The organism is Mycobacterium shunyiense (assembly GCF_058270075.1).
The window spans coordinates 78944-134883 of sequence record NZ_JBZDPU010000017.1 but is presented as its reverse complement, the minus strand read 5'-3'; the positions used below and the strand labels follow the sequence as shown (position 1 = coordinate 134883).

Below are 55940 nucleotides of genomic sequence, written 5' to 3'. Positions count from 1 at the left end.
AGCTGGGCTGGTAGCCGACCACATCGCCGCTGCGCTGCTGCACCCGTGACACCGGACGGCAGCGGTCCGCGCCGGCCTGCGCTCAGCCGGAGTCTTGGTTCACGTCAGGTTCGGTCAGCTCCGGCGCGATCTCTCGTGTGGCCATCCCGCCTTCGCGACCGTGATCGGTAGGCCCTGGAGGTGGTTCCTTGGCATCGTCGGCGCTCTCGTCATGGGGCTTGTCTGCGCTGGGCATGGCGATTGGCTACCCACAGTCGCGGGTTCCAATCCGTCCACGGCGCTGATTCGACGGCCTAATTCGGGGGAACGCTGAGCCAATGGCTACTTATCGTGTACTCAATCCCAAGGGCGAGGTCGTCGACACCAAGGACATCGAGAGTGCTGACGACGCCCATGCGTGGTTCGTCGACCAGAAGGCGGAGCCGGAGTTGGGCTGGCGCATGGAAGTGCTCTCGGCCGACGGTGACTGGGCGTTCTTCGATGACAGCGAAGGCGACCGCAAATACTGACCACCGAGGAGAACGTTCCCTTCATCGTGCTGCCGCCGCTCGTTCTCTACGCGATCTATCTGCAGATCGATTACCTCACGCGTCGTGCCGGTGTGGGCGATGACAGCCGGGTGCCCGCATCACTGTGAGCGTGCGCCGGCCGTCCGCGGCTCCAGATGTTTGGCCCACCCCGACGCGCACACGGCCGTGCAGACAATCGCCAGTACGCCAACGAAAGTCAGCATCTCCGGATAGCTGAACCAGTGCGCCAGCGCAGCGAGTACCGCGGGCAACAGGAACCCCAGATAGGCCAGCGAGTAGTAGACCCCGGAGATACCGGCGAGCTCGTCGGGCGGGGCAATGCGTTGGATCTCAAGCAGACCCGACACGATCGCGATGCCGTAGGCACTGCCGAGCAGCATTGCGACCAGCGGCGCGACGAGCGCTGAGTGTGTGACAGCGGTGGCCACCGCGGCGAAGATGCCCAGTGCCATCAACGCCATCGACACCACCACGGCGCGGGAGCTGGACACGTCGTCGAGTCGGCGCGCGACGGGTTGGATCGCCACGCCGCAGCCCAATGTCAGCACGGTCAACCCCACGGTGTACAGCAGCGCCCAGGACCCGAGCTGGTCGGCGACCAGCGCCGGCACCACGGCGTACGCGATGGCGGCCGAGCCAAAGATCCACGGTGCCATGGGAACAACCACATGTAGGAACCGGCGATGGCCGGCTGCAGGCACTTTCAACCCGTCGAGGAAGGGCCGCGAGGTCGTGCGGGACCGGGTCTCGACGGCCCGGTTCCACACCGCCCACACCACCGGCACGCACAGGGCAGCGTGGACCAGGTAGGTCAGCACCAACGGCAGCGGCGCGTACACGGTGAGCAGTCCGGCGCACAGCGGCCCGACGCCGAAGCCCAGGGACAGGCAGATCGAGGCGCGGCGCGCTCCGGCCCCGGCGGAAGCATCGTTGTCGAAGGGTGGCTTGGACAGTTCAGCGATCCACGCCGAACCGACTGCCATCGCGATGCCGACCGCCACTCCGCTGAACAACCGGCCGACGAACAGGGCCGGGAAGCCCCAGTAGTCGCCGACGGCCAGTATGAGACTGCCCAGCGCGGCGCTGACCACGCCGGCGGCCATCACGTTGCGTCGACCGTGGCGGTCCGACAGCGTCGAGGCGATCAGCAGCCCCGGAATCAGGCCGAGAACGTAGGCGCCCAACAGGATGTCGACGTCGACCCGGGTGTAGCCGGAGTGCTGGGCATAAGCGATCAGCAGTGGGGTGAATTGGTTTCCGCCCCAACCGATGCAGAAGACGGCGACGGCGACGGCGAGCCATGGCTGCATGCGTCGCCGGCGCCGGGCGGGCACCTCGACGAATTCCGTTGCGACAGCGGTCATGCCAGCACCACCCGGTAGGTCGCTTCCAGGTGGGACAGGAGGGCACCCTCGAAACCGGGGACATCACGGCGGCCGATGGCATCGGCCAGATCCGCGTGTTCGCCGATCAGCTCGGTGAGCCGGGCGGAGTCCGATCGGGCGGCGTCGGCCATCATGCGGCGCTGCCGATCGCTGAGTGATCCGTAGAAGCGGCCGGCGATCGAATTCCCGGCGACCTGCACGATCCGGCGGTGAAACGCATCGTCGGCGGCGGCGAACTGATCGGCGTCACCGATCGCGGCGCCGTGGCGCTGCCGTTCGACCAACTCGGTCAGCTCACCGAACAGAGTGTCGATGGACTCCGATGACCGGCACAGCCGGCGCACCGCCGCGGTCTCCAGTGCCAGGCGCATCTCCAGCAGGTCGGTGGCCTCTTGGGCGGACACGGGGACGACGACGGCGCCGCGTCGCGGCATCAGGTCCAGGAAGTCCTCGGCGGCCAGGCGCAGAAACGCCTCGTGCACCGGCGTCCGGCTGACCCCGAGCTGCGTCGCCACCTCAACCTCGCTGAGCAGCTGCCCGCCGCGAAACTCACCGGAGAGGATCTGGTCCTTGGTCATCCGGTAGACGCGCTGGCTGTTGCTCGATTTCTCGTCCTGGCCCACGGAAGACCACTGTACCCCTTGCATGCAAGCTTGCATGCAAGGGGTGTGGCCAGGTCAAACCCTAGAACGGGCTGCTGTTGGCCTGATGCTTGGACGCTTCGGGACGGGGCCCGAACCGCCGGATGTACTCCTCGTGCTTTCGCTGGTCCTTCTTGTACTGGATCTCGTCGACCAGATTGGGGTCCAGGCCGTGCTGCGCCAACCGGTGCCGGCGCCAGATCTTGTTGAGCGCGAGCGCCATCAAGATGGCCCAGATGTAGATCGGCACGGTCATCTCGATGTGCACATAGAGCGAGGCGGGCAGAAGCCAGAGCGGCGCCAGTACGAAAAGCGGCGGGATCGCCATCCGGATCAAGTGCCGCCGCACGGCGCCATGGTCGGCAAGGTCGTGAGCCACCCACTCGCGCATGGAATCGGGCAACCGCTTGCCGTAGCAGTAGGCGACGTATTGAAAGAAGTTGGGACGGTCTTTGGTTTTCTGGCCGGCCATGAGGGCTCCTGGTGTCAATCGGTGAGTGAATTGGCCGCCAGTGCAGCCACGTTGATGCGGGTCAACACCCGATGCAGCTCTTCGAGTTCGGCGATGTCGACGCCCAGGCGCTCCACTACCGCGGGTGGGATGGCCAGAGCCCGTTCACGCAGGGCGATCCCGGCCTCGGTGAGCTCGACATCGGTCGCGCGTTCATCCCCGGCGCGGCGGCTGCGGGTGAGCAGGCCGAGTGCTTCCAGCCGTTTGAGCATCGGCGAGAGCGTCGCCGAATCCAGCTGCAGCGCGGAGGCGATCTCTTTGACCGACAGCGGCGGAGTGCCGCCGGAATCGGACCGCTGGTGATCCCACAACGCCAGCATCACCAGGTACTGCGGATGGGTCAGGCCCAGTGGCTCCAGCAGTGGCCGATACACCGCCAGCACGGCGCGGTTGCTCACGGCCAGCGCGAAACAGACCTGCCGCTCGAGCGCCAGGGGGTCGGCGCTGAGCTGCACAGGGGGTGCGGCAGACGCTTCGGATACTGCGGTCATACTTAGAAAGTACCCTAATAGTTAGGGTGCTAACAATGTCTCGACGGTCACATGCTCACACGGTCAGTGCGCGCGCTTGGCCAATCGTTCGGCGTTGTCGATCAGGATGCTGCGGCCCTGAACGCGGATCCAGCCGCGCTGCGCGAAGTCCGACAGCGCCTTGTTGACCGTCTCGCGCGAAGAGCCGACGAGTTGGGCGATCTCTTCCTGGGTCAGCTCGTGGTCGACACGCAGCGCGGTGCCATCGCGGCTGCCGAACCGTTGCGCCAGGTAGAGCAGTTGCTTGGCGACCCGGCCCGGCACATCGGTGAAGATCAGATCGGACAGGTTGTCGTTGGTGCGGCGCAACCGGCGGGCCAGCACGCGCAGGAGCTGTTCGGCGATCTCGGGCCGGTCGGCGATCCAGCTCCGCAGCACGCTGCGGCTCATCACGACCGCCTTCACCTCGGTCAGAGCGGTCACGGTCGAGGTCCGCGGCCCCGGATCGAAGATGGCGAGCTCGCCGAACATGTCCGACGGACCCATCAGTGTTATCAGGCTCTCGCGACCGTCCACGGACTTGCGGCCGATCTTCACCTTGCCCGAGGTGATGATGTACAGCGTGTCGCCGGGCTCGCCCTCGGAGAACACCACCTCGGTCCGACGGAAGGTCACCGGTTCCAACTGCCGGACGAGCGCGGCCACGGCGTCAGGCGACACACCTTGGAAGATGCCGGCGCGGGCCAGCACTTCATTCATATTTCCCCCTTGGTGGATGTGCCGAACCTGGTGACCCGGAAGGTTTGTACTGGTCGCAGCCGAAAGGAAGGCCGCCGTTTTACTTTACAAGGGCTATCGATCGGCCCGCGGCTCCGGGTTTACACCCAGGCCGCATTCCGTAATGGAGGCGAACGGTGGCGGTCAGATCGCCGAGCAACAGATCCGCTGGGCTTCGGCGACGGAGTCCGCAAGCGGGCGACGCGTGTTGATGGGATGGGCGTCGGACCAATCGGCGTCGGACGCCAAACCTTCTGCGATCTGCGGGGTGGCATCCGAGTTGGTGACCCGACGCTGGACGATGCGCTGCTTGGCTTCGTCGAGAGGCACTGTGCACGACAACTCCGCTGTCGGGCATTTCTGGTCCGCTGCCATCTCCCGCGCTCGCCGGCGAAGATCCGGATCCCGCCAGGTGCCGTCGAGGATCACCGACTGCCCGATGGCCAACGTCTCGCGGGCCTTGTCCAGCACGGCCTCATACACAGCGGCCACGTTCTCGCTGCTGTACAGCCCCTCGTTCAATATCCCGGCCGCGCCGTCGACGAGCCCACGCTCTTGCAGCTCGCGGCGCACGTCATCGGTGGAGATGACCCGGGCCGCCACCTGTTCGGCGAGACCGTGCGCGAGCGTGGTCTTACCGGTACCGGGACCTCCGCCGATGATGACCAGTCGCACGGCACCTCGGCGGAGGTGATCGAGGGCGATGTCGAGATGGCGCCTGGCGTCGTCCGCGGCGCTCGCGTCGCCCTGATCAACCCTGATGCAGTCGACTTTGGCGCGGACTCCGGCACGGTAAGCGATGTAGAAATCCACCAACGCCGGTGGCGGGGTATCCCCGGAGAGCCGCTGGTACTCGGCGATGAAGTAGTCCGCCAGGTCTCGGCGGCCGAGGAATTCCAGGTCCATCGCCAGGAATGCGGCGTCGTCGCAGCAGTCGACATGGCGTAGGGCGTCGTCGAACTCCAGACAGTCGAGGATGGCCGGCCCGTCCGGCATGCAGAAGATGTCGCCGGTCAACAGGTCGGCGTGGCCGTCGACGATGCGGCGCTCGGCGATGCGGCCGTCGAACACTGCGGTGCGTCCTGCGATGAACTGGTCATACAGACGGTCGATCTCGGCCAGCGATTCCGCAGGCACCACGGTTCCGGCGTACTTGCGCAATTCGGTGAGGTTGTCACGCCAACGGCCGGCAACCGCGGGCACCGCCGCTGCGCGGTCGATGTCTTCCGACCGTTCCGCGCCGGCGTGAAACCGCGCGATCACCTCCGCGATCGCCGACAGATGCTCCATCACGGGTTCACCATTGACGACGATCGACGTCAACCGGCGCGAATCGGGGTACCTGCGCATCACGATCACCGGCTCGGGCGGGCCACCTTGCGGATCGGAAAAATGGGCGACCCCGAGATAGCTGTCGGGCGCCAGCCGCTGGTTCAGGCGAACCTCACGTAGGCACACCTGTTCCCGCTGCTCGACCGAGCTGAAATCGAGAAAGTCCGTGGTGACGGCCTTCTTGGCCTTGTAAGCCTTCTCGCCCACCAACGCGACGACCCCGGTGTGTGTTTCGTGGATTTCGGCAGCGGCCATAACCCATGATGGCTCGGCTTGGACTACAGAAGGTAGTGGTCATCCGTCGGCATTCGCCTGCCGAAAGTCCTTCAGCCCATGGCCCAAAGACCCTATTACCGGGGACTGACCAGCCCGGAGTCGTAGGCGTGGATGATCGCGGCGGCGCGGTCACGCAGGTCGAGCTTGATGAAGATGTGGCCGATGTGGCTCTTGACGGTGAGCCCGGAGATGCTCAGTTCATCGGCGATCTCGGCGTTCGAATGCCCCTTGGCGATGAGCGTCAGCACATCGAGCTCACGGGCCGTGAGGTCGCCCACGGCGGCGGCGCGACGTGGTTCGGCGGACTTGCGGTAGGTGGTGAGCACTCGCGAGGTCACCGCGGGGTCGAGATAGCTGTCACCCAGTGCCACTGCGCGCACCGCCCGGATCAGTTCCTCGGCGGAGGAATCCTTGAGCACGAACCCGCTGGCTCCCGCACGCAACGCCCCCGAGAGCAACTCGTCGTCGTTGAACGTGGTCAGCGCCAGCACCGGCGGCCCGTCGACCGCTGTCACCTGGCGGGTGGCCTCGATCCCGTCGACCCGTTTCATCCGCAGATCCATCACCACCACGTCGGGGCGGTACCGGCTGACGGCGTCGGGCACCTCGTCACCGTCGGCGCATTCGGCGACGATCGTGAAGCCGTCCTTGCGCCGAAGGATGCGGCGCAGGCCGGAGCGCACCAGATCCTGATCGTCGACGAGGAGGACCGCTACCTCGCTCACCGGGTCCGTCATGACACCACGGGGCACCAGCGGGGTGCCCGGTCGGTGTCGTCCAACGGAATGTTCGTGCGCACCGACCATCCGTCGTCGGCGGGGCCGACGCTGATGATCCCGCCGAGGAGCTCGACGCGCTGGCGCATTCCGCGCACCCCGCGACCCTCCACGTCGTGACCGTTCCGCACGGCCAACGCCGGGACCGGGAGTCGATTGGCGACCGTCAAGGTCGCCGAGGTGCGTGAGATTCTCAGTAGCACGGTCGCTTCCGCATCGGGTGCATGTTTGGCGATGTTGGCCAGCGACTCCTGGGCGATGCGATACAACGCCAAGCCCACCGCTGCCGAGACCGCATCGGTGCGGCCGGTGGCGTCGCACCGCACATTGAGCCCGGCACGCACGAAATCGTCTACCAGACAACTGATGTCGTCGACGCCCGGCTCGGGAGCCATGCTCATCGGGGCACCGTCGAGTAGCCCGACCGTGCGGCGGATGTCGGCCATGGCCTGACGGCCGAGGCGTTCAGCCTGCTCCAATGCCTCCACGGCGTCGTCGACGTCGCGGTCCTGCTGCAACCCGCGACGTGCGCCCGTCACATGCAGCAAGGTAACGCTCAGCGAGTGCGCGATCACGTCGTGGACCTCGCGGGCGATCCGGCGGCGTTCATCGGCCGCCGCGTGGCGGGCCTGCGCGGCCTGTGACTCCTGTTGCTGTCGCATGAGTTGCTGTTGGGTGTATACGAGATAGCCCACCAGCCAGCCCATCCCGAGGATTCCGAGATAGAGCGGCAGGGCGTCGAGGCGGTGCTGTGCCGCGGCGGTCAGCAGCAGGGTGGCCGCGGTCAGCGACGCGAGGAATCCGCCCCACACGCCGGCCAGCGAGGCCACCTCACCCACCATCAGCACCGCGATCAGCGGGGCGAAATCATTGGGGACCGGTGTCGCGGTCGCGAACAGCAGGATCGCGGTCGAGGTAGTCCAGGTCGCCCAGACGATCGGCGCCTTGAAATCGACGCCGGACAGGTAGAACAACGCGAAGGGGGCGATGCAGACGACGAGTGCGAGCAGGCCCGCCGGAAGGTCGGCCGTAGGCCGTTGCAACATCGCCACCACGCCGGCACCCATGACCGTGGTGTCGAACGCCAAAACGATGGCCCAGTTGTAGCCGACCGGCAGGGCATACCCCCGCCGGTGTACATGCGCGCGCAAGCCGCGGGCGATGCTGCCGAGCATGTTCTGATCGTAGAAGGTGAGCTTGTTTCCGCACGTCCTACCAGAGTCGGATTTTTTGGGGCCGGATTTCAACACTCAGAGTCGCCACATCTCACGTGCCATCGCGGAGTCCTCGACGAATTTTTCGCGCAGCGGCGGATAGTACGGCTGCTTGAGATCGGGCCGGGGAGCGGCCGCCAGCGCTGTACGCACCGCGGTCAGGGTGCGCCGCCAGAAACCACCCTCCCGACGGGCGGGGCCGCTCGGGATCGCTGGATCTGTCACCGGAGGGGTGAAAACGGCGTCTTTCGCCGTCCATCCACGGGCGACGCCGGTCATCGAATTCGCTATCGAGATAGCTGGGGAACGCTGTGCTCGTGTCATGGCTCGACGCTACGAAGAATGCAGGTCAGCCCACATCGCGCTGCTGTCCGATCTTGACCTACGACCGTAGTAGGACAACTGAACCGACCACAGGACGATGGGGCCGCGACTGGTTAGGCTCCTGTTGTGCCCTCGAGTTCGACCCGTAGGCGTGGTCCCCGGCGTGATGTCGACACCCGAACTCTGATCGTCGATACCGCAGAGCGAATGTTCGCGGAGATGTCGATCGGTGCGGTGGCGGCGCGGGCAGTGGCCCGCGAGGCGGGCGTGGCCAGTCGTGCGGTGGCCTATCACTTCCCGGCCAAGCGCGACCTCGTGCTGGAGGTGGCGCGACGGCGCGCCCCGTCGGTGTTCGAGGCCGTTGTCTCCGAGCTGGTGCGGGTGGCTGAGGGCGGTGACGAGATCGGGGTCTCTGACGTCGTCGAAGCACTCATCGCGCCCTACGTCAGGCTGCTCGACGAGGATCCGGTCGGCGGATTGCGCTGGCTGAAGGTGATGAATCAGCTTGCCCTGGATGAAGACCAGATCTGGCTCGACCAGCTGGCGGGCACACCGAGTTTGCCGGAGTTGTTCTTTGCCGCGGCAGGGCGTGCGGTGCCGGACATTCAGACCAGAGAAGGCCAGCAGCGCAGCACAATTGCCATCCTCGGGATGATCGGCGCGCTGGCCAGCTCGGACTTGTCGCTCTACGGTCGGCCCTTGGGGCCCGGCGGCTTGGACCGCGGGTGGGTTGACCAGTTGGTCCGGTTCACCGGCAGCGGTTTACGCGGCAACGATGGTCTGCCCGATTAGGATCGTTGCGTGCAGATCGACGGCCAGCAGCTCGCTGCTTTCGCCGCGGTGGTCGAGTTGGGGAGTTTCGACGCGGCCGCGCAGCGTCTGCATGTGACGCCGTCGGCGGTCAGTCAGCGCATCAAGGCCTTGGAGCAGCGTGTCGGTCAGGTTCTGGTGGTGCGCGAAAAGCCTTGCACGGCAACACCTGCCGGTGTCCCATTGCTGAGGTTGGCTGCGCAGACGGCGTTGTTGGAGTCCGAGACGCTGGCGGAGATGGGTGGTGGTGCCGGGCACCGCACCAGGATCGCGTTGGCGGTCAACGCCGATTCGATGGCGACCTGGTTCACCGGAGTATTCGCCCGGGCGTCCGAGTTCTTGTTCGACATCCGGATCGAGGACCAGGACCTTTCGGCACGCTTCCTGCGTGAGGGTGTGGTGATGGGCGCGGTCACCACCGAGCGGCGCCCGGTGCCGGGCTGCCGGGTGCATGCCCTGGGGGCGATGCGTTACGTGCCGGTGGCCGGTGCCGGCTACGTGCAGCGCTACCTACCGGACGGTTTCACCCACGACGCCGCGCAGGCGGCGCCGTCGCTGGCCTGGAACCGAGATGACGCACTGCAGGATCAGTTGGTGCGCAAGGTGTTCCGCAAAGATATCGTCAGGCCGATCCATTTCATCCCGACGGCCGAGGGTTTCGGCGCCGCGGTGCGGGCCGGGTTGGGCTGGGGGATGTACCCCGAGGAACTGGTCGACGAAGACTTCGTCCGGATCACCGAGCAGTATCTGGACGTGCCGCTGTACTGGCAGTGCTGGAAGCTCGACAGCCCCATGGTCGACACCATCACGGCGGCGGTTCGCGACGCGGCGGCCGGTCTGCGCGGTCCGGCCCAGGCTTGAGAGTCCGCTACCGCACCAGCGGAGCCAGGTGCTTTCGCGCGTAGGCACGCACCGCTTCGTCGTCGTTGACGTCCAACACCGTCGTCGGCATCTGGGCCAGCGAGCACGCCAACCGGATGTGCAATTCGGCCACGGCCAGCAGTTCGGCGTCAGGCATGGTCGCGCCCGCCGCGCGAAGTGCCTTGGCCATCGCCGACGACGCGTGGTGCAGAAAGGCCGGAGCCTGGTCATAGGCGCCGGCCACCGCGGTGAAATCGGTGTCCAGTCGCAGGAACCGGCGCATCACCGGCTCGGTGGTCAACAGCCGCATACCTTCACAGAATGCCGCCACCGCAGCCTCGTTGGGGCCGGAATCGATTGTGACCGTGCGTAACCGATGCATCGCCCCGTCGAACGTACGCCGCCCCAGCTCGGTGATCAAAGCGTCGCGGGTGGGGAAACGACGGTAGAGCGTGCGGCGGCTGACGCCGGCCTGCTTGGCGATGACGTCCAAGCTGGTCCGACCGAGCCCGACAAGCGCCACTTCCTCGGCCGTGGCCTTGAGGATGGCGTCTTCCTGTTCGGATTGGCTGGCGTTGCTGCGTGGCATCGCTACCAGTGTGTCAGCCTGCCGCCGGACATCCCAGCGGCGCGAACGAATCCAGGGCCACCGATCGGTGCAGGCGCACCAGCTTCTCGTACTGCAATCGGTTGTAAGCCAGGGGCACCAGCAGCAGCCGGTCGGGCAGTACCCGCCAGGCCAGCTGAAGCATACGGGTGTAGACCGCGAACTCCCGCTCATGGCGGGACTGCCACCGGAACCCCGTCATCTCGCGGATCCCCGGATGCATTATGCCGAATGAGCACACCTTGATCACGCGGCCGGCGATCGGTCGCACCGCCATCCAGGACGGGGTCAGCGCCAGTCTCAGCGGGGTGGGCAGCAGCAGGGTCGGCAACGGCAGCTGGGTCAGACCGGTCGTCACCCGGCTCAGGAATGCGTTGCCCTGCAACTGGTTCTCCACCATGTCGTCGTAGTACCGAGCCGCGTCGGCATAGGTTTGCGGCAGCTTCGCCGATGCGGCCGGCAGTTCGATAGAGCGGAACGCTTCGAGCAGCTGACGGTAGGCCGCCTCCTGCTCGGCGGCGTTCATGGTGATACCGGTCGCCGGGGTGAACGAATGCAGGACGAGGAAGATGCCGCTGATCGCAATCCAGTTCCACAGCTGGGGGTTGAGTGCGCTGTAGCGGACGTCGGCGAAGTCGTCCTTACCGTGTCCACGGACTTCGCGGTGCATGGTCTGCAGGCGGCGCCCCTCCGCCTCCCGATCTGTCGCGTCGCCCCAGATCGCCAGAAACGCCGAAAACCCGCTGCGCACCCCGCGATCGAGAAAGTTGCGCTCGAACCGGCCGCTGCGATCGACGGCCGCGGCCACCGGGACCAGGGCCACCTCGTCGAAGGCTGCCGCGCCGAAGGCACCCCCCAGGATGCTGCCCGAGTGCCTGCGGAAATCTGCCAGTACGTTCGGCCGCACTACGTCTTCGTCGGCCACGCTGCCAATAGACATGGCACAAAGGCTAGCAATCTGTGCCAATGTGTCAATACCGAAAATCGTCCTCACGTACACGATTGGTAGCGTCGCGATCATGGCCAACCGGACGCATCGATACGAGGTCGAGGTGACCTGGACCGGCAACACCGGTTCGGGCACCAGCGGCTACCGCGACTACGCGCGTGACCACGACGTGACCGGCGTCGAGACACCCGGCAAGCCGGTGATCCTGGGTAGCGCCGATCCGGCCTTCCGGGGAGACCCGCAGCGCTGGAACCCCGAGGAGCTGCTGGTGGTCAGCCTGTCGCAGTGCCACATGCTGTGGTACCTGGCGCTGTGCGCCAAGGCAGGCATCGTCGTCACTGCCTACAGTGACCGGCCCGACGGTACCATGAGCGAGAACGCCGAGGGCAGTGGCGTTTTCACCGACGTCACGCTACGACCGCAGGTCACCATCACCGACGGGCAGCGGGTGAGGGAGGCCACCGAGCTCCATCATGAAGCCCACCGGATGTGCTTCATCGCCAACTCGGTCAATTTTCCGGTGAGCGCTACACCCACCGTGACAGCACCGAGCGGGGAATGAACGACGCGTCGACCGGGACGAACTCGAGTGCACTCCAGTCGGATTCGTCGGGCAGCGTTCCCGAGTCGATGACGACGGCGGTGGCATTGCCCGTCCCGGCGTCGATGTCGACGGTCTGACCCGCATCGCCGTACGTGCCGTTGCAGTCACTCAGGCACCGGCCGGTGACCGGATCGATGTTGCCCTCGAACATGTCGTTGACCCATCCGGCCATCAACCTTTGCACTGCGGGCGGGTTCTGCGACTGCGGAATGCCCGCCACAAGATAGGCCGCCGCCTGGATCAGCGGGTTACCACCCAGCATGGAATCCATGTGGACACCACCGTTGACCACGACCCCGACGAACGTCCCGGGTCTGGCGGCCGAGAGCTCGTCGTTCACCTTGCTGGTGGAGTTGAACGCGTTCAGCGGCGCACCGATCTCATAGACCGGCACATAGTCGGCGGGATCGTTGCCATTGCTGGCCTCGAGCTGATGGAGGCGGTCCATCGCAGCCGGCAGACTGCCCGAGGGAGGAACCCCGTCCAGCAGCACCACACCGGCAAGGTCGTTGGGCGCATCCTGTCCTTCGGCGCGGCGGGCGACCAACCCCTCGGCGTAGTAGCCGGCCACCCCGGGCGCGAAGCCGCCGCCCAGTGAATGGCCGACGAGCACGAATCGCTCTGGAACGGTGAAGCTCTCCTGACCGGCCTTCAGCGATGCGGTAGTCATACTGGCGTTCAAGGCTTTTCGATCCGGGTCGAGAAAGAGCTCGGCAACCGCCTGGTGCATGTTGTCCCCACCGAGCCACATGCCGCCGGCGGTGTACGGGTTGGACGCCACTGTGGTTACCACGACGACGCTGTTGGTGCGCTCGGCCAGATAGGACGCGGTGTAGCTGTACATCGGTCCGGTGGCGATGAATCCGTGCTGGAGGTAGATCAGCCGGTCCGGCTGACCGTGCGTCGGGAAGTACCAGTCGGCGGGAACCTCGTTGCCCGGGGAGACCACCAGCGTCGAGCTGCTCACCTCGACCGAATCGCGAAGCCCGGGCGGCACGGTGGGTGGCCCGTCGACGGCTTGGATCACTCCGCCGACCGCGTTGAACAACGCAGACCCGACAGCGTCGACCACCGACTGCAAGCCGGATCCGATCAGATCGGGGAGTTGTGCCGACGACGACCCAGTCACGCCGACGCCGCTCGGTGCAGTCGCTGAAATCGTTTTCGGCACTTCAGAAATCGCGGTCAGCGGATTACGAACGTCACTGGCTGGTTGGTCGTTTTGCGCCAGGTCGGCAGTCAGCGGTGCCAGGCGCTCACGCAACTGTTTGCGTGCCGCACTGCGCTGCGTCGACAGCGGGCGAAGCGGCGTCTGCTTGGTGGCTGCCGGCAGTGCGTCAGATTCGCTGTCGTCCGGTGTGGCTGCCTTTGCCTTCCCGACCGCGTCTTTCTCGATCGGGTCCTTCCTGACGGCTTCCCGCTCGACGGTGCGACGCACACGAGGTGCCGCGGAACGTGCCAGACGATCGGGCCGCTTGAGGTGCGGTGTGACATGTCGACTACCGGCGGGCGCGGCGCGGTCCGGCTTTGCGCTGCTGGTCGACGTCTTCACCGGGCCGGCATGCGAATCACCTGAGGAGTCAGCCTCGGCGCTGGCTGTGCCGGCACCGGCGAGCAACGCCGCCGATACTCCGGCGGTCAGCACACCGGCGCCCACCCATCCCAAGTACGCCACGTGTACCCCCCTGGTGCGCCGATTCCGCGATTGGCTGGATGCTAACCGCGGAATCGGCCGCCGGATCAGGTTTTCGGTGGGTTGGTTACGAGTTCATCGATGGAGCCGGCGCAGCTGGGCTGAGGCCACCGACAACACCGCCAGGTCGGGCTCGGCGGAGTCGAGGAACTCGTCCAGCGTGCGTTTCGCCCGGTCCAGGCGCGGCCGGTTGTAGGCCTCGAAGTCGCGGATGCTGCATGCGGCCTTATCGCCCTCCAGCCCGTGCTTGGTGACGTCGATCGTGAGATCGCGCAAGGAGCGGTACAGGTCTTCCCGAAGGGCCAGCCGGGCCTGGGCGTGCCAGCGGCCACCGCGCGGAAGCGACGACACCGCCAGCAGTAGCCGATCCACTCCGAGCCGGTCCGACAGTTCGAAGTAGATCCTGGCCAGTTGGGCCGGGTCCTCTCCGTGGAAATGGGCGACCTCGATGATGTCCAGAAGGCTGAACGCATACAGGGATTCGCTGATCCGATGCGCGATGTTGCCTGGTACGCCGCGAGCGACCAGGTCGTCGTGTGCCGTCAAGACGGTTGCCCGCTCCTGGCCTCGCAGCATCGATCCGAGTTGCCCGTGCAGCATCGCCAGCTGGTTGCTGAATCGGGTGATCTCGGTGTCGATTTCGAGCGGTTGGGGCCGGTTGAGCAAGAACCATCGGGCGGCCCGGTCGAGGAGACGCCTGCCCTCGATGACCATCGCATTCGTGAGCGCGGGCGAGAGGTCGGCGGCGTAGATGTCGGACCAGAGTGTGTCGAGGTCGAAAACCTCGGACACCACCGCATGAGCCCGCACGATGTCGGCTGGGGCTGCGCCGGTTTCCTCGGAGAGCCGGAACGCGAAGGTCAGCCCTGAGGTGGCCAGCACGCGGTTGACGATCGTGGTGGTGATGATCTCCCGACGGAGCGGATGCTCGGGCAGTGGCTCGCCGAGTTGGCGCCGCAACGTCGGTGGGAAGTACCGGGTCAGCAGCGTGACGAAGTATGGGGCGTCGAACATCTCGCCGGCGAGCAGGTCAGCCTTGAGGTCGAGCTTCACGTGCGCCATCAAGGTCGCCAGCTGTGGCGCGGAAAGGCCGTGACCGTCCTTGGCGAGGTCAGCGAATTCCTCTGGGCTGGGCATATTTTCGCGAGATCGGTGTAACCCGCGTCGGGCCTCCAGGTCCGCCGTCATCCGGGCGTGCACGTCGACCATCTGGGTGGCGTTGGAACGGGCATCGCCGAGCAGACGATTGTGCGCCTGGTTGTTGGCCAGGACGAGCTGTGCCACTTCGTCGGTCATATCGGCGAGCAGTCGGTTGCGCGCGCTACCCGTGATCAGGCCGGACCGGGTGGCAGAGTCCAGCAGGATCTTGATGTTGACCTCGTGATCCGAGCAGTCCACTCCGGCCGCGTTGTCGATGGCGTCGGTGTTCACCAGGCCGCCGCGGCGGGCGTAGGCGATGCGGGCGCGCTGGGACAGCCCGAGGTTGCCGCCCTCGACGATCACCTGGGCTCGGACATCCTCGGCGTCCACCCGCACCTGATCGTTCACCTTGTCGGCGATGTCGGAGTGCTGTTCGTCGCGGGCCTTGATGTAGGTGCCGATTCCACCGTTGAACAGCAGGTCCACCGGGGCGCGCAGGATATGGCTGATCAATTGGGTGGGAGTGAGCCGGGTCTGGTCGTCGTCGATGTCGAGCGCGGCGCGCATCTGTGGTGTGGTGGCAATGGTTTTCGCGGTCCGCGGCCACACCCCTCCGCCCGGGCTGATCACAGAACGGTCGTAGTCATCCCACGACGATTGGGACAGTTCGAACAGCCGTTGGCGTTCTTTGCGGGCCGGCACGGTGTCGGGCTGCGGATCGATGAAGATGTGTCGGTGATCGAATGCGGCCACCAGGCGCAGGCCGGGACGCAGCAGCATGCCGTTGCCGAAGACGTCCCCGCTCATGTCGCCGACGCCGACGGCGGTGAACTCATCGGTCGCCGAATCGATACCGAGCTCGGCCAGGTGGGTGTCGCCGCTGACCCAGGCACCGCGAGCAGTGATGCCCATCGCCTTGTGGTCGTAACCGGCCGAACCGCCGGAGGCAAAGGCGTCGCCCATCCAGTAACCGCGGTCGAGCGCCACCGCATTGGCGGAATCGGAGAATGTGGCGGTGCCCTTGTCCGCGGCCACCACCAGATAGGGGTCGGGTCCGTCGTGGCACACCACTCCGCCGAAGCGGGGTCGGTCTTCGGAGTCTGACGGGGCGGTCTTGTCGACGACGTCGAGCAGTGCGGCGATGAACTGCCGATAACTCCGCAGTCCCTGAACACGGGGCGACTGGCCCGCGGCGGTGCGGGCCTTGACGACGAACACGCCCTTGGCTCCGACCGGAACGATCATCGCGTTCTTGACGGCCTGTGCCTTGACCAGGCCCAGAACCTCGGTGCGATAGTCATCGTGGCGGTCGGACCAACGGAGCCCGCCGCGGGCCACCAGCCCGAAGCGAAGATGCAGGCCCTCGAATTCCGGTGAGTACACGAAGATTTCGGAAAGGGGACGTGGCTGTGGCAGCTCGTCGACGGACTGGGCATCGAGTTTGTGGACCAGATAGGGCGCCCAGACGGTGAGGGCATCGGGCGCGAACGCGTTGGTGCGCACCGTGGCGTTGATCAGATTGTGGTACGCGCGGAGGATCCGGTCGGCGTCGATGTGCAGCACCTGATCGATCTCGATGGCCACCTGCTGCTCAGCCGCTGCGATGCGGGAAATGCGGTGGGGGCTGTCGGCGGGTTGTTCGGTGCGGTCGAATCGGGCCTCGAACAGATCCAGCAGTGCGCGCGTGGCCGCCGGGTTGTCCAGCAGGACCCGTTGGATGCGCTTCTGGCCGTAGGGCATCGGCAGCTGCCGAAGGTACCGGCTGTAGCTGCGCAGCACGGTCACCTGTCGCCAGCTCAGAGCGGCCCGCAGTAGCAGCGCATTGAATCCGTCCGATTCAACCCGGCCGGCCCACATCGCCCGGAAGGTCTCGCGGATGCGATCGACAGTGTCGTCCCGCGGCTGGGCCACCGCCTCGACGACATCGGGACCGGGCTGCAAGAGCAGGTGGTAGACGTGGCAGACCCGCCCGTCCGGCCTGGTCCAGGTGCCCGCCTGTTCCTCCAGGACCTCCAGGTCCATGCTCTGCAGCGCGGGCAGCATCCGGCGCAGCGGCACCGGCTCGAGGGCAGCGAGCGCAAAGTTGAGCCGTCCGTCCGCGTCGGTCCAGTCGAGGTTCACCTCGACGGCATCGCCCGTCAGATCGTTGAGCGCCTTGGCTTCCAGTAGCCGGCTGGGTACCACAACCCCGGCCTGCTGATCCTGCATATCGGGCGCAATGGGGTTGGCGCGCAACGAATCCACGGTTCCGGTCTCCTCAATCGTCGTTGATCGATGCCGTCGGTTGCGTTCGACGGTGCACACAATCCTGTGGTGAGGAGCACGCGTTCAGATGCTGCAAAGTGTCAGTGAAATGTGGCCTGTCATTACACTGTGTCGGCCGGGACCGTCCTGACTTTCCTAGCCCGCCGGCACCACACCGCGCGGCAGGATCAACGGAAGATCGTTATAGGTGACGATGCCGGGCGCGGCGTTGACCACCGCGGGGATCGCATTGATCGGGGGAGTGGCGGTCATGATGTGCCCGAGCACCATGAATTCCTCCAGGGTGGTGGCCTCGAAATCCGGCGGTGGCAGGAAGCCGACTTTCATCGTCACGGTCGGCCGGCCCGCGACCTCGATGACCCATCCGTCCTGATCGATCTGCCAATCCGGTTCCAACGTCTGGCCTTTGCGCCAGCGCAAGGTGAGCTCGACACGGGTGGTATCGCCGATGATGCCCTTCCAGCTGACGAACACGCCGGCGACACAGCCCGCCGGAATCGTCCACGAGCCGAGGTCGAGATCCTCTGTGGTCTGGGCGTATTCGGCGTCGCAACGAACTTCGTCGAACTCGATACCGAGTGCGTCGCCGATCATCCGCACCGCCTCACCGAAGACCCCGGTGCCATGGGCGGTCATGGCTTGCAGGTCGGGATGGTCGATGGGCTGGCCGAACCCGACCGGCTTCTCGGTTTCCGGTGAGTCGTAGAAGGTGGTGTCGGCGGCCTCGTTGACCGTGACCTTGTCCACCCGGTCGCAGATTCCGGCGGCCACCACGGCCAACTGGTTGACGTAGCCGGGGCTGATGCCCGATCCGAACATCGTCGAACCGCCCTTGCGGCAGGCCTCGACGATGCGATCGCGGCCCTCGCCCTGATTGTGTCCGGTGATGAATGAGGCCGTCGCCACGACATTGATGCCGGCGGAAAGGATTTCGACGAGTTCGTCGACGTCGATCCACATGGGGTTGTAGACCACGACGTCCGGTTTGAGGGCCAGCAGTGCCTGCACGTCATTGGTGGCCGCGACGCCGAGGGGCTCGATGCCGACGAGTTCGCCGACGTCTTTTCCGGACTTGTCCGGCGACCACGCGTAGCAGCCCACCAGTTCCAGGTTCGGGTTGCGGGCGATGGCCGCCACCGAACTCTTCCCGACGTTCCCCGTCGTCCACTGGACGACCCGGTATGGCGAAGTTTGTGACACGGCAGCGGCTCCCTTACTCGGTTTCCGGCAGTTTTCCACGACCGTGAGAAAAAAGGAAGAGTGGTGCGTCGCCGGCGTCGTGAGCAACTAGAATTGCCCATGTGACCACCGGAAACGCGCCCCGTCGGGGGCGCGGCCGCCCACCGCGTATCGATCAGCAGCAGATCGTCGCCGCGGCGCGTGCGATCCCGCCGGGTGCGTTGACGATGCAGGCGGTTGCCGATGCGCTCGGGGTGGACCGAACGACGCTGCACTACTACGTCGGTGACCGCGACGGCCTGCTCGAGCTGGTGGTGGCCGACCTGTTCGAGGCCGAGTTGCGCTCGATCAAGCTGCCCGAGGGCGCGAGCTGGCAGGAAATTCTGCGGGCGTACGGAACCGCGATCCGCCAGGGTGTGCTCAAGCTCGGTGTGACGGCGACCAGCTTCCGGTTGAGTGGTACCGGTGGGGCCGCGAGTCTGGCGCTGGCCGAGCAGGTGCTGCGGGCACTGACCGCGGGCGGATTCGGTACCGACGACGCCGGCCGAGTGCTCACCTTGGTGTCGGGGCTTGCCATGTCGGCCGCGCACGATGTGTTGGGTTCGGCCGGGTCCCGGCTGCACCATCAGACGCCCGAGGTGGTTCGGGCGTTGAAAGACCTTCCGTCGAGCGACTTCCCGCTGCTCAGCGGTGTCGTCGCCGATCGTGGCGTCGCGGGGACCGCGGCCCAGGACTTCGACTTCAACCTCGACATCGTGATTGCCGGCCTCGAGCGGTTTCTGGCGGAGTAGACGCCGAGTCGTCGGCCGAGCCTGACTCGGGTACAGTGCTCAGCATCCTCTTAGGCGGAACTTGAGTTCCGTCTGGGTCAATTAGTGAATAGTAGGTCGGGGAGAGGCGCAACTGTGTTCAAGTTGCTCAAGAAGGCGTGGATGCCACTCACTTTGGTGGTCGTCGTCGCGTTGGGCGCGTACGCGATCCTTCGAATTCGGGATGGCGGGCAGCAGGGACCGAACTTGGCAGAGGGCTCCGGAATTACCGAGAACTTCAATCCGAAGCACATCAAGTACGAGATCACCGGTTCCGGGGGCACGGCGAACATCAACTATCTCGATGAATACGGTCAACCCAACCTCATCGAAAATGCCCCGTTGCCCTGGTCTTTCACGATCGTGACGACGCTGCCGTCGATGTCGGCCAACATCATGGCTCAGGGCGAGCGCGACGTCACAGACCTCGGGTGCCGGGTGACTGTCGACGACGACGTGCGCGACGACCGGACGAGTACCGACACCTTCAAACCGTTCATCTACTGCTTGGTGAAATCCGTATGAGCAACGCACACAGGAACTCCCATCGCCCGTTCCTGGGCCGGATGGTTCGGATCTTTTCGCTGCCGATCATCGTGTTCTGGGTGCTCCTCACGATTGCGCTGGGAACTCTTGTCCCGTCACTCGATGAGGTCGCCGCATCCCGGTCGGTGCCGCTGAGCCCCACCAGCTCGGACTCCTACAAGTCGATGTTGAACATCGGCAAGGTGTTTCAGCAGTACGATTCGGATTCCTCAGCGATGGTGGTGCTGGAGAGCGACGAACCGGTCGGTGCGGCCGCGCACAAGTACTACGACGAGATCGTCGCGAAGCTGAAGGCCGATACCGAGCACGTCCAGAACGTTCAAGACTTCTGGAGCGATCCGATGACCGCGGCGGGTTCGCAGAGTGTGGACGGCAAGTCCGCTTATGTGCAGATCTTCCTTGCCGGGGACCAGGGCACCAGCAAGAGCCACGATTCCGTGGCCGCCGTGCGTGACATCGTGGCCTCGGTGCCCGCTCCGCCGGGTATCTCGGCCCACGTCGCCGGAAACAGCGTGCTCAACGCCGATACCAGCGTGGCAGGCCATCAAAGTATGGCGAAAATGGAGCTGGTGTCGGTCGGCGTCATCATCTTGATGCTGCTCGCGGTGTACCGCTCCGTCGTGACACTGCTCGTGTCGATGGTCGTCATTCTTCTTGAACTGTTTGCCGCACAGGGTGTTACGGCTGCCGCCGGTTACCTGAACATCATCGGCCTGACCCCGTACGCGGTGAGCATGGTGACCATGTTGGCCCTGGCCGCAGGCACCGATTATGTGATCTTCCTCCTCGGCCGATATCACGAGGAGAGATCGAAAGGCCTGGACCGCGAGGACGCGTTCTATGTGGCCTACAGCGGCGTATCGCATGTCATCCTCGGCTCCGGTTTGACGATCGTCGGGGCCTGCCTGTGCCTCACCATGACCACGCTGCCCTACTTCCAGACCATGGGTCTGCCCTGCGCCATCTCTGTTCTGGTGATCATCATCGCCGGACTGACGTTGGCGCCTGCCGTGCTGACCATCGCGTCGAAGTTCGGCTTGCTCGATCCCAAGCACAAGATCGCGTCGCCGGGGTGGCGCAAGGTCGGCACGTCGGTGGTTCGCTGGCCGATCCCCATCGTCTTCGTCACCAGCCTGATCGCCGTCATCGGCTTCGCCGCCCTGATGACCTATGTGCCGCAATACAACGACAAGCAGTTCACCCCCGCTGACATGCCGGCGAACCTGGCCATGGGCGTTGCTGATCGGCACTTCTCCCAAGCCCGGATGAACCCCGAGTTGCTGATGCTCGAAGCGGATCATGACCTGCGCACCCCGTCGGACATGCTGGTGATCGAAAAGGTCGCCAAGAACGTGATGCACATGCGGGGAATCGAACGGGTGCAGACCATCACCCGCCCGTTGGGTGCCCCGATCGAGCACAGCTCGATCCCGTTCCTGCTCGGCGCGCAGAACGCCAGCACGCTGCAGTCGGCGAAGTTCAACAACGACAACTCGGCGCAGATGCTCGAACAGGCCGACGAGATGAGCAAGACCGTCGCCAGCATGGAACGCATGTACGCCATCACCAAAGAGCTCACCGAAACCACCCACAGCATGGTGGGTCGGACCCACGAGATGGTGGAAGCGACCCAGGAGATGCGGGACAACCTGGCCAATTTCGACGATTTCTTCCGGCCGCTGCGCAACTACCTCTACTGGGAGCCGCACTGCTTCGACATTCCGATGTGCCAGTCGATGCGGTCGATCTTCGACACTCTCGACGGCATCGACAAACTGACCGATGAAATGCAGGGCCTGACAGTCGACATGGACCGCATGGATCAGCTGATGCCGCAGATGTTGCCGGTGTTGCAGGACACCATCGGGACGATGAAGCGGATGCGAGACTTCATGATCGCGACGCACAGCACCATGGCCGGTACCCAGGCCGCGCAACAGGAGGCGGCGAAGGGGGCGACGGAGATCGGCCTGTACTTCGATCAGGCCAAGAACGACGACATGTTCTACCTGCCTCCGGATGTGTTCGAGAACCCTGACTTCAACCGTGCGGTCAAGATGTTCATGTCGCCCGATGGCAAGGCGGTCCGAATGATCATCACCCACCAGGGCGACCCGGCCTCAGTGGACGGTATCGAACATGTCCGCGACCTCAAAGGTGTTGTCGCCGATGCGCTCAAGGGCACCCCGCTGGCCAGTGCGAAGGTGTCGCTCGCCGGTACGGCATCGATGTACAGCGACATGCAGGATGGCGTGGTAACCGATCTCATGATCGTGGTGATCGCGGCGATGATCCTCATTTTCAGCATCATGCTGATCATCACCCGAAGTGTGGTGGCCGCCATGGTGATCGTGGGCACCGTGGCCGCTTCTCTGGGAACGGCGTGTGGCTTGTCGGTGTTGCTCTGGCAGGACATCCTGGGCCTGGGCGTGCAGTGGATCGTGATCCCGCTGTCGATGGTGATCCTGTTGGCGGTGGGTTCGGACTACAACCTGTTGGTGGTCTCGCGCTTCAGGGAAGAGATACACGCCGGGCTCAACACGGGCATCATCCGCGGGATCGGGGCCACCGGACGTGTCGTCACCGCGGCCGGCCTGGTGTTCGCCTTCACCATGATGTCGATGATCGTGTCGGATCTGCGGGTGGTCGGCCAACTCGGTATGACGATCGGCATCGGCCTGGTAGTGGACACGCTGATCGTGCGCTCGTTCATGACACCGTCCATCGCGGCGGCGCTGGGTCGCTGGTTCTGGTGGCCGCTCAACACTTTTGAGATCACCCGGCGCGGTCGTGAAGAGCGTGCCCGCAAGGCGGCCGGTGAGACCGACGACAATACCGCGCCGATTCCGACAACGACGGTATGACGGTCATGACCGACCCGGCCGATACGCCTGACGCAGAGCCGAAACTGCGTCAGCGTACGGTTGGCCGACTTGACCGCTCGCGGGACCCGGCCATTCTCGATGCCGCGTTGGCCGCGTTGGCCGAAAACGGTTACGTCAACACCAATATGAACGACATCGCCGCGCGCGCCGGTGTCGGTAAGGCGGCCATCTACCGTCGCTGGTCGTCGAAGGCTGCGTTGATCACCGATGCGCTCGTGTACTGGAAGCCCGATCTGATGGAGGACGACGCTCCCGACACCGGCAGTCTGGAAGGCGATTTCGATGAAATCGTGCGGCGCACCGCGCGCAGCGACAACGACCTCTTCTCGTACGACTTGGTACTGAGGGTGGCGGTCGAGGCCACCCACGATCCGCACCTCGGCTCGGCGCTCGAAGATCTGATGCTGCTCAAGGGGCGGCGGGTGATGACGACGATCCTGGCACAGGCTGTTGCCCGCGGCGAGGTCGCTGCCGACCGGGACTGGTCGTTGGTGGCCGATGTGCTGACCGGAATGGGCCTGATGCGGGTGGTCAACGGCCAGAGCGTCGACTCCAAGTTTGTCCGCGATGTCATCGACACCTTGATCCTGCCGGCCGTCCGCGGCCGATGACGCTGGTGGCCCGTGGTGCCCCCGGCGCCGCGCCGTCGCGGCCATCGGGTGTAAGTTTGTGGACAGGCCCGGTGATCAACCATCGCTCGCCTCCAAACCCCGTGCGGTAGTCCCGCACCTTTCAAGGACACTCTTATGGAATCGTCCGAACTGTTTTCACATCCCGAACAGCAAGAACCTGTGCGGGCAGTCGAGAGCTCGAATGCTCCGCCGCCGGATTTGGTTTTCTCGGATCGGCCCAGGCCGCAGGCGCGTGCAGATTCGCAGTCGTCGTGAACGGCCTCAACGGGGCGCGGCGACTCGCCAGTCCCGTCCGCCTCACCCTCGCCCGGGAGTTGGGCGCCGATATCGACGGCGCCTGGTGGCCTCACACCGCCTCGGTGGCAAGCGAGCTGCCCGAACTGGTGGGGGCGTTGCATCAATCACTGGGGGAAGTTGTTGATATTCGCGTCAATTGGTCATCCGCGGAGGGGCAGCTCGACCTCGACTCGATCGTCACCGGCACTCGGGTGCCCAACGGCGTGAAGCTGAGTCGGCCCCGTCTGATGATGGTGGCGGGACGTGACGCGTGCGTGAAACTCCTTGTCGTCCCGTGCAAGACATCCGTAACTCTGGGCGGGTTGGTGATGCGCTGTGCCGCAGCCATGCCCGTGGAGGAATCGATGCGACGCACCCCGATGTTCGATACCGCAGATCGGGTACTGGGTGTCGCCCGGGTCGAGTCCGTGCGATGGCTGGGGCATCTGCAGGCCGAGACGCCGGTGTGACATGAAAATGGGCTGGTACGGAAGCATCCGTACCAGCCCATCATCAGGTATTGGGGCGATCAGATCGCAGTGACTCCCACCGCCTGGGGGCCCTTGGCACCCTGGGTGATCTCGAACTCGACGCGCTGGTTCTCTTCGAGCGACCGGAATCCACCACCGCTGATCTCGGAGTAGTGGACGAAGACGTCCGGGGCGCCGCCGTCAGGAGCGATGAAGCCGAAGCCCTTTTCGCCGTTGAACCATTTCACAGTTCCCTGTGTCATATTTTTACTTCTCTCATCGTAAAACTGGACGTACCAAAAACGTCCTCGAAGAGTATGACACGTCGATGGGCGGCGCGCCTAAAAGTATTTGCCTTTGCCGCAATCGGTTTTCCTGCGGAGCAGGCCCAAATGCCGTTCGGTGGAATAGCTTCGACTGGGTCGACGGTCAGGCTGAGGTGTCGTGATCCGCTTTCTTACCGAACGGCAGCACATGCACGATCCCCACGACCACAGTGCCGACCACCAGACCGATGACTGCCGATGCGGCCGTGTTGGTCAGCCAGGCCAGCATTCCGCCGAACGGGTCCCCCACGGCGTGGTGCACCGCCTCCTCGGCATGGTGGACCACGTCGTAGATGGTGCGCCAGCCCAGCGTGTTGGTGCCCGCCAGCAAGATGTGCCCACCGACCCACAACATCGCGACGGTGCCGATGGTCGACAGTGCCGACAGCAGCTTGGGCATCCCGGCGACCAGGCCACGGCCGATTTTCTGTGCCGTCTTCGATGAGCGCTGCGCCATCAGCAGGCCGATGTCGTCCATCTTGACGATGCCGGCCACCACGCCGTAGACGGCGGCGGTGATCACCAGGGCGACGATTACCAGGATGATCAGCCGCGGCCAGAAAGTCTGGTTGGCCACTTCGTTGAGGGCGATCACCATGATCTCGGCGGAGAGGATGAAGTCGGTCCGGATCGCCCCGGTGATCATGTACTTCTCGGCGTCCCCGCCGACGGCTGTGGTGGGTTCGCCGTGGGTGTCGTGTCCGCCGTGGCCGGTGAACCGCCCCCAGACCTTCTCGGCGCCCTCGAAACAGAGGTAGGTGGCGCCCAGCATCAGGATCGGGGTCAGCAACCACGGTGCGAACTGGCTGAGCAGCAAGGCCGCGGGCAGGATGAACAGGATCTTGTTGCGCAGCGAGCCGATCGCGATGCGCTTGATGACCGGTAGCTCGCGGTCGGCGCTGATGCCGTGCACGTACTGCGGTGTCACCGCGGTGTCGTCGATCACCACGCCGGCTGCCTTGGCGGTCGCCTTGCCGGTGGCCGCACCGATGTCGTCGATCGAAGCCGCCGCCAGCCGCGCCAGGGCGGCAATGTCGTCGAGCAAACCGAACAGGCCGGCGCTCATACCGTTGTCCCCATGTTCGAGAAGGCTACCGGCCGCTACATCCCGATGAGCGACTCGATCCAGCCCCGGGCGAAGTACAGGATGAAGCCGGCGGCCACGACCCACAGCAGCGGGCTGACCTCACGGGCCTTACCAGCGGCCGACCGCAACACCGCCCACGCCACGAAGCCGACACCGATGCCGTTGGCGATCGAGTAGCTGAAGGCCATGGTGGCCACAGTGAGCACCACGGGCAGGGCCACCGAGAACTCGGAGAGGTCGATGTGGCGCAGCTGCGACACCATCATGGCGCCGACGATCACCAGGGCCGCGGCCGCGACCTCGGTGGGCACGATCGAGGCCAGCGGGGCGACGAACATGGCCGCGACGAACAGCGCACCGGTGATGAGGTTGGCGAACCCGGTGCGGGAGCCCTCCTCGATGCCCGCGCCGGATTCGATGAACACGGTGTTCGACGACGCCGAGGAAGATCCGCCGACGACGGCACCGGCGCCCTCGACGATCAGCGCTGACTTCAGCCGCGGAAAGTTGCCCTGCGAGTCGGAAAGGCCGGCCTCCCGCGACAGCCCGGTCATCGTGCCCATGGCGTCGAAGAAGTTGGCGAACACCAGCGTGAACACCAGCATGATGGCCGCCAAGTACCCGATCCGGCTGAAGGCGCCCAGGCTGACGTCGCCGACCAGCGACAGGTCGGGGAGCGCGAACGGTGAGCCGGACAGGGTCGGTACCGACAGCCCCCATCCGCCCGGTTTGTCCTGCGCCGAACCGAGGTGCCAGATGGCCTCGACGATCACGGCGACCACGGTGCCGGTGACAAGGCCGATCAGGATGCCGCCGCGGACCTTCCGGGCCACGAGGATGCCGGTGACCAGCAGGGTGAACACGAAGACGACGGTCGGCACGGTGTTGATCGAGCCGACGCCGCCGGTGCCGAGCCCGACCGGGGGAGAGGGTAGGCCGGTCGAGCCGACGAATCCGGCGTCGACCAGTCCGATGAACAAGATGAACAGACCGATGCCCGCGGTGATCGCCAGTTTCAGCTGCATGGGTACCGCGTCGAACACCATGCGGCGGAACCCGCTGGCGGCCAGCGCCACGATGATCAGGCCGTCGATGACGACCAGGCCCATGGCCTCGGGCCAGGTGACCGTGCCCACCACGGTCGTGGCCAGAAACGAGTTGATGCCCAGACCCGCGGCGAACGCGAAGGGCAGCCGCGCGATGATCCCGAACAGGATCGTCATCACGCCCGCGGCCAGACAGGTGGTGGCCGAGACCTGGGCGAATTCCAGCTTGTTGCCCGCGACGTCGGCGGAGCCGGAGAGCACGACCGGGTTCAGCACGATGATGTAGGCCATCGCGATGAAGGTGACCAGGCCTCCGCGGATCTCGGAGAGGGCCGTCGAGCCGCGAGCCGAGATCTCGAAGAAGCGATCGAGTCGATTCATAACCGATGAGCCTAAGGCGGGAGCGGCCCGGTTTCCTGACGTATGGCCGATGTCTGCCGCGGATTCATCAGCGAGATGTGCAAACGCAACAGCCGCAAAGAGATTGGCGCCGGAAAAACCATTTGACCTCAACTTGGGTTGAGGTGTCATGCTGCGTGCATGACAGTTCGGTGCGGTCGCTGCGGTGTGGAAAACCACCGCGAACCTGGGGGTAGTCCCCCTGGGGATCGGCGGCGTCGCCGGATAGCTTCGAGTGGCGAGCATCTGAGGCCGGCGATATGAGCAGTGGCAGGAGCGGGGGCCATGCCGATGAGCACAGGTAGGCACGTGAGTTTCGACGACGATTGTCGCGCGGAGCGATTCGAGCGTGATGCGCTGCCGCTGGTGGATCAGCTTTTCGCGGCCGCGCGCCGTTACACGCGCAACATGGCAGACGCCGAAGACCTAGTGCAGGAGACAATGGTCAAGGCGTACAGCAGTTTTCACACTTACCAGGACGGCACGAATATCCGGGCCTGGCTGTTTCGGATCCTGACCAACACGTGGATCAACTCATACCGCACCGCGCAGCGGCGACCGCAGGAGGTCTTCGCCGACGAACTCTCCGACGCCCAGCTCGCGGAGGTGGCGCAGCGATTCCCGCTCGGCGTGGTCTCGGCGGAACTGGCGGCCCTGGAGTCGATGGGCGATGACGAGGTGCGCGGGGCGATGCGGGCATTGCCGGAATCGCAAGGCGTCGTCGTGTACTACGCCGACGTTGCGGGTTTCCGGTACAGGGAGATCGCGGAGATTCTGCAGATTCCGGTCGGAACGGTGATGTCGAGGCTGCATCGCGGACGCCGCGCGCTGCGTTCGAGGCTGGTTGAAATGGCTGCCGCCCGAGGCTATCTGGATCACCCTTCGCATGACGGCACGGCGGCCTAGCGCCTCCGCCTCCCGTCATTCAGGAAATCGACAGCAAGTTCCCAGCATTGAGGCCGCGACTGCGTCCGCGGTCGCAGCGGTGTAAAGTTCCCCGCGCTGTACATAGTTATTCGAACTAATTCGCCGAGCGCCGAAGCGTCATCGCTGTCGGCGGGTTCGGGTAATCGTCTGGAGGTACGGGTGAGTCCTGGTCGGGGTGCTCGTCGTGTGTTGAAACACGCATGGATTCCAGTGGTTCTGATTGTGGTACTGGCCGTGTCGGGCCTGGTGGTCTCACGACTACACCGGATGTTCGGCTCGGAGGATCTCAACGCGAATGCCGGCGCCGGGATCGAGATCGTCCAGTTCAACCCCAAGGTGGTCTTGTACGAGGTGTACGGACCACCCGGAACTTCCGCTGAGATCAGCTATTTCGATCCGGACGCCAAGGTGCACTCGGTCAACGCCCAGCTGCCCTGGTCCGTCACCTTGTCCACCACGTTGCCGACCGTCAGCGCGAACCTGATGGCGCGCAGCGACAGTGAAAGCAGCGGCGACCACATCGGGTGCCGTGTCACCGTCAACGGCACTGTCCGCGAGGAGCAATCCGCCAATGGCGTCAACGCCCAGACCTACTGCCTGGTGAAGTCCGCATGACCACATCCGTCACCTCGCCCGAATCCACCGGCACGCCGAAGCGGCCTGCCGTCCCGCACCTGCTGCGCATTCTGGCGTGGCCGATCATCCTGATCTGGATCGCGATCGCGGTCGTCGTGAATGTGATCGCGCCGCAGCTGGAGATCGTCGGCGAACTGCATGCCGCACCGATGGCGCCCGAGGACGCCCCGTCGATGCAGGCGATGAAGTTGATGGGCGCCAACTTCAAGGAGTTCAACTCCAACAGCACGATCATGATCGTCATCGAGGGTCAGGACCCGCTGGGCCCGGACGCGCACAGGTACTACGACGAGATCATCCGCAAGCTGCAGCAGGATCCCGAGCACATCCAGCACATCCAGGACTTCTGGGGTGACACGCTGACCGCCGCCGGCGCGCAGAGCGCCGACGGCAAAGCGTCGTACGTGATGATCAACCTCGCCGGCGAGCAAGGCATGACGCTCGCCAACGAGGGCGTCGAAGCCGTCCGCAAGGTCATCGAGGAGACGAAGGCTCCGCCCGGGGTGCAGGCGCACGTCGCCGGCCCTGCCGCACTGACCAACGACATGCACGTCATCGGCAACGCGAGCCTGGCCGAGATCACCCTGATCACCCTGGTCGCCATCGCAGCAATGCTGCTGGTGGTCTATCGGTCGATCAGGACCACGCTGATCCAGTTGTTCCTGACGTTCCTGGCGCTGTTGACCGCCCGCGGCGTGGTGTCCGTGCTGGCGATGCACGACGTATTCGGGTTGACCACCTTCGCGGGCAACATCCTGACCATGCTGGCGATCGCCGCAGCCACCGACTACGGGATCTTCATCTTCGGCCGGTACCGCGAAGACCGCGGCATGGGCCTGGACCGGGATGACTCCTATTACGCGACCTTCAAATCGGTGGCACCCGTCATCGTGGGTTCCGGTCTGACCATCGCCGGAGCGACCTACTGCCTCAGCTTCGCGCGACTGCCCTACTTCTCCACCATGGGTGCCCCCGTCGCGATCGGCATGGTCGTGGTCGTGGTCATCTCGGTCACGCTCGGCCCGGCGGTGCTCTACCTCGGTAGCCGGGTCGGGCTGTACGAGTCCAAGCGCCCCCCGCAGAGCGAGTTCTGGCGCAAGGTCGGCACTGCGGTGGTGCGTTGGCCCGCACCGATTTTCGTGACCAGCCTGTTCGTCGTGCTGATCGGGGTAGTGGCCATCCCCGGATACAAGCCGGCCTACAACGACCGGTACTACCTGCCCGATGACGCCCCGGTGAACGTCGGTTTCGCTGCTGCCGACCGGCACTTCTCCCAGGCCAGGATGAACCCCGACATCCTGATGGTCGAGTCCACCCACGACATGCGCAATCCCGCGGACATGCTTGTGCTGAACAAGATTTCGAGCAACGTGATGCACGCCGATGGCATCGCGATGGTGCAGAGCATCACCCGACCGCTGGGAATCCCCATCCAGCACAGCTCGATTCCGTTCCAGACCAGTATCTCGGGGCAGACCAGCAATATGAACCTGCCGTTCCAGCGCAAGCAACTCGACGACCAGCTTCGGATGATCGATGCGACCAACACGTCGATCGACATCATGAAGAGGCAATACCAGCTCTCGCTCGAACAGACCCGCCTCACCCAGGACTCCGCGGCGAAGTCGGAGGAGCTGCTTGAGGTCACCAAGAAGATGCGCGACAACATCGCGAACTTCGACGATCAGTTCCGGCCCATGCGCAACTACTTCTACTGGGAACCGCACTGCTTCGACATCCCGATGTGCTCCGCGGCGCGTTCGGTCTTCGACGCCCTCGACGGGATCGACGAGCTGACCGACAAGACCTCATCGGTCCAGGTCAACACCGACCAACTGGCGGACCTGGCGCCCAAATTGACTGCGCTGCTTCCGCAGACGATCGCGTCGATGGAAACCAGCCGGGACCTCTCGCTGGCGTCGTACAACTCGCAGAAGGCACTGATCGACCAGATGCAGGCGATGAACGACACCGCGCTGTCAATGGGTGCCGCCTTCGACGACGCCAAGAACGACGACCTGTTCTATCTGCCCCCGGAAGCCTTCACGAACCCCGATTTCGAGCGCGGCCTCAAGATGTTCCTGTCGCCGGACGGAAAGTCCGCCCGCATGTTCATCACCCACCAGACCGATCCGGCGACGGTGGACGGGATCGCACGAGTCGAATCCGAGCGCAAGGCCGCGCAGGAGGCGCTGAAGATGTCGTCGCTGTCGGACGCCAAGATCTATCTCGGCGGTGTGGCGGCAACCTACAAGGACATGTCCGACGGCGCCCGCTACGACCTGATGATCGCGGTGGTGTCGGCCTTGACGCTGATTTTCATGATCATGCTCATTCTGACCCGCAGTGCGGTGGCCGCGTTGGTCATCGTGCTGACGGCCGGTAGTTCGATCGCCGCGTCGTTCGGCATCTCGGTGTTGTTGTGGCAGGACCTGTTCGGGATGCCAGTGCACTGGCTGGTCATGCTGATGTCGGTGATCATCCTGCTGGCAGTCGGATCCGACTACAACCTGCTGCTGGTGTCCCGGTTCCAGGACGAGATCCACGCGGGCCTGAAGACCGGCATCATCCGGTCCATGGCCGGCACCGGCGGCGTGGTCACCTCGGCCGGGCTGGTGTTCGCGGCCACGATGGCCGGCATGATGGCGAGCAATCTGATTGTGCTGGCCCAGATGGGCTCGACCATCGCGATCGGCCTGCTGATCGACACCTTCATCGTGCGGTCACTGCTGATGCCGTCCATCGCCACCCTGCTGGGCAGGTGGTTCTGGTGGCCGCAAGTGGTGTATCCCCGCGGGGACAACCACTTCCGAAAGTCGGCGCCGCCGCGTCCGCCCCGCGCCGACGATGAGGACACTGCGGCTATCCCGGTGTCGTCGGGTTAGCCGACGCCGCGGTCACATAGGCCAATTGTCCAGGGAATTCGGACTATTGAGGGGTGCGGCGGCGGGCAGTGGTCGCGGCTGTGTGGTGGTGATGGCGTCCAGGACCAGGGCCACATAGCGGCGCCAGCCGTCGCTGCCGAGCTCCATCGTCCACAGCACGCTGTTGAGCATCGCAACGATTCTCGGCAGATCCTCGGCGACGAGGTCGCCGCGAACCAGGCCCTCATCCTGGGCGCGGGTCGTGAGTTCCTGCATGGCGGCTTCGAGGCGATCCGCGATGTTGGCCAGCGCGTCCGCGCGCCTGGCTGCAGCAAGGATGTTGTGCTCGGCGGCCCCGAGTGCCGTGGCGGCCTCGATCAGTTCGGTCAGCCCGCGCAGTGGATCCGTCCGGGCGAGCGCTTTTTCGATTGCCGGAGACAGGTTTTCGTCGATGCTCTGGTCGAGTGCCGCGCGCAGGAGGTCAGCCTTCGTCGGGAATCTGCGGTACAGCGTTCGTTCAGCCACTCCGGCGCGGTCGGCGATCGTATCGATCTGTGCATCGGGGCCGAGTTCGGCAAACACCTCACGAGCCGCCCGCAGGATGCGGTCGGCATTGCGCGCCGCATCGGTGCGTAGCGGGCGTTCTGCCATCGACGCGACTTCGGCCATGACGTCAGCCTATCTGACAGTTGACTGCCAGATCTGCTCGCTCTAACCTCGCAGCAACTGGCAGCCGACTGCCAGTTGACACCGCGGAGATTGTGAGGACCGCCCGATGACCATTCCTCGTCCTGACGTGTCGGTGGAGGCCGAACTTCCCACGATCCCCGCTCCCCGCGCCGGCGGATGCCCGTTGGCGCCGGCCCCGGCCTTCGCCCGCTGGCGGGAGACCGAAGGACTTCAGGCCGCAGTCTGGAAGGGGAAGCCGGTATGGATGATCAGTCGCTACGAGGACATCCGGGCGGCCCTCGTCGACGACCGGCTCAGTGCCAATACCGGGTTGTACGGCGTACCGACCGAGAGTGGCGAGATCGCCCTGATCTTTCCGCGTCTGGATGATCCCGAGCATCAGCGGCTGCGTCGGATGTTGACCAGGGACTTCACTTTCCGTCGCGCAGAAGCGATGCGACCGCAGATTCAGGAGTTGGTCGACGGCTTCCTCGACGAGATGATCGAGGCCGGTCCGCCGACGGACCTCGTGAGCAAGTTCGCGCTGCCGGTGCCGTCGATGGTCATCTGTCTGCTGCTGGGAGTGCCGTACGAGGATCACGAGTTCTTCCAGAAGCAGAGTGCCGCCGGGCTCGACGCCAACGCATCCGAGGAAGAGCGCCTGCAGGCCCAGCTGGCATTGTTCACCTACATGTTCGACCTGGTGGCCCGCAAGGAACGGGAACCGGGTGACGATCTGATGAGTCGGCTCATCACCGACCATGTGGCCACGGGTGAACTCAACCGCGAAACCGCCGCCATGAACGGCCAGATGTTGTTGGCTGCCGGCCACGAAACCACCGCGGGCATGATCGCTCTGGGTGCGCTGGCCCTGATCCAGCATCCCGACGCTGCCGCGCGCCTACGGGAGACCGATGACCCAGCCGTGGTGGCCGGCATCGTCGAGGAGTTGATGCGTTATCTGTCGATAGTGCACAGCCTCGTGGACCGCGTTGCTCTGGAGGATGTGGTCATCGGTGGACAGCTCGTCAGGGCCGGTGACACGGTCCTCATGAACCTGCCTGCGGGCAACTTCGACACGGGATTCGTCGATCAGCCCGATGCCTTCGACGTAAACCGCAACAGCCGAGGGCATCTCGGCTTCGGTTACGGCGTGCATCAGTGTCTCGGTCAGAACCTCGCTCGGGCCGAACTGCAGATCGCCCTGACCGCGCTGGTGCGCAGACTGCCCGGATTGCGATTGGCGGTCGAGCCGGAGGAGTTGAGATTCCACAACGACAAGGAGATCTATGGCGTTGTGGAGCTGCCGGTCACCTGGTGAGTGTCGACCCGGCCTCCAGCGCCTAGCATTCGCCGAAACCGCATTCCGGCAGGAGAAGTGCGAGTAAGGGCCTGCTGGAATGCCATTTCGGCGGCAGGGAGGGGCACATGACGTACTTCGGCGAGCTGCGTACCCACTGGCAACCGCTGGCCGCCGCGACCGCCGGACTCAGCGCCGGCCTGAGCCTGAGCGCCTACACGAATGCCGCGATGGGGCCGCAGTTCCTCGCGGCGTTCGGTTGGAGTCGCTCGGATTTCGCCCTGACCGGTGCGATCACGTTGCTGACGTTCGTGTTCCTGCCGTTCTACGGCCGCCTCGCCGACCTGTTCGGGGTGCGGCGGATTGCCGCCGTCGGTGTCGTCGGACTGCCTGCGTGCTGGATCGCGTACGCGATGATGTCCGGCCCCATCTGGCAGTACTTCGCGATCAACGTCGCCCTCATCGCGCTCGGGGTGACCACGACGCCGGCGATCTACAGCCGGCTGGTCGCGACGCGTTTCCAGGCGGCCCGGGGCCTGGCCCTGGCCATCGCGATCTCCGGTCCGCCGCTGCTGGGCGCCATCGGCGTTCCGGCCCTCGATGTCGTCAACCGCACCTTTGGTTGGCGTGTCGGGTGTCTGGCCATCGCGGGCACCATTGCCGTCGTCGGCGTCATCGCCCTGGTGCTCGTGCCCGGACGCAACGGCGACCCGTCGCCGAGCGCGGGAGAACGTAAGGCAGGCAAGGACTACCGCGCCATCGGGCGCAGCAGGGTCTTCTGGATTCTGTTGACCGGGGTGCTGTTGTGCAACCTGTACCACTCGGTCACCACCACCCAGCTCGGGATCATGCTCGGCGACGCTGGGGCCGGCGCCGACGTCGCGGTGCTCATCACGGTGTTCGCGACCGCCGTCATCGTCGGTCGCTTCGTGTGCGGCGTGGCGCTCGACCGGCTGCCCGCGCAGGTGGTCGCCGCGGTGGCGATGGCACTGCCGGGCCTCGGCTGTCTGCTCATCGCCTCGCCGTGGGACGGCATCGGTGTCCTCGCCGTGGCCGTCTGCTGTCTCGGTGCGGCCTGGGGAGCCGAAGGCGATGTCATCGCGTACCTGGTGGCGCGCCACTTCAGCCTCGGCGTGTACAGCACTGTCCTCAGCATCCTGTCCGCGGTGATCGGCGTCTCGTCGGCAGTGGGGGCCGTGGTGCTCAGTCGTATGTTGGTCACCACCAACAGCTTCGACGGGTTCCTGGTGTTGGCGGGAGTCGCCGCCTTCATCGGAGGCGCCCTTCTGCTACTGCTGCGCCGTCGACCGGTCATATTTACAAATGGCGACAAAAGTGTCACGGTGTCCTGATGGACTTCTCCCACGTCGAGCTCTCCGAGGAAGACCGGACCTTCCGGGATGAGCTGCGGGCCTTCCTGGCCGAAGTGGTCACCGACGAGGTGATCCAGCGTGACCGCGAGACCGGCGAGAACTTCGACGAGGCAGTGCATCTGGCACTGGGCAAGGCCGGGTACCTGGCCGGTGACTACCAGGCCGAGGCCGACGGCGGATTCAGTGCGGTCCGGCGACGCATCTGGGAACTGGAAGTGGGCCGAGCGCACACCCCCTGGTTCCACTGGGGTACGACCGCGATGGTCGCGCATTCGATCGAGAAGTTCGCCTCACGCGAGCTTCTCGATGAGGTCCTGCCCGGTGTCTTGGACGGGCGGCTGCGGCTGTGCCTGGGCTATACCGAACCCGAAGGCGGGTCCGACGTCGCAACCTGCAAGACCCGCGCCGTAAGGGACGGCGACAGCTGGATTATTAATGGGTCCAAGATGTTCACCTCGAATGCGCACAACGCCCAATACGTGTTCCTGCTGACCAACACCGACCCCGCTGCGCCCAAACACAAGAGCCTCACGATGTTCCTGGTGCCGCTTGATTCCGAGGGCGTCGAGATCCAGCCGATCCGCACCGTCGACGGGGATCGCACCAACATCACCTATTACAGCGATGTCCGGGTCAGCGACCGGTACCGCGTCGGCGAGGTCAACGGCGGCTGGACGGTGCTGCGCGGCGCGCTCGAACTCGAACACGGCACCTTCGAACGCGAGACCCGAGGCCTGCAGAAGCTCGCCACCATGACCGAGCACATCACCTTGATGGCAGAGGCGGTGGACCGCGTCGCGGCCGTGGCCCCGGACGACGCGGCGTCGCGTTACCGGTTGGGTCGGGGCGTCGCCCGGTTGGAAGCCGCCCTGAGCAGTCCCGGCATGTACGGCCGTGTTGCGATCGCCCAGACCATGCGGGAGGTGTCGCCGGACCTGATGGATATTGTGGGATCGGCCGGCGCTTTGTCCGTCGGTACGCCAGGGGCCGTCGATGACGGCGGGGCCGAGTACATCTTCCGGCTGGCCGGTCCGACCGGCATCTACGGTGGAACTCTCGAGGTGTTCCGCAACATGATCGCCCAGCAGGCGCTGGGGCTGGGCCGGCCGAACTACTCGCCCGCGAAGTGAGGCGCGGCCGGTCGTGAGGCTGCCCGTGAAGCCCCTGGCGCGCCGGGAACCCGCGCAGGCGGCCTGGGTACTGTGGCCGGGTGCATCCCTTGGACAACGCCCTTGAACTCGAATCCGCAGGTGACGACCGGTGGCGCGGGCGGACGCTGCCGGAGTGGGCCAACATGGTGGGCCCGTTCGGTGGTGTCACGGCAGCCACCCTGCTGCGCGCGGTGGAGCTCCACCCACAACGGCACGGCCAGCCGATCGCGCTGACCGTGAACTATGTGGCGCCGATCGCTGACGGCGAGTTCGAGGTCGTGACAAGGCTGGTCAAGACCAACCGGTCCAATCAGCACTGGATCGTCGAACTCGGCCAGGACAATGAGGTCAAGACCACGGCCACCGCGGTATTCGGGCTGCGCCGGGAGGGCTGGTCGGACACCGAGGTCGAGTGGCCGCAGGCTCCGGCGCCCGAGGACATCGAGCCGTCGGTGCCGCCGTTCGGCGTGGTGTGGTTCGACAACTTTGACATGCGGTTCGTCGACGGCGCGATGCCGGATGCAGGCAATGATTCTGCCGAACCGACCGAATCGGCGAGTTCGACCACGACCATGTGGGTGCGCAACAAGCCCTCCAGGCCAATGGATTTCGCCGCCTTGACCGCGGTGAGCGATATCTTCTATCCGCGGGTGTTCCTGCGGCGTGGCCACTTCGTTCCGGCCGGAACGGTATCGATCTCGGTGTACTTCCACGCCGACGACGAGCAGCTCGCGGCTCAGGGGGACGACTTCGTGCTGGGAACGGCACGGGCGCACCGGTATTCCGGCGGCTACTTCGATCAGAGTGCACGCCTGTTCGGGCGAAGCGGTACGTTGCTGGCCACCAGCCACCAGTTCGTGTACTTCAAGGCCTGAGGTCCTCGGGGACCGACTGAAGGGCGATCCAGGCGCTCACCCGGGTCTGCGGATCGTCGAGCTTCCCCGGCAGCACCTTCTCGATGGCCGCGAGACGATTGCGCACGGTGTTGCGATGCAGGCCGAGTTCCTCGGCGACCTTGAGTCTGGACCCGTGATGGCGCAGGAAACACCGTAACGTGTCCAGCTGTTCGGAATCCAGCCCGTGCAACCAGGATTCGGCGAAGGCGGCGGCCTTGTCGGGATCGATCAGACCGAGGGGGCCGTTGTCGATCACCCGGTCCCAGACCACCGGACCGGAGCCGTCGGTGGCCTGTCCCAGCGCCAATCCGGCGGTACGGTAACCGGTCTCGCCGTCGCTGGGCGCGACCGAATTCCCCACCCCGACCAGCAGCGCGTCCTCGGTCAACCGGGACGCCGTCGACCCGGCCCGGGACGGTTCGGTGATCGCGCACAGCTCACCGGCGTAGACCCCGGCAAGGATGCCGCGCCGTTCCAGAGCGGCCGCCGCGGTCTCGATGGCGGCCGCGTCCCCGGTGGCCCGCAAGAAGCGAATGCGCTTCGGCAGCACGGTCCCCGCCTGGTCCACCTCCAACACCAATTGGGCAGTGCGGAAATCGCTTTCGGCGATGAGCTCGATTGCCCGTTCGCGCAGATGCCGACGGGTGGTGGCACGGCTGCGATCCTGTTCGTCGATGAGGCCCAACAGTGCCACGGCGGTCGTCACGGCCTGACGTTGTTCTTCCGATGCCCTGGCCGGCATCAAGGCGGCCAGATAGGCCGACGCCCGCCCGCGCAAACCGATGGGGTGCACCGACACCGAGGCGGTCGGGTTGGACTGTGCCGCAGCCGAACGCAATCCGTGTGCCTGGAGCCGCATGACGTCGTCGGCGACCTCGTCGAGCGGAAACTCGCTGCGACGGGCGCCGACCGGGCCGGTGACGACGCGGCCATCGGGATTCAGCAGGCAGGTCGCGCCGTCGAGCGCCGCGGCCAGTGCCGTGATGACCGCAACGGCGGGCTCCGGTTTGGCCGCCGCCGAGATGAGCTTGCGCTGCGTCTTGAGTGACTCGCGGGTGGCGGTGGACTCCTGTTCTTCCAGAAGATGCGCGACGTATCGGCTGATCGCGACGAACGTGGTCGGGCGCGGCACCTCGAACAGATTCACGTGGTGTCTGCGGCAGGCATCGGCGAGTTCGGCGGGCGTATCGGCGTGGGTGAGTCCGACGGCGAATCCGATGCCTGCCACACCGGCGTCGGCAAGCCTGCGCACGTAGCCGTCCCACTGGCCGTGCCAGTCGCCGGTCTCCAGGCCCGTGGTCAGCAGGATCTCGCCGCCTTCCAGGAACGGCCCCGGGTCGGCGAGCTCACTCGTGGCCACCCAGCGGACCGCTGCCTCCGGGCGACCGACCTGGACGGCACTCAGTCCGAGTGCGCGTGCGTCGAGGAGATCGCCGACCAGGACCATCTTGCCAGTTTTGCACAATCATCTGCGGTGGAATGTGCATTCCTGACCTGCCGCGCGCGGTGGCCGTTGCCTAGCGTGAGGGCAGACAACCGCCAGCAGCAGGAGGAACACGTGAGCATCGCCGAGATCGCGGGTGCGGCCGTCACCCAGGAACGCCGGATCGTCACCGCCATTCCGGGCCCGGTCTCGCAGCAGATGCAGGCACGGAAGACAGCTGCGGTCGCGGGCGGGGTCGGCACCACATTGCCCGTGTACGTGGTCGCCGCGGGCGGCGGAATCCTCGTCGACGCCGACGGCAACCAGCTCATCGACTTCGGCTCCGGCATCGCCGTGACCACCGTGGGCAACAGCGCACCGGCCGTCGTCGAGGCCGTCACCGAGCAGGTCGCGGCGTTCACCCACACCTGCTTCATGGTCACCCCGTACGAGGGATACGTGCGGGTGGCCGAGGAGCTCAACCGGCTCACCCCGGGCGACCACGACAAGCGCAGCGTGCTGTTCAACTCCGGCGCCGAAGCCGTCGAGAACGCCGTCAAGATCGCGCGGGCCTACACCCGTCGGCAGGCCGTCGTGGTGTTCGACCACGCCTACCACGGCCGTACCAACCTGACCATGGCGATGACCGCCAAGAACCAGCCGTACAAGAACGGCTTCGGGCCGTTCGCCGGTGAGGTGTACCGGGTGCCGACGTCCTTCCCGTTCCGTGACGGCGAGACTGACGGTGTCGCTGCGGCCGCCCGAGCCCTTGACCTGATCGACAAGCAGGTCGGGGCCGAGAACGTCGCTGCCGTGGTGATCGAGCCCATTCAGGGTGAAGGCGGATTCATCGTTCCCGCACCGGGATTCCTGCGCGCACTGCAGGACTGGTGTACCGAGGCCGGCGCGGTGTTCGTCGCCGACGAGGTGCAGTCGGGCTTCGCCCGCACCGGCGCGATGTTCGCCGTCGAGCACGACGGCGTCGTGCCGGATCTGATCGTCACCGCCAAGGGCATCGCAGGTGGCCTGCCGCTGTCGGCGGTCACCGGTCGCGCCGAGATCATGGATGCGCCGCATGCCGGCGGCCTCGGCGGTACCTACGGCGGTAACCCGATCGCGTGTGCGGCAGCACTCGCGGTGATCGACACCATCGAGCGCGACGGACTGCTGGCCCGTGCGGTGGAGATCGAGAAGGCGATGACCGGCCGCCTAGAGGCAATCGCTGCCGAGGATTCCCGGATCGGCGAGGTCCGCGGCCGCGGCGCGATGATCGCCGTCGAACTGGTCAAGGCCGGTACGACCGAACCCGACGCCGATCTGGCCAAGCAGGTCTCGACCGCCGCCCACGCGCAGGGGCTGGTGGTGCTGACCTGCGGAACCTACGGCAACGTGCTCCGTTTCCTGCCGCCGCTGTCGATGCCCGACCACCTGCTCAAGGAGGGGCTGGACATCCTGGCCGCCATCTTCGCCGAGACCCGCTGAGCGCTGGTCTGCTCGATCCCTGGAGATTTGAGTGAACACACAGAACGCGATCGCCGGACTCGACGCCAAGCACGGCATCCTCATCGACGGGCAGAACCGCGGTGCTGCCACCACGTTCGAGGTGCACGACCCGGCGACCGGCCTGCCCATCGCCGAGGTCGCCGACGGCACGGTGGCCGACGCCCGCTCGGCCGTCGATGCCGCGCACCGGGCCTTTGCCGGCTGGGCCGCGACGAGCCCGAGGCAGCGCAGCGACATCCTGCGCCGGGTGTTCGACCTGATGGTCGCCGACTCCGAGCGTCTGGCCGCCCTGATCTGCGCGGAGAACGGCAAATCGCAGGCCGACGCCCGGGCTGAGGTGGGCTATGCCGCCGAGTTCTTCCGCTGGTTCTCCGAGGAAGCAGTGCGGACGGACGGTGCCTACGGTGTGAGCCCCGCCGGTGGCGCCCGGACCCTGGTCACGCACAAGCCGGTCGGGGTCGCTGCGCTGGTGACGCCCTGGAACTTCCCGGCCGCGATGGCCACCCGCAAGATCGCCCCCGCACTGGCGGCGGGGTGCACCGTGGTCCTCAAGCCGGCCGCCGAGACGCCGCTGACGGCACTGGCGATCGCCGGAATACTGTCGGCCGCAGGCGTGCCCGACGGTGTGGTCAACATGGTGCCCACCACCGATGCCGCTGCCGTGGTCGAGGACTGGTTGAGCGATGACCGGGTCCGCAAGGTGTCGTTCACCGGTTCCACCGGCGTCGGCCGGGTGCTGCTCAAGCAGGCCGCGGACCGGATCGTCAACGCCAGCATGGAACTCGGCGGCAACGCGCCGTTCATCGTCACCGCCGACGCCGACGTCGAGGCGGCGATCGCCGGTGCGATGGTGGCCAAGTTCCGTGGCGGTGGGCAGGCCTGCACAGCGGCCAACCGGTTCTATGTGCACGCCTCGGTCGTCGAGGAGTTCGTCGCCGGACTCGGCGCCGAGGTGGCCGCGCTGCGAGTGGGTCCGGCATCCGATCCGGCATCGCAGATCGGCCCCCTGGTGAGCGAGCGCGCAGCGCAGCGGGTGGCTGCCACGATCGATGCCGCAGTGGCCGACGGCGCGGTGATCGCCGCGCGGGCCGAGGCGCCGTCCGAAGGCTGGTTCGTTGCGCCCACACTGTTGACCGGAGTTGCCCCGGATGCCGCCGTGCTCGCTGACGAGATCTTCGGCCCGGTCGCCCCGGTGGTGGTGTGGGACGACGAGGAAGACCTGCTGCGTTGGGCCAACGGCACCGAATACGGTTTGGCCGCCTACGTTTACGCCGGCCGGCTGCAAGATGCGGTGCGGCTCGCCGAATCCCTCGACGCCGGCATGGTCGGCATCAACCGGGGTGTCGTGTCCGATCCGTCGACCCCGTTCGGCGGGATGAAGCAGAGCGGACTCGGCCGCGAAGGCGCACGTGTCGGCCTGGAGGAGTTCCAGGAGACGCAGTACTTCAGCGTGGCCTTCGACTGACCGGTCGGCTCAGAACGGCGCCGAGTGCTGCATCAGGCTCAACATCAGCACGACCATGCACAGCAGTGAGCTGAACATGATCAGCCCCATGATGACGACCACGAACCACGACGCGCAGCGCTGCTTGCCGCGTGCCAGCTTCGCGATCCGCTCGTCGTGCATGAGTTCGTCTGCGACGAAGGCGAATTGGACCCGTTCCAGCTCGGCATCGGCGGCAGGGGCCCCGGAGGAGATTTCCCGAAGGCGGGCTGCGCTATGCCCACCCCAACGCGGTCGAATCGCCGGCTCATCTGACGCGCCTGTCTGCGGGTGAGACGGTGATCGAGGGCATCGACCGAATGCGGCCACTGTGCCCAGCCGCCGTGCGCGTTCGACGGGGTCGTCATAACCTATCGAGTCTACGAGCGTACCGGGCTGTCAGGAAGCCTGCGGGCGTGAGTTGTTCACGTGCGCAAGTACTTTGTTCAGCCGATGACACGGTGTACGTCCTCGGTCACCTCGCCGCCTTCCTGGGCGATCCACGGTCCGTCGATCGACGGGTCGATGATCCCGTCCTCCAGCCACGTGTACCGACCGTCGAGCACAGCATGCGCCAACGTTCGGTCAGAGTCGTCGCTGTTGTCCCACAGTTCGGTGAACAGCCGGTCGGCCCGCACTCGGGCTTGACGACAGAACGCGTCGGCGAGCTCCGTCGCGGAGTCGGGGGTGTCGCTGCGGGCCCGGACGCAGGCCGCCGTCATCGCGAACAGTTCCGCGCCGATGTCGACGATCCGGCCGAGGAAGCGCTGCCGGTATTCCAACTTGCCCTGCCACCGGGACATCGCATAGAACGTGCTGCGGGCGAGCTTGCGGCTGGCCCGTTCGACATACCGCAGGTGTTCGCCGAGTGGTCCGAACTCGGTGAATGATGTTGGTAGTTGACCCTTCCCGGTGACCAGGGTGGGTAGCCAGCGCGCATAGAACTTGCCGGCCTGTGCGGCTGCCTTCGCCTTGTGTTTGAGGTCGGCGTCGGGGTCGATGATGTCGCCCGCCACTGAAAGGTGGGCGTCGACAGCCTCGCGGGCCAGCATCAGATGCATGATCTCGGTGGAACCCTCGAAGATGCGGTTGATCCGCATGTCGCGCAGTACCTGCTCGACGGGCACCCCGCGCTCGCCGCGGGCCGCCAGCGATCCGGCGGTCTCGAAGCCGCGGCCGCCACGGATCTGCACCAGCTCGTCGGCGATCAGCCAGGTCATCTCCGAGCCGTAGAGCTTGGCCAGTGCGGCCTCGATCCGGATGTCGGTGCGGCCCGCGTCGGCGAGCTCGCCGGCAAGCTCGACCATCGACTCGATTCCGTAAGCAGTGGCCGCGATGAATGCCACCTTGCCGGCCACCGCGTCGTGCTCACCGACCGGTCGGCCCCACTGCACGCGTTCCTTCGACCACTCCCTGGCGATCTTCACGCACCACTTCGCCGTGCCGGTGCACACCGCCGGCAGCGACAGCCGTCCGACGTTGAGCGTGGTCAGCGCGATCTTGAGGCCTTCACCCTCGCGGCCGATGCGGTTCGCCGCGGGCACCCGCACGTCGGTCAGCTTGGTCAGACCGTTCTCGATTCCGCGTAGCCCCATGAATGCGTTGCGGTTGGTGACGACGATGCCGGGGGTGTCCGCTTCGACGACGAAGGCGGTGATGCCGCCTCTGTGTCCCTCGCCCGGCGGCACCTGGGCCATCACCACCAGCAGATCGGCGATGACCCCGTTGGTGGTCCACAGTTTGACGCCGTTGAGCAGGTAGTCGTCGCCGTCGGGGGTCGCGGTGGCGTGCAACCTGGCCGGGTCACTGCCGACGTCGGGTTCGGTGAGCAGGAAGGCACTGATCTCCCGCGTGCACCGCGGCAGCCAGGTCTGCTTCTGCTCGGCGGTCCCGAACATCGAGACCGGCTGCGGCACGCCGATCGACTGATGCGCGGACAACAACGCGCCCAGAGCGGGGTGAACCGAGCCGACCAGGGCGAGGGCCTTGTTGTAGTACACCTGCGACAGGCCGAGCCCTTCGTAGTCGACGCCGATCTTCATGCCGAACGCGCCGAGCCCCTTCAAACCCTGGATGACCTTGTCCGGGATCTGTGCATCGCGTTCGATGACCGCGGCGTCAATCTGCGTCTCGCAGAACTCCCGAAGTTCGGCCAGGAAGGCCTCGCCCCGCTCCGTGGTCTCGGCCGAACCACGCGGGTGCGGGTGGACCAGATCCAACCGCAGCCTGCCGAGAAACAGTTCTTTGCCGAAACTGGGCTGGTCCCACCGCGCTTCCCGCGCCTCCTCGGCGACCTGCCTGGCTTGTCGTTCGTTGACTTCTCCGGTAGCGGTCATCGCCGGCCTCCATATGTCCGTTCGCTGGTGGCATACCCGCAAACGGCCCTGCTCACGCTCCGTCGCTGGTCGGCCGTAACGCGAATATCTGAAAAGAGCGGCTGCCGGCGCGCTCCTGGGCCAACGCGTAGTTGGGCCAGAAGTCGAGAATCGTGCGCCACGCGCGTTGACGTTCCGCACCCGTGAGCAGCTCGACGGCGACGTTCTCGGTGGTGCCGTCGCGAGTGATCCGCGCGCGGTCGGTGGCCCGCAGATTGTGGGTCCAGTCCGGATGGGTCGGCAGGCCCCAATTGGAGCCCACCAACAACAGTGAACCGCCGTCGCAGACGTATTGAACCGTCACCGTCCGCAAGATGCCGGACCTGCGGCCGGCGACCGTCAATTGCAGCGACGGCAACCCGGCGAGTTCGAGTACGCCGTTCCGACCGCGGCTGAGCCGGCGCGCCAGGCGCTCGACCGGAGGGACCAGCCGGTGCCACTTGAGCATCAGCCGATAGACATACGGACTGCCGGCCACCGCGCCGAGGAGCCTCACCCGGCCAGCATAGGGACCCGCACCGGTTTCGCCGGACCTCCGGGCGCGGCTGGGTTCAACTGCGGTGTGGACCGTCATACTGACGAAGTGGCGCCGAGAAAAGTGCGGGACACATCACCGAAGCAGGGTTGGCTGACACCCAAGCAGCAGCGTGCCTGGGTCGCCTACATGCGCGTGCAATTGCGGATGAACTACGAAATGAACCGCCAGCTGCAGGCCGATTCGGGGTTGTCGCTCGCCGACTATGACGTGCTGGTGGCGTTGAGCAACGTGGGTGACGACGGCATGCGCGTCAGCGACCTCGCCGCGCAGATCGGCTGGGAACGCAGTCGGCTGTCACATCAGTTGCGTCGTATGGAGGAACGTGGCCTGACCGAACGCCGCGCCAGCGTCGAGGACGGTCGCACCACCAACGTCATCCTCACCGAGAATGGTCGGCAGGCGATCGGGGAGGCCGCGCCTGGTCATGTCGATCTGGTGCGCAGACTTTTCTTCGATCCCCTGCCCGAAAACCTGCTCGCACCGTTCACTGCGGCGCTGGAGCACATCCACGTCAACCTCGACCACAACAGCTCGCTGCCTCCTGCGCCGAGTTAGCATTTAGGTGAAGTATCACTTAAATGTCAGGAGTCGAAATGAGTGAAGTGATCACCCGTCTGATGGAGGCCAATCTTCTGGCCGTGTTCGACCAGCGCGACCCGCAACTCCGGGCCGCGGCCATCGCGACCACCTACGCGGATGATGTGCAGTGGATCGATGACGAAGGGGTTGCCACCGGTCACGCCCAACTTGATGCCAAGGCGGCTGAACTGCAGGAAAAGCTTTCCGGATTGCATTTCGCGAAGGTCGGCCCGGTCCGGCAAACGCGCGGTCTGGGATTTCTGGCCTGGGAGGTGCGCACCGCGGACGATGGCACCGTGGCGTCGGGCTTTGACGTGGCGGAGATATCGGGCGAGCGAATCGTCCGGATGTGGACGGTGCTGAACTCGCCGGAATAGGTGACGTATCACCTATATTGTAGCGGACGGAACACACGAACCGCATACGAACGGAGTTCGATCATGGGACAGCTCGACGGCAAGACGGCACTCGTCACCGGGGGAACCTCGGGGATCGGGCTGGCCACCGCCCGGCGGCTCGCCGACGAGGGCGCCTACGTTTTCATCAGCGGCCGCGACCGCGCCCGCCTGGACGCGGCGGCCGCCTCAATCGGCGCCCACGGCATCCAGAGCGACATCAGCAAGATCGAGGATCTCGACGCCCTCGCCGAGGAGATCGGTGGGCACGGTAAGGGGCTCGACGTCGTTTTTGCGAACGCAGGCGGCGGTGACTTCGCCACCCTCGCCGACGTCACCCCAGAGCACTACCGGGACAACTTCGATCGCAACGTGGCCGGCACGGTGTTCACCGTGCAGAAGATGCTGCCATTGCTGAACGAGGGCGCCTCGATCGTCCTCGCCGGTTCTACTGCTGCCTCGGAGGGCGTGGCCGCGTTCGGCCTCTACGCGGCGTCGAAGGCCGCCATTCGCTCGCTCGGCCGCACGTGGGCTGCTGAACTGGCCGACCGCAAGATCCGCGTCAACACTGTCGTGCCCGGACCGATCGAAACTCCCGGGCTGACCGGGCTGGCACCGGTGGACCAGAAGCAGGATCTGCTCGACGGTATGGCCTCGCAGGTGCCGATGAAGCGGCTCGGCCGTCCGGAGGAGATCGCTTCTGCGGTGCTGTTCCTGGCCTCGGATCAGAGCAGCTTCATGACCGGCGCGGAGCTCGCGGTCGACGGCGGGCAGATTCAGCTGTGACACGGGTCTCGGTACACTTACCGTAAGTCCGACGGTTAGGAGCCGCGTTGATCAAGGTCATGCAGGGCGTGCGAGTGCTCGAGGTCGCGCAATTCACCTTCGTGCCGGCGGCGGGAGCCATTCTCGCCGACTGGGGCGCCGACGTTATCAAGGTCGAGCACCCGGTGCGCGGCGACACCCAGCGTGGGTTCATCAACATGGGCGGGTTCCAGCTCGACCCGAACCGGCATCCGCTCATCGAGCACCCCAACCGCGGTAAGCGCAGCGTCGGCATCGACGTCTCCACCCCCGGCGGGCAGGAGGTGCTGTATGAGATCGCGAAGACGGCAGATGTCTTCCTGACCAATTACCTTCCCGCCCAACGGCAGAAGAACAAGTTCGATGTCGAGCACATCAGGGCGGTGAACCCGGACATCATCTACGCCCGCGGCAGCGCCTACGGCGACAAAGGTTCCGAGCGCGATACCGGCGGCTTCGACGGCACCGCCTTCTGGACCCGCAGCGGTGTCGGGCACGCGCTCACCCCGGAGGCGATCAACGGTGCACTTTCGCAAGGCATTCCGGCGTTCGGTGATTCGATCGGCGGGATGAACATCGCGGGCGGCATCTCGGCGGCGTTGTTCCACCGCGAGCGGACCGGGGAAACGGCCGAGATCGACGTCTCACTGCTGAGCACGGCGTGGTGGGCGGCCGGCGCCAGCGTCACGCAGGGCATGGAGACCGGTGAGACGATGCGCTCGCTGATGCCCGACGACGCCACTTCGGTGAACCCGTTCATGGCCAACTACCGGACGTCCGACGGCGGCACCATCAACCTGTGCATCGTCAGCCCGACCGGCTACATCCGCGATGCCTTCGAACATCTCGGTCTACCCGAGCTCGCCGACGATCCGCGGTTCTCCGATGTGCTGCCGCTGATCGAGAACGCCTCGGAAGGTGTCGAACTCATCGCGAAGGCGATCGGCAGCAAGCCGTTCGAGTACTGGCGTCAGCACCTCAAGACCATGAAGGGTCAGTGGGCGCCGTTCCAAAGCCTGGTCGACCTGGCCACGGACGACCAGGCTGTCGCCAACGACATGATCGTCGAGGTGGACGCCAGTGACGGCGGCAAGCCGTTCAAGGTGGTGCGCGGGCCGGTGCAGTTCAACCACGAACCGCTCGAGACCACCCGGGCACCTCAGGCTTCCGAGCACACCGAGATCGTGCTGATGGAACTCGGCCTCGACTGGGACCGAATCGAAGAGCTCAAAGACTCGGGCGCGATCGCCTGACACTAGTTGCAGCCGCCAGCGTGTACCCACCGGCCGTTGTAGCCGATGCAGCCGCTGACGTTGGAACCCGGTGGGGGCGGTGGCGGAGGCACGTCCTCCGGGAGCGGCGCGTAGTAGGCCGGCGGCGGAACATAAGGGGCGACGGCGTCGGCGATGTTGACGCAGCCGCCGACCGAAATCCGGCGCCCGGCGCTGGCGCACACGTCGGCGTTGGCGGTCCCGGCCGGGGCGGCCAGGACGATGGCGCCGGGCAGCGCGGTGAAGGCGAGCGCGACCGTGGCCGCGCGGAGCCATGATGATCGAGACGTTGGGGTGTTCATCGTTGTCCTAGAGGCTGATCAGGTGGCTTGATCCCGCAACGGGCGCGGAAGTCGGTCAGCGGCTGACGAATCCCGACCAGGTCGGCGTGGGCCTGCGGGTTGGCGTCGAAGAAGTCCTTGGTGGCACCCGGCACTTCTTCCTGTGGGCGGCCGTGCAGATTTGTGTAGAAATCGTTCACGTCCGGATGGGTCCACAAATACGTGGAGGTTGCCGCGGCGACTCCGGAGGCGATGCCGGCGAGATCGGCGGCCGTGCAATTGGGCGGTGGCGGCTCGGCGGCTGCTGTCACGGGACTCGACAGGCCGACGACAACCCCGACGGCACCGGCGGCGAACGCCGGCACCATTCCGTAGCGCACGGTGATCGGTGTGCGGGACACAGCGGGACTCCTTCCCGAGGTGGGCAGGTGCCGATTGCATCGCCCGGCGGGCCGAACTTTAGCAGGTGGGAGTGGGTGTGTGCGACGAATCTTTCGCTCGGCAAGAACGTGGCATGTCTTGGTGCGTCGGCCTTTAGGGCCGCGGCGGTACTGCGGTGCGGCCATTGCGATACGCCGTCGGGGTGGTGCCGAACCAGCGCTTACAGGAGCGGGTGAGGACACTTTGCTCGGCATAGCCGAGTTGGTGGCAGAGTTGGTCGAGGCTGAGGTCGGTGTCGAGCAGCAGACGTTGAGCGGACTCGCGCCGCGTCTGGTCGACGAGGTCGGCGAACGTGGCGTTCTCGGCGAGCAGACGCCGTTGCAGGGCCTTCGGGTGAAGACCGATGTGACGGGCGATGTCGGTCAGGCCGACCACCCCGGTGGGCAGGAGTTGGCGCACCAGGCTACGGACCAGCTGGCTGGTGGTCGGGTTGGATTCACCCATCACCTGGGCCAGATAGTCGACCGCGGTCTGGTGGGCAAGTCGATCGGTGGGCAGTGGCTGCTGCAGGTCGGTGGTGCGCAGGGTGAAGCCGGCGACCGGTTCGAAAAAGCTGGGCGGACAGCCGAAGTAGCTCTGATAGTCGTCGCTGGGCGTCAGCGCGGAATGGGGTAGGTGCACGGCGACAGGCCGGTAGTCGGCGCCGAGGAACAGCCGCAGTACCTGCAACGTGACTCCCAGCGACAGCTCGATGGCCTGGGCTTGCGGTGGTACCGGGTTCAGGGCGTACTCGAATTCGAAACGGCGCAGATCCGGGTCGAGATGTGTGGTCACCCGCGCGGTGATCGACGGGCTGTAGGCCGCCATGAACTTGTCGAAGATCAGGAAGGCTTCGGCAACGGTGGCGGCGTTACGACCCGCCAGCCCGACCGGGCCGAGGATGTCGATGCCTTGGCGGAGCGCCAAACGCCGCCCGAAGTCCGGGGTTTCGAGTGTGGCGGCAGTGTCTTCGAGCATCTGTGCCCCGTTGGGCAGGGAGATGAAGCGGTCATGGCGGCCGACATCGTCGTAGGGAATGTTGGCGGCATCGACCAGAGCGTGACTATCCCCACCGAGTTCGGTGACCAGCTGGTGAAAATTCGTGAGGGCCGTGCCCCGGATCACGGCCATGTCCCACAATGTCAAAGATTTGTCCCGGAATGTCAAGACAGAAGCTGACAGTTTGCTGCACAGTAGATGCCCGGGTCGGGGTGAAACGGCTGCGCGGCCTGCCCCACCAGTGGTCGGCTGCACAGCCCAGTTCTTATGGAGAAGAGGGGCGCGGTGTCTGACGTGCAGGGTGACCAGTTGGTTGCGGCAGCTCTACCGGACGGCGGTGTTTTGCCGTTCCCGCCGATCCCATCGGGCAGTATCGCGGGCCGCACGTTGCAGGAGTCGACGTACAACCCGCGGGAAGTTCCCAAGCGACTACACGATGACTCGCCGAACATCGTCATCGTGCTCATCGACGACGCCGGGCCCGGCCTGCCCTCGACGTTCGGTGGTGAAGTGACGACGGCGACCCTCGACAAGATCTGTGCTGAAGGGGTGTCGTACAACCGTTTTCACACCACGGCGATGTGCTCGCCGACCCGCGCATCGCTGCTCACGGGCCGCAACCACCACGAGATCGGCAACGGTCAGATCGCCGAGCTGGCCAACGACTGGGACGGGTACGCCGGCAAGATCCCGCGGTCCAGTGCCACTGTGGCCGAGGTGCTCAAGCAGTACGGCTACGCGACATCGGCCTTCGGGAAGTGGCACAACACCCCCGCCGAGGAGACCACCGCGGCCGGGCCGTTCGAGAACTGGCCCACCGGTCTGGGTTTCGAGTACTTCTACGGCTTCCTCGCCGGTGAAGCCTCTCAGTACGAACCGAACCTGGTGCGCAACACCACCATCGTCCCGCCGCCCCGGACTCCGGAGGAGGGCTACCACCTGTCGGAGGATCTGGCCGATGACGCCATCTCGTGGCTGCGCCGGCACAAGGCTTTCAACGCCGACAAGCCCTTCTTCATGTACTGGGCCAGCGGTTGTCTGCACGGCCCGCACCACATCATGAAAGAGTGGGCTGACCGGTACGCGGGCAAGTTCGACGACGGCTGGGATGCCTACCGGCAGCGGGTTTTCGAACGCGCCAAGGACAAGGGCTGGATCCCGCAGGACTGTGCCCTCACCGAACGCGACGAGGCGATGGCGTCCTGGGACGACATCCCCGAGGACGAGAAGCCGTTCCAGCGCCGCCTGATGGAGGTTGCCGCCGGCTACGCCGAGCATGTGGACGTCCAGGTCGGCCGCATCACCGACGAGCTCGAATCGCTGGGCTATGCCGACAACACCCTGTTCCTCTACATCTGGGGTGACAACGGCTCGTCGGGCGAGGGACAGAACGGCACCATCGCCGAACTGTTGGCGCAGAACGGGATTCCCACCACCGTGCGTCAGCACATCGACGCTCTCGACGAACTGGGCGGCCTCGACGTTCTGGGCTCCCCGCTGGTCGACAACCAGTATCACGCCGCATGGGCGTGGGCCGGCAGCACTCCGTACAAGGGGATGAAGCTGCTCGCGTCGCATCTGGGTGGCACGCGCAACCCGATGGCGGTGCGCTGGCCCGCCAAGATCACCGCCGAGAGCGCCCCGCGGGACGTGTTCCTGCACTGCAACGACATCGTGCCGACCATCTACGACATCGTCGGTATCGTGCCGCCGCACACGGTCAACGGTGAACCTCAGATGCCGCTGGCGGGAGCGAGTTTCGCCCGCACGCTGGGAGACCGAAATGCGCCCGGCGGCAAGAAGACCCAATATTTCGAGATCATGGGCAGCCGCGGCATCTACCACGATGGCTGGATGGCCTCGGCGCGCGGACCGCGGCTGCCGTGGGTACCGGGCCAGCCGCCCGGGATCGCCACCTGGACCCCCGACAATGACACCTGGGAGCTGTACCACCTCGACGAAGACTGGTCGCAGGCCCACGATCTCGCCGCCGAACAGCCCGAGAAGCTTGCCCAGATGCGAGAGATGTTCATGGTCGAAGCGGCGCGCAATGAAGTGTTGCCGATCGGCGGTGGGTTGTGGGTGCCGGTCTATCACCCGGAGCTGCGCATCGCCCCGCCGTACAAGGAGTGGGAATTCTCGGGCGACACCATCCGGATGCCGGAGTTCTGTGCCCCGGCGCTCGGCAACAAGAACAACGTCGTCACCATCGACGTCGACATCCCGGCCAACGCGAACGGGGTGCTGTACGCCCTCGGTGCGGCGGCCGGCGGGCTGACGCTCTATCTGGACGACGGCTACCTCTGCTACGAGTACAACCTGTTCATCTTGTCGCGCACCAAGATCCGCTCGGAGAACAAGGTGCCGCCGGGGCGAGCCACTCTCACCGTGACCACCCAGTACGCCGATCCGCGCCCGGCCGGCCCGCTCGACATCACCGTTGCGCGCAACGGTGAGACGCTCGCCGATGGCCAGGTCCCGATCAGCGCACCGTTGCTGTTCACCGCCAACGACTGCCTCGACATAGGCACCTGTCTCGGCTCACCGGTGTCGCTCGACTACCGCGAGCGTGCGCCGTTCCCGTTCGAGGGAAGGATCCACCGCGTACATGTCGCTTACACCTAGCCGGCAGAAAACCCTAAGAAAGGAACGGCTTTTCGTGAAGAAGGATCGGCGCACGGCCAGATGGCTGGTGGTGCTCGGCACCACGATGTTGATGATGGCCACGATGGCTTGTTCGCCGTCGTCGCCGGAAGAGTCCGGTCAGTCCGGATCCGGGCAGCTGACGCCCGACGAGGCCAAGGCCATCGCCCAGGATGCGTATGTCTACGGCTACTCCCTGGTCACCGTCGAGATGACACGACGCGTCATGACCAATGTCGAGAAGATCGAATCCCCGCGCGCCCCGATGGGCCAGCTGATGCGGATGCGTGAGTACCCGAACGCCCAGTTCCGAGACGTCACGGCGCCCAACGCGGACACGCTGTACGTCAACGGATTCGTCGACGTGAAAGATCAGCCGTGGGTGCTGAGCCTCCCGGAGGCAAGCGACCGCTACTACCTGTTCCCGATGCTCGACGGCTACACCAACTTATTCGAGGTTCCCGGGAAGCGCACCACGGGCACCGGTCCACAGACCTACGCCATCACCGGTCCCGGCTGGAAGGGCACGCTGCCCGCCGGCGTCAAGGAGTACAAGTCGCCGACCTCGACGGTATGGCTGTTGGGCCGCATCTACTGCGATGGCACTCCCGAGGACTACGCCGCCGTACACAAGCTGCAGGACGAGATCTCGTTGGTGCCGCTCAGCTCGTACGGCAAGCCCTATACTCCGCCGGCCGGCAAGGTCGATCCGGCCATCGACATGAAGACCCCGGTTCGCGATCAGGTGAACAACCTGAGCACCGAGGACTACTTCAATCTGATGGCCACCTTGATGAAGGACAACCCGCCCGTCGAGGCCGACAAGCCGATCGTGGACAAGATGGCCAAGCTCGGCATCGCCCCCGGGGAGAAGTTCGACATCAACAAGCTCGGCTCCGATGTCGCCGCCGCCCTGCAGTCGGTTCCCAAGGACGGGGTCGACAAGATCATGGCCGCTGCCAAGAACTGGGATGACATCAACGGTTGGCGGTTCACCACCAAGACCGGTCAGTACGGAACCGACTATCTGCAGCGTGCGGTGATCACCGCCATCGGCCTCGGTGCCAACCGCCCCCAGGATGCGGTCTACCCGACTTCGGAAGCCGATACCGACGGCCAGACCTACGACGGCGCCAACAAGTACACGCTGCACTTCGACAAGGGCCAGTTTCCGCCCGTCAACGGATTCTGGTCACTCACGATGTACGACGAGGGTTTCTTCTTCGTCGACAATCCGCTCAACCGCTACACCCTGAGCCAGCGGAACCCCTTCGTCACCAACCCGGATGGGTCGGTCGATCTCTATCTGCAGCGCGACAACCCGGGTCCGCAAAAGGAAGCCAACTGGCTGCCCGCACCGGCCGGCAAGTTCAACCTGATGCTGCGCCTGTACTGGCCGAAGGAGACCCCGCCGTCGATCATCGATGGTTCGTGGAAGCCGCCGGCGGTGAAGAAGGCTCCCTGACAAGGGATTTGCCAGGCAACTGCCAACAAAAAACGAGATGGCTGCCAGACCAGGTCTGGCAGCCATCTCGTTTTATCGGGTGTAGCGATGAGCTACACGCGCACCGCCCGGTGGCGATGACGAAGCAGGCGGGTCAACCAGCGGACATCGATCAACATAGTGTTGGCCTTTCTCTCAGGCGCTCTTGGTAAGCAGGGGCAGCAACCGGCGGCGTGCCGTATTGCCTTCGGCGAAGTGATGCAGGGCTTCGGGCACCGACGAGCTGAGCGGGACGCCCACCTCCTGGTGGTGGATCTCGGCGGCGACCGGCTGGCTGGCGACTACCGCCCAGTCCACACCGAGTGCGCCGCACCGGTCATCGATGTCGTAGAACAGTGAGATCGCCTGCGGAGTAAAGCTGTTCACGCCACTCAGATCGAGTGCCAATGGCTTCTCCGCAAGGATGAATCGATTCACATACGACGCGATCTGATCGATGTTGTTGGTGTCGATGTCTCCCTTTACGGTGACCACTGTCGCCAGCTGGCGGCATTGCGCACGCATCGATGCGCCCTCGCAGATGACTGCCGAGTTCCCGTACCGAAAGTGTCGATCCAATGCCGGGGTGTTGTTCGTGAATGTCATGATCAGCCTCCCGCCGTCTTTCCTGAGCTCTGGCTGAGCTCCGTCGCGTCAACCTGTTCATAACGCTAAGTGGGCAAAATAAGGCTGCTGGGAGCCAGCGTTAATGCTTTGCTAAGAACATTTGGGACCTACCCGTCGGTAAGGTCGGCGACGATCAGTACGTCCAGAGTTCGGGGCCCGTGGACGCCTTCTACCCGCTGCAGTTCAATGTCGCTGGTGGCGCTGGGGCCGGAGATGAAGGTCAGTGGCCGGGTCGCCGTCAGCTCGGCGAATGCCTGCGGCACGGTGTCGACGATTTGATCAATCCGCACCACACAGAGGTGATGGTCTGGCACCAGGGTCAGCGCCCGCCGCCCCTGCCCAGGACCGGCATCTAGCACGATCGTGCCAGTCGCGGCGATTCCCAGCGTGCATCCGGTCAGTACGGCATCGGCGCGATCGAGTTGCTCCACACTCAGCGTCGGCGCGTCGGGGACCGTCGTCAGCCCGGTCGCCCACTCGAGCGGCAGATCCGCCGGGATGACCACAGTGGCTTCGGGCCCTACGAGCTCGAGGACCGTCGATGCGATCGCGTCGACCCCGATCCGATGGACCCGCGCGCGGTACTCGGCGACCGCCTCGGCGAAGCGCTCGACGTCACCGGCGCCGGTCAGGGGCTCACGGTGGTAGTCCCGCGGCACCGCGACCGACGGTGGCGGTGCCGCGGCCAGGGCACCGCGGATCCGACCGAGCACCGCCGCCCGGGCCGACTCGGACGTCAGACCCGTCATCCTCGGCCTCCCTCGTGGGTCCGGTTCCACCACTGCCGGAACGTCTCGGCGGGCGGCTCGGGAATGTCACGGCTGGCCGTCCACTTCGAGGCGGGCCAGGGCAGCGCGGAGATGCGGTGATCACGTCCGGCGATCAGCCGTCCGGCGCCCAGCGCCGTCTCCGCCAGTGCGAACCGGCCCGCGCCGGCCATCGCCCAGCCCGCGGCCTTCATCGCCAGATCCTGTCCGGACGGAATGCCCCCTCTTTCCTGATCCACCTGCTGCGCGCGCAGGTGTACCAGGATCGTCGGGATGTCGATGCGCACCGGGCAGGCTTCGAAGCACGCTCCGCACAACGACGAGGCGAACGGCAGGCTGGCGTTGGGGTCATTGTGACCGGTGGTGCCGGTGAGCTGAGGGCTCAGGATCGCCCCGATCGGTCCGGGATACACCGAGCCGTAGGCGTGCCCGCCCGTGCGTTCGTAGACCGGGCAGACGTTGAGGCACGCGCTGCACCGGATGCAGTGCAAGGCGGGACGCCCCACCTCGTCGGCCAGCACCCGGGTACGGCCGTTGTCCAACAGCACCAGATGGAATTCCTGGGGGCCGTCGCCGGGATGCACGCCGGTCCACATCGAGGTGTACGGGTTCATGCGTTCCGCGGTCGAGGAGCGCGGCAGCAACTGCATGAAGACCTCGAGATCGGTGAACGACGGCACCACCTTCTCGATGCCCATCACCGTGATCAGCGTCTGCGGCAACGTCAGGCACATCCGGCCGTTGCCCTCGGACTCCACGACGGCCAGCGTGCCGGTCTCGGCGATACCGAAGTTCGCCCCGCTGACCGCGACCTTCGCAGTGAGGAACTTGCGCCTTAGATGGGCCCGGGCCGCCATGGCCAGCACCCGCGGGTCATCGGTCAGCTCACCCGCGTCGGGCATCTCCCGGTCGAAGATCTCGCGGATCTCGGCCCGGTTGCGGTGGATGGCCGGCACCAGGATGTGGCTGGGCTTGTCGTGGCCGAGCTGCACGATCAGCTCGGCCAGGTCGGTTTCGAAAGCGGCGATGCCGTGAGCTTCCAGGTACTCGTTGAGGCCGATCTCCTGGGTGGCCATGGACTTGACCTTGACCACCTCGTCGGATCCGGTGGCGCGGATGAGGTCGGCGACGATGTGGTTGGCCTCCTCGCCGTCGCGGGCCCAGTGCACCACGCCGCCCCGGCGGGTGACGTTGGACTCGAGTTGCTCGAGCAACTCGGGCAACCGCGCCATCACGTCCTGCTTGAGGGCGCTGCCCGCGGCGCGCAACTGTTCCCAGTCGTCGCATTCGGCCACGGCGGCCAACCGTTTGGTGCGGATGGTGTGGGTGGCGTGGCCGATGTTGCGGCGCAGTTGGGAGTCGGCCAGCGCGGTGCGCGCGGCTTTCGGAAAGGACTCGTCGCCGCGAAGGTTGCCGACGCCGGGGGTGCCCAGGAATGTGGTCATGCTTCGGCCGCCAAGATCTCGGCCAGGTGCACGGTGCGTACCCCGGAGCGCAGCCGGCTGAGGCCGCCACCGATGTGCATCAGGCATGAGGAGTCTCCGGCACTGCACACCTCGGCCTCGGTCGCCAGGATGTGGGCCATCTTGTCGGCCAGCATCGCCGTGGACGTGTCCGAGTTCTTGATGGCGAATGTTCCGCCGAATCCACAACAGGATTCGGCTTCCGGCAGCTCCACAAGAGTGAGTCCCTGCACGTTGCGTAGCAGGCGCA

55 protein-coding genes and 1 pseudogene (2 of these 56 running past the window's edge) are annotated in these 55940 nt (G+C 65.6%); 26 read left to right on the top strand and 30 right to left on the bottom strand.

Going from position 1 to position 55940, the window contains the following annotated elements:
* Positions 1–49: the end of an alpha/beta hydrolase family protein gene (locus AC4ELH_RS21675; RefSeq protein ID WP_448445143.1), read on the top strand. 632 nt of this gene lie to the left of the window's left edge; the window shows 49 of its 681 coding nt (coding positions 633–681); its start codon lies off the left edge, out of view; it ends in the stop codon at positions 47–49.
* A gap of 33 nt (positions 50–82) precedes the next feature.
* Here AC4ELH_RS21675 and AC4ELH_RS21670 read toward each other — a convergent pair whose 3' ends face one another.
* Positions 83–235 (bottom strand): hypothetical protein, encoded by a 153-nt coding sequence (locus tag AC4ELH_RS21670; protein ID WP_448445145.1) that lies wholly within the window; start codon positions 233–235, stop codon positions 83–85.
* A gap of 82 nt (positions 236–317) precedes the next feature.
* Between AC4ELH_RS21670 and AC4ELH_RS21665 the strand changes: the two genes are divergently transcribed.
* Together AC4ELH_RS21665 and AC4ELH_RS21660 are read left to right on the top strand one after the other, a co-directional pair.
* Positions 318–509 (top strand): hypothetical protein, encoded by a 192-nt coding sequence (locus AC4ELH_RS21665; RefSeq protein WP_039313160.1) that lies wholly within the window; start codon positions 318–320, stop codon positions 507–509.
* A gap of 8 nt (positions 510–517) precedes the next feature.
* Positions 518–637 (top strand): annotated as a pseudogene (locus AC4ELH_RS21660) (emopamil-binding protein); the annotation flags it as partial.
* Here the strand turns inward: AC4ELH_RS21660 and AC4ELH_RS21655 are convergent.
* The 9 genes from AC4ELH_RS21655 to AC4ELH_RS21615 form a co-directional block, all read right to left on the bottom strand.
* Positions 629–1894 (bottom strand): MFS transporter, encoded by a 1266-nt coding sequence (locus AC4ELH_RS21655; RefSeq protein WP_448445147.1) that lies wholly within the window; start codon positions 1892–1894, stop codon positions 629–631. The pseudogene AC4ELH_RS21660 and the gene AC4ELH_RS21655 sit on opposite strands and share 9 nt — an antisense overlap.
* Complete coding sequence (locus AC4ELH_RS21650; RefSeq protein WP_448445149.1) at positions 1891–2538, bottom strand: GntR family transcriptional regulator; 648 nt, start codon at positions 2536–2538, stop codon at positions 1891–1893. The genes AC4ELH_RS21655 and AC4ELH_RS21650 overlap by 4 nt, the downstream gene beginning before the upstream one ends.
* Positions 2539–2599: 61 nt before the next feature.
* Positions 2600–3028: a DUF5313 domain-containing protein gene (locus tag AC4ELH_RS21645; RefSeq protein ID WP_064887757.1), complete on the bottom strand. Its 429-nt coding sequence runs from the start codon at positions 3026–3028 to the stop codon at positions 2600–2602.
* Between the two features lie 14 nt (positions 3029–3042).
* On the bottom strand, positions 3043–3558 hold the full coding sequence (locus AC4ELH_RS21640; RefSeq protein ID WP_064887759.1) for a MarR family winged helix-turn-helix transcriptional regulator: 516 nt from the start codon (positions 3556–3558) through the stop codon (positions 3043–3045).
* Positions 3559–3621: 63 nt separating this feature from the next.
* Positions 3622–4296, bottom strand: coding sequence for a cAMP-activated global transcriptional regulator CRP (gene crp / locus AC4ELH_RS21635; protein ID WP_064887761.1), 675 nt, complete (start codon positions 4294–4296; stop codon positions 3622–3624).
* A gap of 162 nt (positions 4297–4458) precedes the next feature.
* Positions 4459–5901, bottom strand: a complete 1443-nt coding sequence (locus AC4ELH_RS21630; protein WP_498886515.1) for a bifunctional aminoglycoside phosphotransferase/ATP-binding protein — start codon at positions 5899–5901, stop codon at positions 4459–4461.
* Positions 5902–5996: 95 nt separating this feature from the next.
* Entirely contained in the window at positions 5997–6659 is a 663-nt protein-coding gene (locus tag AC4ELH_RS21625) for a response regulator transcription factor (protein ID WP_448445155.1), read from the bottom strand.
* Positions 6656–7873: a sensor histidine kinase gene (locus AC4ELH_RS21620; RefSeq protein ID WP_064887767.1), complete on the bottom strand. Its 1218-nt coding sequence runs from the start codon at positions 7871–7873 to the stop codon at positions 6656–6658. Before AC4ELH_RS21620 ends, AC4ELH_RS21625 begins: the two co-directional genes overlap by 4 nt.
* Before the next feature lie 75 nt (positions 7874–7948).
* Positions 7949–8236: a hypothetical protein gene (locus AC4ELH_RS21615; protein ID WP_131811725.1), complete on the bottom strand. Its 288-nt coding sequence runs from the start codon at positions 8234–8236 to the stop codon at positions 7949–7951.
* A gap of 126 nt (positions 8237–8362) precedes the next feature.
* On the opposite strand from AC4ELH_RS21615, the gene AC4ELH_RS21610 reads away from it, so the two are divergent.
* Complete coding sequence (locus tag AC4ELH_RS21610; RefSeq protein WP_131811726.1) at positions 8363–9028, top strand: TetR/AcrR family transcriptional regulator; 666 nt, start codon at positions 8363–8365, stop codon at positions 9026–9028.
* A 9-nt stretch (positions 9029–9037) separates the two neighbouring features.
* Positions 9038–9907: a LysR family transcriptional regulator ArgP gene (locus AC4ELH_RS21605; RefSeq protein ID WP_064887773.1), complete on the top strand. Its 870-nt coding sequence runs from the start codon at positions 9038–9040 to the stop codon at positions 9905–9907.
* Positions 9908–9914: 7 nt separating this feature from the next.
* Here the strand turns inward: AC4ELH_RS21605 and AC4ELH_RS21600 are convergent, their stop codons facing one another.
* Both AC4ELH_RS21600 and AC4ELH_RS21595 read right to left on the bottom strand, forming a co-directional pair.
* Entirely contained in the window at positions 9915–10496 is a 582-nt protein-coding gene (locus tag AC4ELH_RS21600; protein WP_498886512.1) for a TetR/AcrR family transcriptional regulator, read from the bottom strand.
* 13 nt (positions 10497–10509) lie between these two features.
* Positions 10510–11454 carry an oxygenase MpaB family protein gene (locus AC4ELH_RS21595; RefSeq protein WP_498886509.1) on the bottom strand — a complete coding sequence of 315 codons (945 nt, stop codon included), beginning with the start codon at positions 11452–11454 and terminating at the stop codon, positions 10510–10512.
* A gap of 79 nt (positions 11455–11533) precedes the next feature.
* On the opposite strand from AC4ELH_RS21595, the gene AC4ELH_RS21590 reads away from it, so the two are divergent.
* On the top strand, positions 11534–12025 hold the full coding sequence (locus tag AC4ELH_RS21590; RefSeq protein ID WP_064880253.1) for an OsmC family protein: 492 nt from the start codon (positions 11534–11536) through the stop codon (positions 12023–12025).
* On the opposite strand, the gene AC4ELH_RS21585 is transcribed toward AC4ELH_RS21590, so the two are convergent.
* The 3 genes from AC4ELH_RS21585 to AC4ELH_RS21575 all read right to left on the bottom strand — a co-directional run bounded on the left by AC4ELH_RS21585 (position 11991) and on the right by AC4ELH_RS21575 (position 18365).
* Positions 11991–13742, bottom strand: a complete 1752-nt coding sequence (locus tag AC4ELH_RS21585; protein ID WP_448445160.1) for an alpha/beta hydrolase — start codon at positions 13740–13742, stop codon at positions 11991–11993. The two genes, AC4ELH_RS21590 and AC4ELH_RS21585, sit on opposite strands and share 35 nt — an antisense overlap.
* A gap of 93 nt (positions 13743–13835) precedes the next feature.
* The gene (locus AC4ELH_RS21580; protein ID WP_498886883.1) at positions 13836–17108 is read right to left on the bottom strand and encodes an NAD-glutamate dehydrogenase domain-containing protein; all 3273 of its coding nucleotides are present in this window, start codon (positions 17106–17108) and stop codon (positions 13836–13838) included.
* Between the two features lie 192 nt (positions 17109–17300).
* Entirely contained in the window at positions 17301–18365 is a 1065-nt protein-coding gene (locus AC4ELH_RS21575) for an NAD(P)H-dependent amine dehydrogenase family protein (protein ID WP_498886506.1), read from the bottom strand.
* 101 nt (positions 18366–18466) lie between these two features.
* On the opposite strand from AC4ELH_RS21575, the gene AC4ELH_RS21570 reads away from it, so the two are divergent.
* From AC4ELH_RS21570 to AC4ELH_RS21550, 5 genes are all read left to right on the top strand, one after another.
* Entirely contained in the window at positions 18467–19135 is a 669-nt protein-coding gene (locus AC4ELH_RS21570; RefSeq protein WP_498886504.1) for a TetR/AcrR family transcriptional regulator, read from the top strand.
* A gap of 114 nt (positions 19136–19249) precedes the next feature.
* The gene (locus AC4ELH_RS21565; protein ID WP_064883034.1) at positions 19250–19678 is read left to right on the top strand and encodes an MmpS family transport accessory protein; all 429 of its coding nucleotides are present in this window, start codon (positions 19250–19252) and stop codon (positions 19676–19678) included.
* On the top strand, positions 19675–22563 hold the full coding sequence (locus tag AC4ELH_RS21560) for an MMPL/RND family transporter (protein WP_498886502.1): 2889 nt from the start codon (positions 19675–19677) through the stop codon (positions 22561–22563). Before AC4ELH_RS21565 ends, AC4ELH_RS21560 begins: the two co-directional genes overlap by 4 nt.
* The gene (locus AC4ELH_RS21555; protein ID WP_064958404.1) at positions 22560–23195 is read left to right on the top strand and encodes a TetR/AcrR family transcriptional regulator; all 636 of its coding nucleotides are present in this window, start codon (positions 22560–22562) and stop codon (positions 23193–23195) included. Before AC4ELH_RS21560 ends, AC4ELH_RS21555 begins: the two co-directional genes overlap by 4 nt.
* 272 nt (positions 23196–23467) lie before the next feature.
* Positions 23468–23962, top strand: coding sequence for a DUF5994 family protein (locus AC4ELH_RS21550; RefSeq protein ID WP_064958405.1), 495 nt, complete (start codon positions 23468–23470; stop codon positions 23960–23962).
* A gap of 59 nt (positions 23963–24021) precedes the next feature.
* Here the strand turns inward: AC4ELH_RS21550 and AC4ELH_RS21545 are convergent, their stop codons facing one another.
* From AC4ELH_RS21545 to AC4ELH_RS21535, 3 genes are all read right to left on the bottom strand, one after another.
* Complete coding sequence (locus tag AC4ELH_RS21545; RefSeq protein WP_055110820.1) at positions 24022–24225, bottom strand: cold-shock protein; 204 nt, start codon at positions 24223–24225, stop codon at positions 24022–24024.
* A 166-nt stretch (positions 24226–24391) separates the two neighbouring features.
* A complete protein-coding gene (locus AC4ELH_RS21540; RefSeq protein ID WP_448445172.1) occupies positions 24392–25354 on the bottom strand; it encodes a DUF808 domain-containing protein in 963 nt (320 codons plus the stop codon).
* Positions 25355–25389: 35 nt separating this feature from the next.
* Positions 25390–26802: an NCS2 family permease gene (locus AC4ELH_RS21535; RefSeq protein ID WP_448445174.1), complete on the bottom strand. Its 1413-nt coding sequence runs from the start codon at positions 26800–26802 to the stop codon at positions 25390–25392.
* A gap of 327 nt (positions 26803–27129) precedes the next feature.
* Between AC4ELH_RS21535 and AC4ELH_RS21530 the strand changes: the two genes are divergently transcribed.
* From AC4ELH_RS21530 to AC4ELH_RS21520, 3 genes are all read left to right on the top strand, one after another.
* On the top strand, positions 27130–27726 hold the full coding sequence (locus AC4ELH_RS21530) for a sigma-70 family RNA polymerase sigma factor (RefSeq protein WP_236734728.1): 597 nt from the start codon (positions 27130–27132) through the stop codon (positions 27724–27726).
* A gap of 207 nt (positions 27727–27933) precedes the next feature.
* Entirely contained in the window at positions 27934–28362 is a 429-nt protein-coding gene (locus AC4ELH_RS21525) for an MmpS family transport accessory protein (protein WP_064881610.1), read from the top strand.
* Positions 28359–31268 carry an MMPL/RND family transporter gene (locus AC4ELH_RS21520; RefSeq protein WP_448445177.1) on the top strand — a complete coding sequence of 970 codons (2910 nt, stop codon included), beginning with the start codon at positions 28359–28361 and terminating at the stop codon, positions 31266–31268. Before AC4ELH_RS21525 ends, AC4ELH_RS21520 begins: the two co-directional genes overlap by 4 nt.
* A gap of 12 nt (positions 31269–31280) precedes the next feature.
* Here AC4ELH_RS21520 and AC4ELH_RS21515 read toward each other — a convergent pair whose 3' ends face one another.
* On the bottom strand, positions 31281–31916 hold the full coding sequence (locus AC4ELH_RS21515) for a TetR/AcrR family transcriptional regulator (protein WP_448445179.1): 636 nt from the start codon (positions 31914–31916) through the stop codon (positions 31281–31283).
* Between the two features lie 106 nt (positions 31917–32022).
* On the opposite strand from AC4ELH_RS21515, the gene AC4ELH_RS21510 reads away from it, so the two are divergent.
* The 4 genes from AC4ELH_RS21510 to AC4ELH_RS21495 all read left to right on the top strand — a co-directional run bounded on the left by AC4ELH_RS21510 (position 32023) and on the right by AC4ELH_RS21495 (position 36615).
* Positions 32023–33237, top strand: a complete 1215-nt coding sequence (locus AC4ELH_RS21510) for a cytochrome P450 (protein ID WP_448445181.1) — start codon at positions 32023–32025, stop codon at positions 33235–33237.
* A 107-nt stretch (positions 33238–33344) separates the two neighbouring features.
* Positions 33345–34568 carry an MFS transporter gene (locus tag AC4ELH_RS21505; protein ID WP_448445183.1) on the top strand — a complete coding sequence of 408 codons (1224 nt, stop codon included), beginning with the start codon at positions 33345–33347 and terminating at the stop codon, positions 34566–34568.
* On the top strand, positions 34568–35719 hold the full coding sequence (locus AC4ELH_RS21500) for an acyl-CoA dehydrogenase family protein (RefSeq protein WP_498886496.1): 1152 nt from the start codon (positions 34568–34570) through the stop codon (positions 35717–35719). Before AC4ELH_RS21505 ends, AC4ELH_RS21500 begins: the two co-directional genes overlap by 1 nt.
* Positions 35720–35799: 80 nt before the next feature.
* Positions 35800–36615 carry an acyl-CoA thioesterase gene (locus tag AC4ELH_RS21495; RefSeq protein WP_064958414.1) on the top strand — a complete coding sequence of 272 codons (816 nt, stop codon included), beginning with the start codon at positions 35800–35802 and terminating at the stop codon, positions 36613–36615.
* Here the strand turns inward: AC4ELH_RS21495 and AC4ELH_RS21490 are convergent.
* A complete protein-coding gene (locus AC4ELH_RS21490; protein ID WP_064881597.1) occupies positions 36605–38083 on the bottom strand; it encodes a PucR family transcriptional regulator in 1479 nt (492 codons plus the stop codon). The genes AC4ELH_RS21495 and AC4ELH_RS21490 overlap by 11 nt on opposite strands.
* A gap of 111 nt (positions 38084–38194) precedes the next feature.
* On the opposite strand from AC4ELH_RS21490, the gene gabT reads away from it, so the two are divergent.
* Together gabT and AC4ELH_RS21480 are read left to right on the top strand one after the other, a co-directional pair.
* Entirely contained in the window at positions 38195–39541 is a 1347-nt protein-coding gene (gabT, locus tag AC4ELH_RS21485) for a 4-aminobutyrate--2-oxoglutarate transaminase (RefSeq protein ID WP_064881635.1), read from the top strand.
* A 31-nt stretch (positions 39542–39572) separates the two neighbouring features.
* A complete protein-coding gene (locus AC4ELH_RS21480; RefSeq protein WP_498886493.1) occupies positions 39573–41027 on the top strand; it encodes an NAD-dependent succinate-semialdehyde dehydrogenase in 1455 nt (484 codons plus the stop codon).
* Between the two features lie 9 nt (positions 41028–41036).
* On the opposite strand, the gene AC4ELH_RS21475 is transcribed toward AC4ELH_RS21480, so the two are convergent.
* The 3 genes from AC4ELH_RS21475 to AC4ELH_RS21465 all read right to left on the bottom strand — a co-directional run bounded on the left by AC4ELH_RS21475 (position 41037) and on the right by AC4ELH_RS21465 (position 43916).
* Complete coding sequence (locus AC4ELH_RS21475; protein ID WP_498886491.1) at positions 41037–41189, bottom strand: hypothetical protein; 153 nt, start codon at positions 41187–41189, stop codon at positions 41037–41039.
* A gap of 302 nt (positions 41190–41491) precedes the next feature.
* The gene (locus AC4ELH_RS21470) at positions 41492–43381 is read right to left on the bottom strand and encodes an acyl-CoA dehydrogenase family protein (RefSeq protein ID WP_498886489.1); all 1890 of its coding nucleotides are present in this window, start codon (positions 43379–43381) and stop codon (positions 41492–41494) included.
* A 52-nt stretch (positions 43382–43433) separates the two neighbouring features.
* On the bottom strand, positions 43434–43916 hold the full coding sequence (locus AC4ELH_RS21465; RefSeq protein WP_498886487.1) for a nitroreductase family deazaflavin-dependent oxidoreductase: 483 nt from the start codon (positions 43914–43916) through the stop codon (positions 43434–43436).
* Positions 43917–44003: 87 nt separating this feature from the next.
* Here AC4ELH_RS21465 and AC4ELH_RS21460 point away from each other — a divergent pair, with 87 nt between their 5' ends.
* The 4 genes from AC4ELH_RS21460 (at position 44004) to AC4ELH_RS21445 (ending at position 46989) form a co-directional block, all read left to right on the top strand.
* Positions 44004–44513 (top strand): MarR family winged helix-turn-helix transcriptional regulator, encoded by a 510-nt coding sequence (locus tag AC4ELH_RS21460; RefSeq protein WP_064958418.1) that lies wholly within the window; start codon positions 44004–44006, stop codon positions 44511–44513.
* A gap of 38 nt (positions 44514–44551) precedes the next feature.
* Positions 44552–44914, top strand: a complete 363-nt coding sequence (locus AC4ELH_RS21455; protein WP_064958419.1) for a nuclear transport factor 2 family protein — start codon at positions 44552–44554, stop codon at positions 44912–44914.
* 63 nt (positions 44915–44977) lie between these two features.
* Complete coding sequence (locus AC4ELH_RS21450) at positions 44978–45718, top strand: SDR family oxidoreductase (protein ID WP_498886484.1); 741 nt, start codon at positions 44978–44980, stop codon at positions 45716–45718.
* Positions 45719–45777: 59 nt separating this feature from the next.
* Positions 45778–46989, top strand: coding sequence for a CaiB/BaiF CoA transferase family protein (locus tag AC4ELH_RS21445; protein WP_064881631.1), 1212 nt, complete (start codon positions 45778–45780; stop codon positions 46987–46989).
* Positions 46990–46991: 2 nt separating this feature from the next.
* On the opposite strand, the gene AC4ELH_RS21440 is transcribed toward AC4ELH_RS21445, so the two are convergent.
* From AC4ELH_RS21440 to AC4ELH_RS21430, 3 genes are all read right to left on the bottom strand, one after another.
* Entirely contained in the window at positions 46992–47309 is a 318-nt protein-coding gene (locus AC4ELH_RS21440; RefSeq protein ID WP_064881585.1) for a hypothetical protein, read from the bottom strand.
* On the bottom strand, positions 47306–47656 hold the full coding sequence (locus tag AC4ELH_RS21435; RefSeq protein WP_064881630.1) for a heme-binding protein: 351 nt from the start codon (positions 47654–47656) through the stop codon (positions 47306–47308). Before AC4ELH_RS21435 ends, AC4ELH_RS21440 begins: the two co-directional genes overlap by 4 nt.
* Before the next feature lie 166 nt (positions 47657–47822).
* Positions 47823–48839, bottom strand: a complete 1017-nt coding sequence (locus tag AC4ELH_RS21430; protein ID WP_498886482.1) for an AraC family transcriptional regulator — start codon at positions 48837–48839, stop codon at positions 47823–47825.
* A gap of 153 nt (positions 48840–48992) precedes the next feature.
* On the opposite strand from AC4ELH_RS21430, the gene AC4ELH_RS21425 reads away from it, so the two are divergent.
* Positions 48993–51332: an arylsulfatase gene (locus tag AC4ELH_RS21425; protein WP_498886480.1), complete on the top strand. Its 2340-nt coding sequence runs from the start codon at positions 48993–48995 to the stop codon at positions 51330–51332.
* 85 nt (positions 51333–51417) lie between these two features.
* On the top strand, positions 51418–52815 hold the full coding sequence (locus AC4ELH_RS21420; RefSeq protein ID WP_498886880.1) for a DUF1254 domain-containing protein: 1398 nt from the start codon (positions 51418–51420) through the stop codon (positions 52813–52815).
* 174 nt (positions 52816–52989) lie between these two features.
* On the opposite strand, the gene AC4ELH_RS21415 is transcribed toward AC4ELH_RS21420, so the two are convergent.
* The 4 genes from AC4ELH_RS21415 to AC4ELH_RS21400 all read right to left on the bottom strand — a co-directional run.
* Positions 52990–53439, bottom strand: coding sequence for an STAS domain-containing protein (locus AC4ELH_RS21415; RefSeq protein ID WP_064958423.1), 450 nt, complete (start codon positions 53437–53439; stop codon positions 52990–52992).
* A gap of 128 nt (positions 53440–53567) precedes the next feature.
* Entirely contained in the window at positions 53568–54209 is a 642-nt protein-coding gene (locus tag AC4ELH_RS21410; protein ID WP_448445204.1) for a LutC/YkgG family protein, read from the bottom strand.
* Entirely contained in the window at positions 54206–55672 is a 1467-nt protein-coding gene (locus AC4ELH_RS21405) for a LutB/LldF family L-lactate oxidation iron-sulfur protein (protein ID WP_498886477.1), read from the bottom strand. The genes AC4ELH_RS21410 and AC4ELH_RS21405 overlap by 4 nt, the downstream gene beginning before the upstream one ends.
* Positions 55669–55940 carry the end of a (Fe-S)-binding protein gene (locus tag AC4ELH_RS21400; RefSeq protein ID WP_448445208.1) on the bottom strand. The gene runs 463 nt beyond the window's last position, so 272 of the gene's 735 nt are visible here — the last part of the coding sequence; its start codon lies beyond the right edge, outside the window; its stop codon occupies positions 55669–55671. Before AC4ELH_RS21400 ends, AC4ELH_RS21405 begins: the two co-directional genes overlap by 4 nt.

Excerpts from the sequence above, each read along its gene's own strand:
- AC4ELH_RS21540 (WP_448445172.1), bottom strand. The coding sequence starts at position 25,354 with ATGAGCGCCGGCCTGTTCGGTTTGCTCGACGACATTGCCGCCCTGGCG.
- AC4ELH_RS21420 (WP_498886880.1), top strand. The coding sequence starts at position 51,418 with ATGTTGATGATGGCCACGATGGCTTGTTCGCCGTCGTCGCCGGAAGAG.
- AC4ELH_RS21625 (WP_448445155.1), bottom strand. The coding sequence starts at position 6,659 with ATGACGGACCCGGTGAGCGAGGTAGCGGTCCTCCTCGTCGACGATCAG.
- AC4ELH_RS21490 (WP_064881597.1), bottom strand. The coding sequence starts at position 38,083 with ATGGTCCTGGTCGGCGATCTCCTCGACGCACGCGCACTCGGACTGAGT.
- AC4ELH_RS21475 (WP_498886491.1), bottom strand. The coding sequence starts at position 41,189 with ATGCACGACGAGCGGATCGCGAAGCTGGCACGCGGCAAGCAGCGCTGC.
- AC4ELH_RS21620 (WP_064887767.1), bottom strand. The coding sequence starts at position 7,873 with ATGCTCGGCAGCATCGCCCGCGGCTTGCGCGCGCATGTACACCGGCGG.
- AC4ELH_RS21470 (WP_498886489.1), bottom strand. The coding sequence starts at position 43,381 with ATGACCGCTACCGGAGAAGTCAACGAACGACAAGCCAGGCAGGTCGCC.
- AC4ELH_RS21505 (WP_448445183.1), top strand. The coding sequence starts at position 33,345 with ATGACGTACTTCGGCGAGCTGCGTACCCACTGGCAACCGCTGGCCGCC.
- AC4ELH_RS21435 (WP_064881630.1), bottom strand. The coding sequence starts at position 47,656 with ATGGTGCCGGCGTTCGCCGCCGGTGCCGTCGGGGTTGTCGTCGGCCTG.
- AC4ELH_RS21500 (WP_498886496.1), top strand. The coding sequence starts at position 34,568 with ATGGACTTCTCCCACGTCGAGCTCTCCGAGGAAGACCGGACCTTCCGG.
- AC4ELH_RS21555 (WP_064958404.1), top strand. The coding sequence starts at position 22,560 with ATGACGGTCATGACCGACCCGGCCGATACGCCTGACGCAGAGCCGAAA.
- AC4ELH_RS21615 (WP_131811725.1), bottom strand. The coding sequence starts at position 8,236 with ATGACACGAGCACAGCGTTCCCCAGCTATCTCGATAGCGAATTCGATG.
- AC4ELH_RS21450 (WP_498886484.1), top strand. The coding sequence starts at position 44,978 with ATGGGACAGCTCGACGGCAAGACGGCACTCGTCACCGGGGGAACCTCG.
- AC4ELH_RS21655 (WP_448445147.1), bottom strand. The coding sequence starts at position 1,894 with ATGACCGCTGTCGCAACGGAATTCGTCGAGGTGCCCGCCCGGCGCCGG.
- AC4ELH_RS21545 (WP_055110820.1), bottom strand. The coding sequence starts at position 24,225 with ATGACACAGGGAACTGTGAAATGGTTCAACGGCGAAAAGGGCTTCGGC.
- AC4ELH_RS21665 (WP_039313160.1), top strand. The coding sequence starts at position 318 with ATGGCTACTTATCGTGTACTCAATCCCAAGGGCGAGGTCGTCGACACC.
- AC4ELH_RS21415 (WP_064958423.1), bottom strand. The coding sequence starts at position 53,439 with ATGACATTCACGAACAACACCCCGGCATTGGATCGACACTTTCGGTAC.
- AC4ELH_RS21640 (WP_064887759.1), bottom strand. The coding sequence starts at position 3,558 with ATGACCGCAGTATCCGAAGCGTCTGCCGCACCCCCTGTGCAGCTCAGC.
- AC4ELH_RS21455 (WP_064958419.1), top strand. The coding sequence starts at position 44,552 with ATGAGTGAAGTGATCACCCGTCTGATGGAGGCCAATCTTCTGGCCGTG.
- AC4ELH_RS21630 (WP_498886515.1), bottom strand. The coding sequence starts at position 5,901 with ATGGCCGCTGCCGAAATCCACGAAACACACACCGGGGTCGTCGCGTTG.
- AC4ELH_RS21510 (WP_448445181.1), top strand. The coding sequence starts at position 32,023 with ATGACCATTCCTCGTCCTGACGTGTCGGTGGAGGCCGAACTTCCCACG.
- AC4ELH_RS21670 (WP_448445145.1), bottom strand. The coding sequence starts at position 235 with ATGCCCAGCGCAGACAAGCCCCATGACGAGAGCGCCGACGATGCCAAG.
- AC4ELH_RS21520 (WP_448445177.1), top strand. The coding sequence starts at position 28,359 with ATGACCACATCCGTCACCTCGCCCGAATCCACCGGCACGCCGAAGCGG.
- AC4ELH_RS21645 (WP_064887757.1), bottom strand. The coding sequence starts at position 3,028 with ATGGCCGGCCAGAAAACCAAAGACCGTCCCAACTTCTTTCAATACGTC.
- AC4ELH_RS21535 (WP_448445174.1), bottom strand. The coding sequence starts at position 26,802 with ATGAATCGACTCGATCGCTTCTTCGAGATCTCGGCTCGCGGCTCGACG.
- AC4ELH_RS21560 (WP_498886502.1), top strand. The coding sequence starts at position 19,675 with ATGAGCAACGCACACAGGAACTCCCATCGCCCGTTCCTGGGCCGGATG.
- AC4ELH_RS21445 (WP_064881631.1), top strand. The coding sequence starts at position 45,778 with ATGCAGGGCGTGCGAGTGCTCGAGGTCGCGCAATTCACCTTCGTGCCG.
- AC4ELH_RS21410 (WP_448445204.1), bottom strand. The coding sequence starts at position 54,209 with ATGACGGGTCTGACGTCCGAGTCGGCCCGGGCGGCGGTGCTCGGTCGG.
- AC4ELH_RS21440 (WP_064881585.1), bottom strand. The coding sequence starts at position 47,309 with ATGAACACCCCAACGTCTCGATCATCATGGCTCCGCGCGGCCACGGTC.
- AC4ELH_RS21430 (WP_498886482.1), bottom strand. The coding sequence starts at position 48,839 with ATGGCCGTGATCCGGGGCACGGCCCTCACGAATTTTCACCAGCTGGTC.
- AC4ELH_RS21595 (WP_498886509.1), bottom strand. The coding sequence starts at position 11,454 with ATGTCTATTGGCAGCGTGGCCGACGAAGACGTAGTGCGGCCGAACGTA.
- AC4ELH_RS21515 (WP_448445179.1), bottom strand. The coding sequence starts at position 31,916 with ATGGCCGAAGTCGCGTCGATGGCAGAACGCCCGCTACGCACCGATGCG.
- AC4ELH_RS21580 (WP_498886883.1), bottom strand. The coding sequence starts at position 17,108 with ATGCAGGATCAGCAGGCCGGGGTTGTGGTACCCAGCCGGCTACTGGAA.
- AC4ELH_RS21600 (WP_498886512.1), bottom strand. The coding sequence starts at position 10,496 with ATGCCACGCAGCAACGCCAGCCAATCCGAACAGGAAGACGCCATCCTC.
- AC4ELH_RS21405 (WP_498886477.1), bottom strand. The coding sequence starts at position 55,672 with ATGACCACATTCCTGGGCACCCCCGGCGTCGGCAACCTTCGCGGCGAC.
- crp (WP_064887761.1), bottom strand. The coding sequence starts at position 4,296 with ATGAATGAAGTGCTGGCCCGCGCCGGCATCTTCCAAGGTGTGTCGCCT.
- AC4ELH_RS21590 (WP_064880253.1), top strand. The coding sequence starts at position 11,534 with ATGGCCAACCGGACGCATCGATACGAGGTCGAGGTGACCTGGACCGGC.